Below are 57,671 nucleotides of genomic sequence, written 5' to 3'. Positions count from 1 at the left end.
CACCACGTGCGCGTCGGCCTGCATCAGCCGCTGGAGTCGAGCACCAGCCTCACCGGCAACTACCTGCATCACCAGTACCAGCCCGACTGGACCCCAGTGGTGGCCCATGGGCGCTGGGACGAGACGGGCGACCTGCACATGCTCTGGCGTTTCGTCGAGACCGCCTTCAGCGACCGCGTCACCTGCCGCCTGGACAACGGCGTGCTGCTGTTCGACCGCGGCGTCAACACCAATGCCGGCGCGCTGCAGCGTCCGACCCTGCGCGGCCAGCGCATCTGAACCAAGGAACCGAGCCATGACCCAGACTCTGCACACCGGCCTGTGGGCCCCGTTCACCGCGATGCGCGACTTCGCCCGCGAGCCGCTGCTGTTCGAGCGCGCCGAAGGCATGCACTACTTCACCCCCGAGGGCCGTCCGGTGCTCGATGCCATGGCCGGCCTCTGGTGCGTCAATGCCGGCCACGGGCAGCCGCGTATCGTCGAGGCGATCCGCGAGGCGGCGGGGCGCCTGGACTTCGTTTCCTCGTTCAAAATGAGCCATCCGGACGCCCTGCGCATGGCCGACACCCTGGTCGGCATCGCGCCCGTGGGGCTGGACAAGGTGTTCTTCACCAACTCCGGTTCGGAGGCGGTGGACACCGCGCTGAAGATCGCCCGGGCCTATCACCAGGCCCGTGGCGACTGCCGCCGGAGCAAGCTGATCGGCCGCGCCAAGGGCTACCACGGCATGGGCTTCGGTGGCCTGTCGGTATCCGGCATCGGCCGGCAGAAGCGCGATTTCGGCCCGTTGCTGGGCGATGTCGCGCACCTGCCGCTGCCCTACGACGCCAGCCTGCGCTTCAGCCCCGGCCAGCCGCAGCAGGGCGCGCACTATGCCGAGGCGCTGCTGCAACTGCTGGAGGTTCATGATCCGGCAACGGTGGCGGCAGTGATCGTCGAGCCGGTGACCGGTTCGGGCGGGGTCTACGCGCCGCCGCTCGGCTATCTGCAGCGCCTGCGGGAGATCTGCGACCAACACGGCATCCTGCTGATCTTCGACGAGGTGATCAGCGGCTTCGGTCGCCTCGGCCAGCCGTTCGCCGCCCAGGCGCTGGGCGTCACCCCGGACCTGATGACCACGGCCAAGGGCCTGACCAACGGCGCCGTGCCCATGGGCGGGGTGCTGGTCAGCGGCGCGGTGTACGAGGCGTTCATGCAGGGTCCGGAATCGGCCATCGAGCTGATGCACGGCTACACCTATTCGGCGCACCCGCTGGCCTGCGCGGCGGGGCTGGCGACCCTGGCGGTGCATGAGGAACTGGGCATCAATGCCCATGTGCGGGCGGTGGCGCCGGCCTGGCAGGCGGCGGCCCTGGCCCTGGGCGAACACCCGCTGGTCCGCGACGTGCGCGCCATCGGCCTGCTCTGCGCGGTGGAACTGCACGGCAGCGCGGCGCTGCTGGCCCGGCACTGCCTGGAGGCCGGGGTGCTGGTGCGCGCGTCCGGGGACAATATCGTCCTGTCACCGCCGCTGGTGGTGAGCGTGGAGCAGATCGGGCTGATCTTCGACACCCTGCGCCAGGCCCTGGAGCGGGCGGCATGAACGCCCTCGACTTCTATATCGACGGGCGCTGGGAGACGCCGCGGGATCGCGCGACGCTGGAGGTCATCGATCCCCATGACGAGCAGCCCTTCAGCCGCATCAGCCTGGGCAATCAGGACGATCTGGATCGCGCCGTGGCCGCCGCGCAGTGCGCGTTCAGCGACTTTTCCCGGTGGTCGCGCGAGCAGCGCCTGGACCTGCTGGCGGCGATCATCGAAGGCTATCGCCGGCGCAGCGACGAACTGGCCGGGCTGGTCCACCGGGAAATGGGCGCGCCGCTGTCGCTGGCGCGCAGCGCCCATGTGCCGGCCGGGCTCGGCCACCTGCAGCGGGCCCACGAGGTGCTGCGCGACTATGCCTTCGACCGCGTCCACGGCAGCAGCCTGATCAGCCGCGAGCCCATTGGCGTGTGCGGCCTGATCACACCGTGGAACTGGCCGCTCAACCAGCTCACCTGCAAGGTCGCCCCGGCCCTGGCCGCGGGCTGCACGGTGGTGCTCAAGCCCAGCGAGCGGGCACCGCTGTCGGCCATGCTGCTGGCCGATATCCTCCACGAGGCCGGGGTGCCGGCGGGGGTGTTCAACCTGGTCAATGGCGATGGCGCCTGCATTGGCGACGGCATCGCCCGGCATGCGCAGATCGACATGGTTTCCTTCACCGGTTCCACCGGCGCCGGTATCGCCGTGGCCAAGGCCGCGGCGGACACGGTCAAGCGGGTGTCCCAGGAGCTGGGCGGCAAGTCGGCCAACCTGATCCTCGCCGATGCCGATTTCGACGCGGCGGTGCGCCATGGCGTGGCGGGCTGTTTGCGTAACGCCGGGCAATCGTGCAACGCGCCGACCCGGCTGCTGGTGCCGCGAGCCATGCAGGAGCGGGCTATGGCTATTGCCCGGGAGGTGGCGGCGCGGGTGTGCTTCGACGACAGCGACCCGGCCACGGCCATGGGCCCGCTGGCCAATGCCGCGCAGTTCTCCCGGGTACAGCGGATGATCGGCGCGGTGCTGGAGCAGGGTGGGCGCCTGGTGTGTGGTGGCGTGGGGCGACCGGCGGGGATCGTGCGCGGGTATTTCGTGCAGCCCACGGTGTTTGCCGAGGTGACGCCGGACATGGCGGTGGCACGGGAGGAAATCTTCGGCCCGGTGCTGGCGATCATGCCCTACGACAGCGAGGACGAAGCGCTGGCGATGGCCAACGACAGTCCCTACGGTCTGTCCGGCTACGTCAGTGCCGGCAGCCTGGAGCGCGCCCGTGCGGTGGCCCGGCGGCTGCGCACGGGGATGGTCCATCTCAATGGCAGCAAGGCCGACAATGGCGCGCCGTTCGGGGGCTACAAGCAGTCGGGCAATGGCCGCGAGTGGGGGGTGTTCGGGCTGGAGGAGTATCTGGAGGTGAAGTCGGTGTTTGGGTACCAGCCTGGATGAGAGGTTGTTTCTGATGGCCTCATCGCGGGCAACGCCCGCTCCCACAAGGTCCGCGTACGCCGCAGAACCTTGTGGGAGCGGGCGTTGCCCGCGATGAAGCGCGAATGGTTTAGAAAATCCTGAACTGATTATTTGCCCGCAGCGATTCTTCCCCCGCAGCCCCCTCGCCAGAATCCCCCGCAGACAACTACAAGAACCGTGAGTGCCACACTCGTGAACCAGATCCCCTCGCGTGAATCCCAGGTCCTGCAGGCCGCCGCCGCCCTGGTCGATGCCTTCGCCAGCAACGACAGCGCCCGCTACTTCGCCTGCTTCAGTGCCGACGCCACCTTCCTCTTCCACACCCTCCCGCAACCGCTGATGTCGCGCCTCGCCTACCAGCAGCTGTGGGCGCAATGGCAGGCCGAAGGTTTTGCCGTGCTCGGCTGCCAGTCGCGCAATGGCCAGGTCAGCCTGCAGGGCGATGTGGCGATCTTCCTGCATGACGTCGCCACCCACCTGCGGGTCGGCGGCGAGGAGCTGCACCTGGAAGAACGCGAAACCATCGTCTTCCGCCTGCAAGGCGAGCGCTGGCTGGCCTGCCACGAGCACCTGTCGCTGCCGAGCGATAGCTGAGCCCTCTGCCGGCGGCCCTGCCGCCACTGCCAACGCACACAACAACAATCACGACAGGCGCTGGAGCACCACCATGAGCCATTCCTCCGGGATCGAAACCAACGGGGTCGAACAGATCCCCGACAACCAACGCGATGCCTCTCCCCTGGACCTGTTCCGCCTGATCTTCGGCGGCGCCAATACCTTCGCCACCGCCGTGCTCGGCAGTTTCCCGGTGCTCTTCGGCCTGTCGTTCCAGGCCGGGGTCTGGGCGATCCTCCTGGGCGTCGCGGTCGGTGCGCTGATCCTCTCGCCCATGGGCCTGTTCGGCGCGCTCAACGGCACCAACAACGCCGTGTCGTCCGGTGCGCACTTCGGCGTGCACGGGCGCATCGTCGGTTCGTTCCTGTCGCTGCTGACCGCGGTGGCGTTCTTCTCGCTCTCGGTGTGGAGTTCCGGCGATGCCCTGGTCGGCGGCGCCAAGCGCCTGGCCGGGCTGCCGGAAACCGACCTGACCCTGGGCCTGACCTACGGCCTGTTCGCGGTGCTGGTGCTGGTGGTCTGCATCTTCGGTTTCCGCTTCATGCTGTGGGTCAACAAGATCGCGGTGTGGGCCTCGAGCCTGCTGTTCCTGCTCGGCCTGTTCGCCTTCACCGGGCCTTTCGATGCCGCCTTCGCCGGTAGCGTCAACCTCGGCCAGCCCGGCTTCTGGGCGGCGTTCATCGGTTCGTCGCTGCTGGCCATGAGCAACCCGGTGTCGTTCGGCGCCTTCCTCGGCGACTGGTCGCGCTATATCCCGCGCGAAACCCCGAAGGCGCGGATCATGCTGGCGGTGATCGCCTCGCAGATCGGCACCCTGATTCCATTCTTCTTCGGCCTGTGCACCGCGACCCTGGTGGCGAGCAGCGCACCGGAGTACATCCAGGCCAACAACTACGTGGGCGGCCTGCTGGCCATCTCGCCGACCTGGTTCTTCCTGCCGGTGTGCCTGATCGCGGTGATCGGCGGCATGTCCACCGGCACCACGGCGCTGTATGGCACCGGCCTGGACATGTCCAGCGTGTTCCCGCGCCTGCTCAGCCGTGCCGGTGCGACCCTGCTGATCGGCGTGCTCGCCATCGCCTTCATCTTCATCGGCCGCTTCGCCTTCAACCTGGTGCAGAGCGTGTCCACCTTCGCCGTGCTGATCATCACCTGCACCAGCCCGTGGATGGTGATCATGATCCTCGGCCTGATCACCCGTCGCGGCTTCTACCACGCCGACGACCTGCAGGTCTTCACCCGCGGCGAGCGCGGCGGCCACTACTGGTTCAACCACGGCTGGAACTGGCGCGGCATGGGCGCCTGGATCCCCAGCGCGATCATCGGCCTGTGTTTCGTCAACCTGCCGGGGCAGTTCGTCGGCAGTCTCGGCGAGCTGGCCGGCGGCATCGACATCAGCCTGCCGATCACCCTGGGCCTGGCCGCCGTGCTGTACCTGGCGCTGATCAACATTTTCCCCGAACCCGCCGCGGTGTATGGCCCCAAGGGCCCGCGCTGGGTGTATCGCACAGCCTCGGCGTCCGCGCCGCTGGCGAACGCCGAAACGGCCTGACAGGAGCTGCACATGACGCATTACATCGATGGCCGCTGGGTGGATGGCGCCAGCGCCGACAGCATCAAGGTGTTCGACCCCGCCCTGGGCGAGCCTTTCGCCGAACTGCAGGCCGCCAGCGCGGCCCAGGTCGACCAGGCCATCAGCGCCGCACGCAAGGCCCTGCCGGCCTGGAAGGGCCTCGACGTGGCCCGCCGTGCCGGCTACCTGCGCGGCTTCGCCGAGCAACTGGGCCTGCGCCGCGAAGAACTGATCGCCCTGCAGATGCGCAACAACGGCAAGCCGCGCCATGAAGCCGAAGTAGACCTGGACGACGCCGTCGCCACCTTCACCTACTACGCCGAGCTGATCGAACAACAGGCGCGCAAGGACCCTGGCGTGGCCCTGGCCGCGCCGGGCTTCAGCGCCCGTACGCGGCTGGAGCCGGTGGGTGTGGTCGGCCTGATCGTGCCGTGGAACTTCCCACTGGTGACCAGCGCCTGGAAACTCGCCCCGGCCCTGGCCGCCGGCTGCACCGTGGTGCTCAAACCGTCGGAGATCACCCCGCTGATCGAACAGAGCTACGGACAAATCGCCGAGACCCTCGGCTTGCCGGCCGGAGTGCTGAACATCGTCGTCGGCAAGGCCGAGACCGGTATCGCCCTGAGCAACCACAACGGTCTGGACAAGCTGTCCTTCACCGGCAGCAACACCGTCGGCAGCCAGGTCATGCGCAGTGCCTCGGCGCAGTGCCGGCCGGTGACCCTGGAGCTGGGTGGCAAGTCGGCGATCGTGGTGTTCGACGACTGCGACCTGGACCAGGCGGTGGAGTGGATCGTTGCCGGGATCTGCTGGAACGCCGGGCAGATGTGCTCGGCCACCTCGCGCCTGCTGATCCAGGACGGCATCGCCGATGCCTTGCTGGCGCGCCTGGCCGTGGCGCTGGACAACCTGCGGGTCGGCAATCCGCTGACCGAGGACGTCGACATGGGCCCGCTGACCAGCCAGGGCCAGTGGCTCAAGGTCGCGGCGTATTTTGCCGTGGCGAAGGAAGAGGGCCTGACCTGCCTGGCCGGTGGCCAGCCGCTGGACCGCAGTGGCTGGTTCGTCAGCCCGACGCTGTATGCCGACGTGCCGACGGACAGCCGCCTGTGGGTCGAGGAGATTTTCGGTCCGGTGCTGTGCAGCCAGCGTTTCGCCACCGAGCAGGAGGCGATCGCGCTGGCCAACGACAGCCGTTTCGGCCTGGTCGCCACCGTGGTCAGCCAGGACCTGGAGCGTGCCGAGCGAGTTGCCGATGCCCTGGAAGTGGGGCATGTGTGGATCAACTCGATCCAGGCGGTGTTCGTCGAAACTTCGTGGGGCGGGACCAAGGGCAGCGGCATCGGGCGCGAGCTGGGGCCGTGGGGGTTGGCGGCGTATCAGTCGGTGAAGCATGTGACGCGGTGTCTGGGGTGAGTTGCCTCACGTCGTTCTCATAGAACAAAACGGAGCTCTTTGATTCAGCAGGGACTGTGTGGGAGCGGATTCATCCGCGATTGGGCGCGAAGCGGCCATAAAACCTGTATTCCCGGTGTGTCAGTCAAATTCGGGACTTAGGATTTACGACGGCTTTGCCGTCGATCGCGGATGAATCCGCTCCCACACGAATGCGGTGCACTTGCGATCCGTCCTCTGCGCGACAGTGCAGCTCGACGGTCTGCGGGAACGCCTACAGTGTGTCGCGCGAGCCATACCCCCGCACCACCCCAAACACCCCCTCAACCCGCTCCATCACCGCAAAATGCCCCCCCTCGATCATGCGCAACCCAAACCCCGCGCCACTGACCCCTTGCCAGGCCAGCAGCGACTCGTAGCTCACCTGTCGATCATCCACCGCGCCGAATACCCAGACGGGAATCTCCAGCGGCCGCGCATGCGCATGCCGGTAGTCGAGGATCAACAGCAGATCCGCCTGCAACACCGGCACCGCCAGATCCATCATCGCCTTGTTCTGCAGCACTTCCCGCGGCGTCCCGGCAAGCTCGGCGAGGTAGTCGCGCAGGGCCTGGTCGTTCAGTTCCGGCAGGCCGGCACACACCGGCAGCCAATCCGGGCTCTGCCGCGATGACACCAGCAAGGCCAGCGGTCGCCGCGCACCTTCGGTCAGCAGGCGGCGGGCGGTTTCGTAGGCGAGCAGGGCCCCCAGGCTGTGACCGAACAGCAGCAAGGGTTTGTCCGGCAACTCCCGGCACTGGCGGGCGAAGCCCTCGGCCAGCGCCGCCACCGAGGCGGCAAAGGGCTCGCGCAGACGCCGGGCACGCCCCGGCATCTCCACGGCATATAGCTCGCACAAGCCCGCAGCGGCCTTTTTCCACGGGAAGAAACTCTGCGCGCTGCCGCCGGCACAATGGAAGCACACCAGGCTCAGCGGCGCTGCGGGATCCGCCAGCCACTGCACCAGCCCCGGCTCATTCGCCATCGACCAGCTCCAGTTGCCCCGTCAGGTACAGCTGGCGCATGCGCCCGCGCTGGATCTTGCCGCTGGTGGTCTTGTGGATGCTGGTGGGCAGGACGAAGACGATGCGGTTCAGGGTGATGCCATGGCTGTCCGCCACCGCGCCGCGCACCAGGGCCTTGAGCTGGCGCGGGTCGTCCTGCAGCCAGCGCTTGAGCTCGCGGTTGAGTTCGATGGCGGCAACGATGAGCTGACGCTGCTGCTCGTTGTCGTGGCTGAACACCGCGCAGCTCTGCGCCCGCACTTCCCGCAGGGCTTCGAGCACGCGGTGCTCGATATCTTCCGGATGCAGGTTGCGCCCTTCGCAGATGATCAGGTCTTTCAGGCGGCCGCAGACATACAGCTGGCGATCCTGCTCCTCGACAAAGCCGAGGTCGCCGGTGCGCAGCCAGGTGTGCCCGGGTTCATCGGTGATGCGCGCGTGAAACGCGGTGGCGGTGGCTTCGTCGTTGCGCCAGTAGCCCTGGGCGATGGCCGGGCCACGCAGCCAGATTTCGCCGATCCGCCCCGGCGCGCAACGCTGCAGGCTGGTCGGGTCGACCGTGGCGATCTGCACCTCCCACGAGGGCTCGCCGCAGCCCACCAGCTCCTGTACCTGCGCCGCGTCGGTGGGGAAGGCCAGGCGCTGCTCGGCGGCGAGCACCCCGGCATCGGCCTGCAGGGTGCGCACCGGCTGGCCATGGGGACCGCCGGCGACGAACAGGGTCGCTTCGGCCAGGCCATAGCAGGGCAGGAAGCTGCTCGCCGCGAAGCCGTGGGCTCCATAGCACTCGGCGAAGCGGCTGAGGCTGGCCGAACGCACCACGTCGGCGCCGTTGAGGGCGTGGGTCCAGTGCGACAGGTCGAGCCCGGCCAGGCGCTGCGCGTCGTAGCGCTCGACGGCGAGGTTGTAGGCGAAGTTCGGTCCGCCGGCCAGGCGCGCCTTGTAGCGGGCGATGGCCTGCAGCCAGAGCAGCGGCTGCCGGACGAAGGTGGACGGCGCCATGATCACCGTGTGGTTGCCCAGTACGATCGGCAGCAACTGGCCGAGGATCAGCCCCATGTCGTGGTGATGGGGCTGCCAGGTGACGAAGTCGCTGTCCTGATCCAGCGCCCAGGCGTCGCGCATCATGCGCAGGTTGGCGCTGATATTGGCGTGGCTGACCATCACCCCCTTGGGCGCCGAGGTGGAGCCGGAGGTGTACTGCAGGAAGGCGATGCGCTGCGGCTCGCTGTCGTCGGGGCGGACCCAGGGCACCTCGGCGGCGCTGGCCGGGGTCGGTGCGAGCATGGGCAACTGCGCCGCGAAGCTGCCGGCGAAGGCTTGCTGCAGCGCGTCGCGTTCGCTGTCGGCGACCAGCAGCAGGCGGCTGTCGCTGTCTTCGAGGATGCTCAGGCAACGCTCGATCCGGCGCCGGTTCGGCAGGTTGACCGGCACGGCGATGCGCCCGCTGTCCAGGCAGGCGAGGAAGCTGGCGATGAACTCCAGCCCCTGGGGGAAGAACAGCGCGATGCGATCGCCCGGCGCGCTGTGTTCGCGCAACTGCCGGGCGATGGCGCCGACCCGGCCGAACAGTTCGGCATAGGTCAGGCGCTGCTGCTCCTCGCCGTCATCGTCGAGCAGGGTGAAGAGCACCTTGTGCGGGTGCAGGCGGGCGCGCAGCGCCAGGCAATCGTGGATCGCCAGCTGGCCGCTGGCGGTGAGCACTTCCTGTGGAGTGAGGCCGGTCTTGTCAAACATGCGCGGACTCCTCCTGTTGGTCGCCTGCGACGATGCCGGCGATGGCGCTGGCCAGCTCGGCGATGCTCGGGTGTTCGAACAGCAGGGTCGGGCGCAGGCGCACGGCGAAATGCTCCTCCAGGTTGCCGATCAGCCGCGTGCCCAGCAGCGAGCCGACACCGAGCGCGCCCAGCGGGCTGTGCAGGTCGATCTCGTCGGCCGGCAGATCGGCTTCGGTACTGATGAAGGCGCTGATATGGCGTTGCAGGGTGTCGATCAGGCTCATGGGGTTCTCCTTGGACGGGCGGCGGGGCTGAGCAGCTCCAGCAACTGGGCCGCGGGCAGTGGAATGGGCAGGTCGGCGGCGTGCTGGCGCCGCCAGTGGTTGAACAGCCACAGCGAGGCGTCGCCGTGCACCTGGATCCGCGTCAGCCCGGCCTGCATGCGTTGCTGCAGGTCGCGCCGCGCGGCGGCGTCGATGCTGTCGCCGAGGTACAGCACCTGCTGCGCTTCGCTGGCGAGCTGGGCGGCCTGGTCGAGCACATAGCCTGGGCTGCGGCTGTGCAGTTCCGGGTAGCGCCAGTCGCTGAGCGGGCGATGGTCCTGGCGGCCCATGCGCGCCAGGCGCTGTTGCTCGTCGCGAGGCAGCGCGGCTTCGCTGGCGAGAAGGAACAGCGCGCCCGGGGCGACGAAGTCGACGCCGAGGTCGAGCAGGGCCTGCACCCCCGCCGGGCTCGCGGCCAGGCCGCCGGCGCCGATCAGCGGCTGGCGCGCCTGGCGTTCGCGGCGGGCGAGGGCGTCGAGCAGCAGCGGCATGTGCCGGTCGGCGGCGATCAGCAGGGCATCGGCGTGGGCCAGGCCGGCGTCGAGGTCGGCATGGCGTTCCAGGCGTACCAGCCAGTGCACCTGCGGCCAGCGCTGGCGCAGCTCGGCGCTGAGGTCGTGGGCGGCGATCTCGATGCAGCGCACCCCCTGCTCGGCGACCCGGGCGAGGCGCGCGGCGCCGCCGAGGCTGACACCGAAGCGGCCGCGCAGGTGCGGGGTGGCGTTGTAGCGGGCCAGGGTCTGCTCCAGTTCGCGGTCGTCGAGGTCATGCCCGTCGAGCAGGCCCATGACGCCGTGGCGGGCCAGTTCGCCGAGCAGCGCTTCGGCGCCCTGGCGCGGCGCGATGGCCTGCACCAGCAGCGGCCGCTCCACGGGCTGTGGCTGTGGTGCTGGTGCTGGCGCCTGGGCGCGGATGTCCTTGAGCATGCCGCCGAGAATCGCCGGCTGGCCGATCTCGATGAAGTCCTCGACACCCTCGGCGAGCAGGCGCTGCACCACCTGCTGCCAGCGCACCGGCTGGCTGAGGTGGCGCGACAGGCGCTCGACCAGGCCCTCGCGGCTGTGGGGCTGGGCATCGAGGTTGGCGATGACCGGGAAGCGCGGGGCTTCGAAGCGCGTGGCGAGGCCCTGGAGGAACTCGCCGAAGGCGGTCTGCGCCGTAGCCATGTGCGGGGTGTGGAACGGACCGCTGACCTTCAGCGGCAGGGCCCGCAGGCTGCGCGTGGCGCACAGCTCGGCGAGCCGCTCGAGTTCCGCCTGGGCGCCGCCGACGATGATCTGCCGCGGGCTGTTGATATTGGCGATGGCCAGGCCGCTTTCCGGCAGTTCGCCGAGCAGCGCAGCGACCTGCTCCTGGTCCTGGCCGAGCAGGGCCAGCAGGCCGCCGCCGCGCACCTCGGCCATCAGCCGCGCGCGCTCGGCGACGATGCGCAGGCCGAGGGCGAAGTCCATCACCCCGGCGGCGGTCAGCGCGGCGTACTCACCCACGCTGTGGCCGGCGGCGAAGCGCGCCTCGACGCCCTCGTCGCGGGCGGCGAGATAGCCGAGCCAGGACACCACGTAGATCGCCGGCTGGGTGTAGCGGGTCTGGTTCAGCGCCTGTTCGGGATCGTCCTGGCACAGGCGGGCGAGGTCATAGCCGAGAATCTCGGCGGCTTCGTCGCGCAGTGCCGGGAAGCGCGCGAACAGCGCCGCGCCCATGCCCTTGCGCTGGCTGCCCTGGCCCTGGAACAACCAGGCCTTCATGCGCTCACCTGTGCGGGTTGTGCCGGCAGGGCGCGCAGTTCGACACCGTCCAGGTGCAGGGCGTGGCGGCCGTCGCTGTGGCTGAGGTCCAGTGCCCAGCGCTGGCCCTGCCGGTGCAGGCTCAACTGGCGGGCGCCAGGCAGCGCGCGCGGGTCGAGCCACAGCCGGCGGATATGAAACGGCAGGCGTGGCGCGCTGGCGTCGGCGAGCAGCGCGGGAGCGCCGGCCAGGGTTGCCAGCAGCACCGCCCAGAGGTCGGCGTCGTCGATATTGCCGAGGTTGGCGTGGAGGCTGTCGGCGGTGCCACGCACCTCGCGCAGGACACGTCCCGCGGCGCTGTAGCGCAGGCCCTTGTCGGCCAGCCCGGCATACAGCGCGGCGCTGGCCAGGGCGCTGGCCACGGCGAGGTTGGCGACGGCGGCGGGGGTGTCGCCGGACGAGTCTTCGCGCGCCTGCAACAGCACCTGCCCGTCCAGGCTGGCCTGCCACTGGGCGTCGACCTGGGTGAAATTCAGCGTGTCGGTGTCGGTCAGGTCCCGCGGCGGACCGAAGCGCAGGTCGCGCCAGGCCAGCGGCGTATCGCCGTGCCGGCCCAGGGCATGCTGGAGCAGGCCGGCCAGGGCCATGGCCGAAGCGGGCGGCGCGGCAGCGGGCTCCCAGCAGTCGCGCCAGGCCTGGGCGGCGCCGACCCGGTTACGCGCGACAGGTTGGCTCACCGCGGTGTACCAGACCCGCTCGGCGCGCCATGGATAGCCAGGCAGCGGGACTTTGCCGGGACGCGGCCGCTCGCCATACAGGCTGGCCCAGTCTGGCGCCGCCGCCTTGGCGTTGACCCAGTACGCGGCCCAGCGCGCCAGTTGCGCGGCATCGGCGGGCTGCTCCGAGTGCTCCGGTGCGGTCGTGACCGGGCGGCCATCGTTGAGGTACAGCGCGTCGCAGTCGCCAGCGAGGAACCCGCGCAGGCGCTGGACCAGTTGCGCGTGGCTGGCGACGACGAAGGCCAGGCGCCTGGCCATGGCGTCGCGGCCTTGGTGCAGGGTGCGGGCGATCGCGCCAAGAGTGGCGTCGGTCAAGGGCACGGCGGGCAGGCTGGCCAGGCGCGAGGCCCGGTCGGACTGCGTCGGCAGTTCCGCCACCAGGCGCTGGACCACTTCCTCCAGGGTCAGCGCCCCGCGCCAGGCATCGATCGGCACGTCCAGCTGGCAGACGTCGAGGGCTTGCTCCAGGCAGCCGACGAAATAGCCGGCATCCACCGCCAGCGTGGCCAGGCGGGTGGGGCTGGCGTCGCTGGCCGGCATCAACCCGAGCAGGTCGCGCAGGCATTCGAGGAGTTCCTCGCGCAGACGCTGATGAGGGTCGGCGGGCTCGGCGTCCAGTACCTCCAGCAGGTGCCGGGCGCGGGCCCGCAGGCCGTCGTCATCCTTGGCCGAGAGCAGCATCAGCCAGGACGCCGGGTCGTCTTCGCCGGGGGCCGGCGCGTCGGCGGCCTGCAGCACCACATGGGCGTTGACCCCGCCGAAGCCGAAGGCGCTGACGCCCGCCAGCAATGGCGCGCCGTCCGCCGCCTGCAGCGGCGCGCCGGCCTGGGCAAGGCGAAACGCGCTGCTTTCCAGCTCGATCTGCGGATTGAGGCTGGCGTGATGCAGGTTGCCGACCTGCTGGCGGTGCTGCAGGCACAGCAGGCTCTTGACCACCGAGGCGATGCCGGCGGCGGCTTCCAGGTGGCCGATCTGGCTTTTCAGGGCGCCGAGGGCGATGGTCGGGCCCGCGTCGGCGGGGACGGCCTGCTTGAGCGCATCGATCTCGATCGGGTCACCCAGCGGCGTGCCGGTGCCATGGGTTTCGATCAGGCAGGCCTGGCGCGGCGAATAGCCGGACTGGGCCCAGGCCTGGCGAATCACTTCGCTTTGCGCGGTCGGGTTGGGCGCGGTGAAGCTGTAGGCCCGGCCACCATGGTTCTGCGCGCTGCCGCGGACTTCGCCGTAGATGAAGTCGCCATTGGCGGCGGCGGTCTCGGCCCGGGTCAGCACCAGGGCCGCCACGCCTTCGCCGCGCACGTAGCCATCGGCGCTGGCGGCGAAGGTCTGGCAGTGCCCGGCATGGCTGAGCATGCCGGCCTTGGCGAAGGCGACGAACAGTTCCGGGCCGAGCAGCAGGTTGACCCCGCCAACGATCGCCAGCTCGCATTCGCCGGCGCGCAGCGACTGGCTGGCGCGGTGCAGCGCCACCAGCGAGCTGGAGCAGGCAGTGTCGATGCTTTCGCTGGGCCCGTGCAGGTCGAGGCAGTACGACACCCGGTTGGCGATGGCGGTCAGGGCGATGCCGGTGCCGCGCCAGGCGTCGCTGGGCACGCCGTCGCGGCGCATCAGTGCCGGGTAGTCGGCATGGCCGACGCCGACGAACACCCCGACCCGGCGCTTCGCCAGTTGCCCCGGGGCATAGCCGGCATCCTCCAGGGCGTTCCAGGCGCACTGCAGGAACAGGCGCTGCTGCGGGTCCATGCCCTGCGCCTCGCGCGGCAGGATGCCGAAGAAGCGTCCGTCGAAGCAGTCGACCTGCTCGATGAAGCCGCCGCGTTGGCAATAGCTGGTGTACTCGCCGGGGTTCAGCTCGCTGTCGTACTCGCGCCAGTCCCAGCGCTCGGCCGGCACCCGCAGTACTGCATCGCGGCCCTTGTCGAGCAGGTCCCAGAAGGCGCGCAGGTCCGGCGCGCCGGGAAAGCGCCCGGCCATGCCGACCACCGCCAGCGGCGCGGCGCTCAGTCCTGGCATGGCACGCTCTCCCGGGCCAGCGCGGCCATCGCTTCGTACTCGTGGGCCCGGGCCTGCAGCGGACTGACATTGCCGGTGGCGCTGGCGCGCTCGCGACCCTGGCGCCATTCCCGGGCCAGGTAGTGCATGTAGGTCGGGCCGTGCATTTCGTAGTTGTTGCGCGGGGTGGCGAGGAACTCGCGCTCGATGACCTTGCGCTCGGCGCCGATGTGCCGGCGTTCGGCGGCGGCGTCCGGGCGCAGGTACTGCCCGGCGAAGTAGTCGGCGGTCAGTTCGGCCTGGCGCTCCATCATGTCGAGGAAGCCCCAGGTCACCGCCTGGAACAGGCCGATGAACGCCAGGTTCGGCACCTCCGGGAGGAAGATGCGCTGGAACAGCGGGATGCGGTTGTCCTCGATCTTCAGCAACGCCTCCGGCAGGAACGGGAAGTCGGTGTGGTAGCCGGTGGCGTAGATCACTGCGTCGACTTCCTGCTGGCTGCCGTCGACGAAATGCACGGTGTTGCCGTCGATGCGGCTGACCTGCGGGACGATCTTCAGCTTGCCGTCGCCGACGCGGTTGGCGAAGTTTTCCGAGAGGGTCGGCAGGCTCGACATCATCAGGTGGTCGGGCTTGGGCATGCCCAGTTGCTTGCGCTTGGCGATCAGCGCCTTGTACAGCCCGGTGAACAGCAGGCCGGTGAGCGGGTAGGGCAGGATCTTCTTCACCCACCAGTCGTTGAGGTGGCCCATGACCTTGTCGATGCGAATGCCGAACAGGTAGTGCGGCAGCACGTAGACGCCCCGGCGCAGCGACAGGAAGGTCATGCGCGCGTCATGGCTGACGTCCACGGCAATCTGCGCGCCGCTGTTGCCCACGCCGACCACCAGCACCTGCTTGTCCTGGTAGCCGTGGCGGTAGCGGTACTGCTGCGAGTGGATCGCGTCGATGTCGCTGGCGGCGGCGTAGGCCGGGAAGTTCGGCGTGTTGTGATGACCGTTGGCGACCACCAGGGCGTCGTAGTGGCGCACCTCGCCGGAGCCCAGGGTGACCCGCCAGACACCGTCCGGCAGGCGCTCGGTGTGCTGCACCGGGCAGTCCAGGTGGATCGAGTCGCGCAGCTCGAAATGCTCGACGAAACTCTCCAGGTAGGCGTGGACCTGGCGGTGCGAGGGAAAGTCGGGGTAGTGCTTGGGCATCGGGAAATCGCTGAACTGGTACAGGCCCTTGGGCGTGTTCATGTTCATGCTGTACCACACCGAGGTGTGCCGGCCGCTGGGGTCGAAGGCCCAGATCCCGCCGATGCGCTCGCGCCGCTCGAAGCAGTCGAAGGCAATGCCCTTGCGCTTCAGCGCGCGGGCCATGGACAGGCCGCCGACCCCGGCGCCGACGATGCAGACCCGCGCGCCACGGCCGGGCAGCGGACGGACAGGGACCACGCCTGGTTCGGCGAGGCTCGGCGGGATGACGCTGATGTGCTCAGTCACAGGGTGGCTCCTTTTTTTTTAGCCGGAATCAGCCCGGCAAGAAAGTCGGCGGTGCGGGTATCGCCCAGCGTGCGGTTGTGCTCGGCGCATTCGTCGAGCACGCCGTCGATGCCGCGCTGCAGGGCGCGGCGCAGGTTGGCGAGGATCAGGTCGATGGCCGCGCGGTCGATGTTCAGCGGCGGCAGGTAGCGCAGGCAGTCGTTGTAGATCGGGCACACCGCGGCGGCGACACCGCCCTGCGGGTCGCGCAGCAGGTGGCCCCAGAACAGGTAGCCGAAGCTGCGTTCGACGAACGCCGGGGTGCCGGCGAGGTCCAGTTGCAGGGTGAGCAGCAGGCCCTCGCCACGCACCTCGCGGATCAGCGGGAACTCGCCCTGCAAGGCCAGCAGCCCCTGCTTGAAGTACTCGCCCTGCACGCGGGCCTGGCCCAGCGCGTCGTCGCGTTCGAGGGCGCGCAGGCAGTTGAGGGCGATATGCGCGCCGAGCTGGACGATGCCGCGCTCGCGCAGGTCGGCCAGGCGCCGTGGCTGGCGCTGCCCGGCCCGTTGTTCGAGGTCGTCGCGGTACAGCACCACGCCCATTGGCAGCAGGCTGTCGCACAGGGCGCTGCCGAGGGCGACGATGTCCGGCCGGGTCACCTGGGGCGCGCTGTGCAGGAAGCGGCCGGTCATCAGGTTGGTCTGGGTTTCGTCGACGCCCACCAGGTAGCCGCCGGCCTCGCGATGCCGCTCGATCAGGGCGATCAGCGCCGGTGGCAGCGGTCGCGCGGCGTTGGCATCGACCTGCAGGGTCTCGAACCAGACCAGGGCGATCTCGCCACTGAGCAGGTGCGTCTGCAACTGCGCCTCGGCATCCGCCGCCTGCGGGTCGATGAACACGGTGTGCGCATGCAGCGGCTCGAACGGCTGGCGGAAGATATCGAAGGTCTCGTTGCGCGAGGACGCCGCGCTGAGCAGGGTGAAGCCCAGGCCGCCGCTGAAGCACAGCAGCTTGCGCCGCTCGCCGCGGGCGCCGAGCAGGCCCAGGGTCAGCGCCGCTTCCACCGCGGTGACGTTGCTCGATGCCGGCAGCGCCCGGGGCAGACCGCAGCGCTCGCCGAGCAGCGTGCTCAACTCTTGCCAGTAGTCATGGTCAGGATTGTGGCGGGCGCTGACCTGCTCGATCACATCCTCGGGGTTCAGCCCGCGCGGGCAGGTGCCGACGTTGACGAAGCAGTCGATGATCTCCCGCGACGGCTGGCCATCGACGCGCAGCCGCGAGCGCACCCCGCGGGCCTCATGGAAGCGCGCGGCGAAACCGTGCATGCGGGCGATCCGCGCATAGCCGCTGTTGCCATGGCGCAGGTGCGCCTGGTAGGTCGCCTCGCTGCTGCTGTCGATGCGCCGCAACTGGCGCAGCAGGTCGCCGGGCAGGCCGGGGGCGAAACGCTGCATCAGTTCGTCGAAGGCCAGGCGCAGGGGCAGGCCGAAGTTGGTCATGACATGCCGCACGTAGCTTTCGTTGGGCGTCATCAGCCACGGGTTGTTGACCCGCTCGTGCACCAGGCAGGCGCCCAGGGGGGCCTGGAAGCCGCCGAGGCCTTCGCCGAACACCAGCAGGTCGGCGCTCTCGCGCAGGGCCAGCAGCGGCCACTCCGGGTCTTCGCACGGCTCGACCAGCAGGCTGAGAATGCCGCTGCCGGCCAGGCGCGCGATCAGCTCGTCGCAGGCCTGCGGGCTGGCGTCGGCGGCCTCGATGCAGGCCACCGCGGCCAGCTCCCGCGGGCCTTGGCCGGCGAGCAGGGCAAGGGCCTCGGCGATACTGGCGACCACCCGTACCCCGGGCACCAGGGCGTCGCGCTCGCCGCGCTGCAGCGGGTCGAAATAGCGTGCCCAGTAGCCACTGGCGTCGATCAGCAGCAGCCCGGCGGCGCCGTCCGGGGTGCGATTGCGCGCATGGTGGCGGGCCAGGCGCAGGGCGGCATCGAAGGCCTCTTCCAGCGAAGTCATGAAATACGCGCGGTAGTCGCCTGGCTCGCGCTTGCCGCGCTGGCTCAGGTGGTTGAGCAGCACGGCGGTCTGCGCCGCCGGTGCCGAGAGGATCGCGCAATGCCCCTGTTCGCCCTGGCGCACGTAGTCGGCGAGGGTTTCCAGGGTCTGCGCGCTGGCCGGGCGGAAGATCCGCGTCGGCGGGGGCGGCGCTGCCGGGCCTTCGGGCGTCGGCAGGCTGGCGAGGAATTCCAGCAGCAGCTGGTTGTAGCGCTCATGGTGGGTGAAGCCCAGCAGGTGCCCGGCGCCGGCCACTTCGATGAGTTCGGCATGCGGCACGGCGGCGGCGATCAGCGCCGAATAGGCCGGCGGCTGATAGGCGTCGTCGCTGCCGCAGATGATCCGGCACGGGCGCTTCAGGGCGGACAGCCGCGGGCGCAGGTCGAAGTCGCCGATCACCTGCTGGTAGGCCGGCAGCGCCGGCATGTTCCAGCCGCGGTTGAGGGTCATGAAGCGCGGGCTCTTCTGCAGCTCGCGCATCAGCACCGGGAAGTCGCTGGCGCCCTCGCTGAAGGGCGAGCTGACGCTGATGCACAGCCCGGCGCAGCGCTCCGGGTGGGCCAGGGCGAAGGCCTGGGCGAGCACGCCGCCGAAGGAATAGCCGATGACCGGGATGGGCTCGTGGATATTCAACTGATCGAGCAGGTCGACCAGGTCGGCGACCAGGTCGTCGAGGCTGAACTGTGCCGGCAGCTCCGCCGCGCCGCAGCCGGGCAGGTGGAACATCAGCAGGCGGTGCCGGGCGCCGAGGGCCTGCATCTGCAGGCGCCACATCACGTCGTACTGCATGACCAGCCCGCCGAGCAGCAGGACCGGGCGGCCGGTGCCGTAGGTCGCGCATTCCAGGCGCGGCGCGTCGGGGCGCAGCAGCTGCAGGCGGGTGGCCTGCCGGCAGGTGGCGAGCTGGCTGTCGAGCAGCGCTTGCGCGGGTTCAAGGCTGGACGCCGGTTCGCTGGGCGCCGCCGACGTCTGCCAGAGCGATTCGATGGACAGCGGGCCGCTGGCGGCCGGGCTGGCCTCGGCGATCGCCGCGCGCTGCAGCGGCGCTGGCTGGGGTTGCACCGCGGCACGGGGCGGCGGCACGGGTGCAGGTGTGGCTACGGGCACGGGCACGGGCGCGGCGGCCGGCGCGAGGGCGTAGCGGCTTTGCAGTTGCGTGCGGTGGTTGCTCAGCAGGTAGCCGCAGAAGCTGCTCAGGTCCTGGAATTCGAAGAACACCGTGGGCGGCACGGTGATGCCGAAGCGGGCAGTGAACAGGGTGCCGATTTCCGTCGAGGCGATGGAGTCCAGGCCGTAGTCCATCAGCGGCCGGGTGGGCGAGAAGTCCTCGGGAGCGATCTTCAGCACGCCGAGCACCAGCTCGCGCAGCTCGGCCAGCAGCGGGGTCTGCGGGTCCGCCGGCGGCGCGGTGTCGAGGGTATCCAGCAGGCGCAGCGCTTCGCTGGCGCTGAGCTCGCTGGCAACGGGCAAACGGGTGGGGTGGTTCATGCTTGTGCCTCGCGGGAGAGTCAGGCGCTGCGGGCCAGGGACGGGTTCTGTTGCAGGCGGGCGGTGAGGAAGTTCAGGGTGCGGATGAACTTCCACAGGTCCACCTCATGGGCGTGCCGGCGGGTCTGCATGAAGCGCTGCTGGCCGAGGTCGAGATCGCCGGGGCGCTGCTTGATCTGCAGCAGCTGGTGCCAGGCCGGGCTGTCGGCGGCGCGGGCCTGCAGGCAGGCGGCGATGAAGCGTCCGGTGATGTTGGCCAGGTTGCCGATGCCCGACGGCGTGTTGAGGTAGCCGACGAACATCAGGTCGTCGTGGCGGGCCGGGAGCATGCGCAGGAACAGCGCGTCGAAGTCGTGGCGCCAGTCGAACAGCTCGGTGGGCAGGAAGGGCAGGTCGATGGCGTAGCCGGTGGCCCAGACGATGACGTCGATCTCCTCGACGCTGCCGTCGACGAAATGCACCTGGCGCCCGTCGAAGCGCTGGATGTCCGGCCTGGCCTGCAGGTCGCCGTGGCCGATGTAGTAGAGGATCTGCGAGTTGAGGATCGGATGGCACTCGCGGATGTCGTGGTCCGGCGCCGGCAGGCCGTAGTCGCGGCCGTCGAAGCCGGCGAACTTGAAGCTGCGTTCGACATGCTCCCAGTAGGCGTCTTCGTCGCTGAACTTCGGCGCCTGGTCCATCAGCCATTCCTGGGTCGGCTGGCCGTCGATGAACTTGGGCATGTAGTGGTAGCCGCGGCGGGTCGAGTGCAGGGCGCGGCTGGCGGTCTGCGCGGCGTCCACGGCGATGTCGCAGCCGGAGTTGCCACCGCCCACCACCAGCACCCGCTGCCCGCGCAGTTGCTCGGCGCCGCGATAGTCGCCGGCATGCAGCGCGGTACCGCTGAAGTGGCCGGGGTAGGCGGGGATGGTCGGCACGCCGAGCAGGCCGTTGCACACCACCACGGCGCTGTAGCGCGCCTGGCTGCCGTCGGCGAAGCTCAGGCACCAGCCAGCGGCGTCCTTGTCCATCCGCGTGACCCGGGTATTGAAACGGGTCTGCGCGGCGAGGTCGTAGTGTTCGGCCAGTTGCGTGAGGTAGGCGAACACCTGGTCGTGGCGCGGATAGTCCGGGTAGTCCTCGGGCATCGGAAAGTCGGCGAACTGGGTGTTGCGCCGCGAACTGATCAGGTGCGCCGAGGCGTACATCTTCGACGCCGGTCCGTCCGGCTGCCAGTTGCCGCCGAAACGCGCGGTGGCTTCGATGATCTCGAAGGCCTGGCCACTCTCCTTGAGGGCCTTGGCCACGCCCAGGCCACTGGCCCCGGCCCCGATGATGGCGATGGTCGGCTGCATTGTGTCGCTCCGTGCAAAGGTGGGTGGATCAGAGCAGGGCCCGGAGCAGCTCGCGGGCCTGCTCGGCGGTGATTTCCTGGCGCTGCAGGCGGTCGAGGATGGCCTGCGGCGTGGCGGCGGGTGGCGCTGTCGGCACCGGTGTCGGAGCCGGAGCCGGAGCCGGAGCCGGAACCGGAGCCGGAACCGGAACCGGCTGCGCTTGTGGCGCGGGCGCCGCTGTCTCGGCGAGTGCCGGCACCCAGTAGCGGCGGCGCAGGAACTCGTAGCCGGGCAACGGCACCTTGCGCCACGCCGTGGCGGCGGACTCGGCATCGGCGTGTTCCAGCCAGCCACGGGCGTCTTCCAGCAGGGCCGCGCTGCTGTGCGTGCCCAGCAGCAGCTCGCTGGCTTCGGCGCCCAGCAGCCATTGGCCGAGCAGACGGCGCAGTTCGTCGAAGTCGCCGGCGATCACCGCCAGCCGCGCCTCGCTGAAGCGCTGGCGCCCTTCGCGCAGGGTCCGCGCCACATCCAGGGTGCTGAAGCCCTCGCGGCCGAGGTGGCTGGCGGGGTGGTGCGGGGCGAGCGCGCGTTCGTGTTCCAGGTGGTCGACGAAGCGCTGCAGATAGCCGCGCAACTGGATCTGGCCGCGGGCGCTGAAGACGAACACCTGGGCGCCGCCGTCCGCCGACTCGCCGCGCGCGGCGGCGTCTTCCACCAGCACATGGGCATTGGCCCCGCCGGCGCCGAACGAGCTGATCGCCGCGACCCGCGGCAGGCCGTCCGCCGGCTCCGGCCAGGCGGCCAGGCGCTGCTGGACGACGAACGGAGTGCGGCTGAAGTCGATGTTCGGGTTGGCCGGGCTGGCGTGGATCGACGGCGCCAGCTGGCGGTGCTTGAACTGCAGCAGGACCTTGGTCAGCGCGGCCATGCCGGCGGCCGATTCCAGATGGCCGAGGTTGGCCTTGATCGAGCCGATCGGGCACTGCCAGCCTTCTGTCACCTGGCCGCCGAGGGCCTTGCCCAGGCCGCGGATCTCGATCGGATCGCCGAGGCTGGTGCCGGTGCCATGGGCCTCGATATAGCCGATCCGCTGCGCCGCCAGGCCGGAACGCTGCAGGGCGCGATCGATGACCTGGGCCTGGGCGTCGGCATTCGGCACGGTGTAGCCGGAGGTCCGCCCGCCGTGGTTGAGGTCGCTGCCGCGGATCACCCCGTGGATGTGGTCGCCGTCGCGCAGGGCGGCGGACAGCGGCTTGAGCAGGACCACGCCGACCCCTTCGCCGGGCACATAGCCGTCGCCGTCGGCACCGAAGCTGCGGCACTGGCCCTGGGTCGAGGCGAACTTCAGCTCGCACAGGGTGCGGTACTTGTACGGGTGCAGCGACAGGTTGACGCCACCGGCCAGGGCCAGCTCGCAGCCGCCGCCGCGGATCAGTTCGCAGGCCAGGTGCAGGCTGGTCAGCGACGACGAGCACATGCTGTCGACGGCGAACGACGGGCCGTCCAGGTCCAGGCAGTAGGACACCCGGTTGGCGATGGAGGCGTAGGACGAGTTGGTCAGCACCCGGGGTTTTTCCGGCCAGGCGCTGGCGCCGTAGAACTGGTACTCGCCGTACATCACCCCGGCGATCACCGCCACCCGTTGCCGGGCCATGCCGCGCGGACCGGACAGGCGCTGCGGGGTGTAGCCGGCATCTTCCACGGCGTGCCAGGCGGCCTGCAGGAACAGGCGCTCCTGCGGGTCCATGCGCTCGGCGTCGCGGGGCGAGATACCGAAGAACAGCGGGTCGAAGCAGTCGAAGTCTTCCAGCAGGCCGCCCCAGCGCGCATACAGGCCGTCCTCGCCCTCGGGCTGGGCCCAGCGCGTGTCGATCTCGCTGACCAGGTCATCGCCGGCGGCCAGGTGCTGCCACAGCGCCTGGGGATCGCGGGCGCCGGGGTAGCGGCCGGCGAGGCCGATGATGGCGATGTCTTCGCGGCTGCTGGCGGCGGCTGCCGGCGCGGGGGCCGCTGGTGCCTCGGCAACCAGGGTGGGCGGGGCCAGTTGCGCGGCCTGCGCCGGGTGTTCGGTTTCCAGCAGGGTCGCCAGTTCGCGCAGGCTGCGCACTTCGAACAGCACGGTTTTCGACAGGTCCGGGAAGTGCCGCTCCAGGCGCGAATTGAGCTCCAGGACCAGGATCGAGTCGAGCCCGAAGACCTCCAGCGAGGTATCGACATCGATGCGTTGCAGCGGCGTGGCGGTCACCTCGGCCAGTTGCTGGCTGAGGTATTCCAGCAGGGAAGCCCCCGCTGGCGCGGCGCTGACCGTGACAGGGGCGGGCGCGGGCGCCTCGATGGCGAACAGCCGCGCCACGGCGTCGCGCTGGCCGCACACCGGCACCAGCAGCGGCTGCGGCAAGGCCAGGCAGCGCAGGAAGGTTGCCACGCCCTGGTCTTCTTCGAGCAGGGCCAGGCCATTGCGCGCCAGCCACTGGCGTACCGGCTCGGGCGCCTGCATGCCGTGTTCGGTCTGCCACAGCGGCCAGGCGATGGACAGCGAGCGGCCCTTGCCGCCGCGTTGCTGGCGCTGCTCGATGAAGTGGTCGAGCCAGGCATTGGCCAGGGCATAGGCGCTCTGGCCGACATTGCCGTGGATCCCGGCGAGGGACGAGCAGACCATGAACAGCTTCAGCGGGTCGTTCGCGGTGGCCTGGTCCAGGCATTGCGCGGCGCGGGTCTTGGCGTGGACCACGGTGTCGCGCTCGCTGGCCGGCTGGCGCAGGAAATAGCCATCGTGCAGCAGCCCGGCGCAATGCAGGACGCCGTGGCAGGCGCCGAAGCGCTGGCGGATGGCGACCAGGGCCGCGGCCAGGGCGCTGGCATCGGCGCAGTCGACCTGCCAGTAGGCGGCGTCGGCCGCCCCCAGGGCGCGCAACTGCTGCAGCCACTGGGCGCTGTGTTCATCGGCGGCGCGGCGACCGAGCAGCACCAGGTTCAGCCCGCCCAGCTTCGCCAGCGCCGCACCCAGCGCGCGGCCCACGGCGCCGAGGCCACCGCTGATCAGCAGGGTGTCGCCGGCGCTGAAATCGAGCGCCCGGGTGTGCTGCTGCGCATCGACGAAGCGCAGCGCAGCGCGCTGGCGCTGGCCGTCGCGCAGACGGATCCGTTGCACCCCGGGTTGCGCGGCGCTGCGCAGTTCGGCGGACAGATCGCCGTCGCCGACCTCGATCAGGCTGGCGCTGAGGCTGGGCAACTCCTGCACCAGCGAGCGCAGCAGGCCTTCCAAGGCGTTGGCCGGCCCCGGGCTGACCAGCGTCTGGATGTGCAGGCGCGGCGTGCCGAGGTTCTGGCACAGCGCGCGCAGCAGGTCCGCCGCAAGCAGCAGCGGGGCGGGTGTTTGGTCGGTCCCGCGCAGATCGAGGAGCAGGCGCTCGGGCGTCAGGCCCTGGCTGTTCAGCAGGCGCAGGAGCAGGTCGATCTGCCGCGGATCGGCGAGGTCCGCCTGCACCGTGCGCGGCGCCAGGTACTGGAACTGCGCGGCGGGCTGCAGGTGCCAGGCGCTGTCCACGATCTCGGCGGGCAGCGCGACATCGGGCTCGCTGCGATACAGCAGGGTGGTCGACGCCGGGCCGGGCTGCGCCACGGGCGCCGGCAGCCAGCAGGGTTCGAGCAGGTGAACCGGGTGTTGCGTGGCGCTGCGGTACTGGCGGAAGGCGAAGCCGTCGATTTCCACCAGCAGCGCGCCGGAGTCGGCGAACACGCGGAAGTCGAAATGGCGCATCGCGTCACTGCGTGCCGGGTGCGGCCGGACATGCACGAACAGCCGCTCGCTCAGCGGGGCATGGCAGCGCAGGGCCTGGCAGGCGTAGGGCACGAAGGTGCTGTCGACCGCCGTGGCACCGACGAAGGCGCTTTGCAGCACGGCGTCGAGCAGGGCCGGATCGAGGGTGCTGACGGGCTCGTTGTCGCGGGCGCGCAGGCGCACTTCTGTCAGTGCCTGGTCGCTGCCCAGCCAGGCAGCTTCGAGGCAGCGGAAGCTCGGGCCGTAGGCCAGGCCGAGGCGATCGAGACTGGAATAGAACGCGGTCAGGTTCAGTGGCTGGGTGCATTCGCGGTGCAGCTGGGCCAGCTCCGGGGTGGGCGGCGCGGCGTGGCTCAGGGCGCGGCATTCGCCGCTGAAGCTGGGCGCGTCGGCGTCGGTCCCCAGGCTCAGGCGCAGGCTGTCGCCGTCGCGCTGCACGCGGCAGTGCAGGCTGCGTGGCTGGTCGTCGCTGAAGCGCACCGGGCTGGCCCAGGTCAGCGCGCGCAGTTCCAGCGGCAGGCGCAAGCCATGCTCGCGCACCTGCGCCACGCTGAAATCGATGTAGGCCGCGGCAGGCAGTACCGGCTGGCCCTGGACGCGATGGTCGCGAAGGAAGAACCGCCGTGGATCGAGGTCGATCCGCCGGGTCTCCCGCGGGCTGCCGGTCGCCTGGCCGGGCAGCGTGTGCCGCTCGCGGGCGAACGGGTACAGCGGCGCGGCGAGCGGTGCCGGCGCTTGCGTCCAGAAGCGGCTCCAGCCCTCGAAGCGCCCGGCCACCCAGGCGCGGGCCAGGTCCTGCGGGGCGTCCGCGGCCACGTCGGTAGCGGCCTGGGTGCCGGGCACGACCCGGCCGTGCAGGCCGGCGCTGCCGTCATCGAGGAAACGCCCGAGGCCTTCGCGCAATTGCCGGGCGCTGTCGGCGACCAGGGCAAAACGGTGATCGAAGACCGCGCGGCAGCATTGCAGGGTGTGGGCGAGGGCGCCGAGGTCGGTCTCGGGGTGAGCGTCGAGCCAGCTCGCCAGGGCACCGATCTGCTCGCGCAGGGCCTCCTGGCTGCGCGCGGACAGGACGAACACCGGCACGCCCGCGCTGCCCGGCGCGGGCGAATCGGCCGGTGCCTGCTCGACGATCACATGGGCATTGGCGCCACCAGCGCCGAACGAGCTGATCCCGGCACGCAGCGGCGCGCTGCCGGTCCAGGCGCGGGTTTCGCGGACCAGTTGCAACGGGCTGTCCTGCAGTCCGGCATCCGGGTTGAGGTTCGCGGCATGCAGCGACGGCGCCAGGGTGCGATGGCGCAGCTGCAGCACCACCTTGCACAGGCTGGCCATGCCGGCGGCGGCTTCCAGGTGGCCGAAGTTGCTCTTCACCGAGCCGAGGTGACGCGGGGTGTCGGCGCCCAGGGCGCGCTTGAGGCCCTGCACCTCGATCGGGTCACCGAGGCGGGTGCCGGTGCCATGGGCCTCGATATAGCTGACGCTGTCGGCGTCGATCGCGGCGTCGGCCAGGGCCTGGCCGATCAGCGCCGCCTGCGAGGTGGCGCTGGGGACGGTATAGCCATTGCCGCGTCCGCCGTGATTGACCGCGCTGCCCTTGAGCACGGCGAGAATCCGGTCGCCGTCGCGGCGCGCCGCGTCCAGCGGCTTGAGCAGCATCGCCGCGACCCCTTCGCCGGGGACGAAGCCGTCCGCCTGGCTGCCGAAGGCATGGCAGCGACCGCTGGGCGAGAGCATGTGCTGCTGGCACAGCTGCACGTACTTGGCCGGGTGGCTGTAGAGGTTGACCGCACCGACCAGGGCGGCGCGGCACTGGCCCTGGCGCAGGCTGTCGATGGCCATGTGCAGGGCGCTCAGCGACGACGAGCAGGCGGTGTCCACGGCCAGGCTCGGGCCGCACAGGTCGAGGGCGTAGGACACCCGGTTGGCCACCGACCAGGGCATGCCGCTGGGGATCGCGGTGTGGCCGGCCTGCCACAGCGCCGGGCCGAGCAGCGGCCAGGTATTGCTGGTGATGCCGACGAACACGCCGATATCCAGCGAGCCGTTGGCATGGCGCAGCAGGCGGCTGCGTTCGCCAAGGTGGCCGCTGTCTTCCAGGGCATGCCAGGCGCATTGCAGGAACAGCCGTTCCTGCGGGTCGAGGCAGGCCGCATCGCGAGGCGGAATGCCGAAGAACTGGGCGTCGAAACAGTCGATATCGCGCAGGAAACCGCCCCACTTGGCGTAGCTCAGGCCACTGCCGCGAGCATCGCTTCCGGCCTGGAAAAAGCCCTCCAGCGCCCAGCGTTCGCCAGGAACCTCGTCGATCGAGTCACGCCCCTGGAGCAGGTTGTGCCAGAGCTGGTCGAGGTCATCGGCATCGGGAAAGCGTCCGTGCAATCCGACGATAGCGATTTCCGTGGCGGCGCTGTGCGGGCGGCGGAGGGAAAGTGGAGTCAGGTGCGGCCAGGCCTCCGTGCTCGGCACGGGTGCCGGGGCCTGGGGTTGCCGTTGCGCCCAGGCGGCGCAGGCCGCCGGGTGCTCGCGGCGCAGGTGCTCGACCACCGCACGGACCGTGCGGCAGTCGAACAGCAAGGTCTTGTTCAGCTCGGGAAAGTCCGGCTGGATCAGCTCGTTGAAGCTGAGAATGGCCAGGGAGGTCAGGCCGATCTCGTGGAAGGCGGCGTCGTCATGCAGTTGCGCCGCGGCGATACCGGTGGCTTGTTGCAGCAGTGCACGCACCCGCTCGGCGAGTGGATCGAGGTCTTCCCTGGACATGCAGACTCCCTGATCTGGACATGCCGTTCGCCGGGCACGGGGCCGCCGGCGAAACGAGCGCCAGATAGTTGCAGTTGGTTGGCCGAAGAGGGGCGACCGAAAGTTCGGTCGCCGATTGATGAAGTATTAAAGTGTGATGGTAGGCGTGGGGTAGAAGAGGATATTGAGTACGAACAATATCATCCAGAAACCGATTTCAAGTGTTTCGGTAATTGGCTGGATCTTCTTGATTGCACCATAGACATGCACGACGAACATTAACGTGAAGACCACGAACAATACATCGAAGGCATAACTGAAACTGGTGCCGGTGGTGGCCGAACGCAACATGCAGAACTCCACGACGAGAATGAACGCGCCGAGGCAGCGGCCGAAGTAGATGGCCAGGTGTTCGTGTTCGGGAATTGTCCATTGCATCAGCCGGGCCCATTGCAGCGGGGCAACGAAGATCGGCAGGGCAAAGAACAGGGTGGTCGCGATCATCAGGGTGGTGATGTATTCCTTGCTGTATTGCGCATAGTAACCAAGCATCGAAGAACTCCTTGTTCCAAGGACGTAGTGATACGCCGTGCAGTAATTATTGTTTTTGTGACTGGCTGGTTTTGCGGCGGCAAGTATTGCGAGCGCCGACAAAGCGTGTCAAGCGTGAACAAGGGAGTAGTACCAAAGGTGCAGGGAGGTGTACAACCAACTGATACAGTCGATTGTTTTGCATTGAGACGAATGGGCGGCGCGGTTATATCAGATTGAAACAACTTGGTTGGTTTAAGTGCGGTGGGCGTATTGAAACCGCCCACCATGAATTTTTTTATTCAGATGCGGAATTGCCGCACCAGTGCGCGCAATTGCCCTTCCAGGCTCGACAGGCTCTGCGCGGTCAGTGCGCCCTGGCGGGTCTGTTCGGCGACGCTGTCCACCGACTGGGCGATCTGGTGCACGCTACGGTTGATCTCCTCGGCCACCGCGGTCTGTTCCTCGGCGGCGCTGGCGATCTGCGCGTTCATCGAGCTGATGGTGCCGATCAGCGCCGCCATGGCGTCCAGCGAGGTGCCGGCTTCGCTGGCCTGGTCGCGGGTGCGGTCGCCGCTCTCGCAGGAGTGGCGCATCGATTCCACCGCCGAATGGGTGCCGGCGGTGAGGCGGTCGATCATCTCCTGGATTTCCTGGGTGCTCTGCTGGGTCCGGCTGGCCAGGCTGCGCACCTCGTCGGCGACCACCGCGAAGCCGCGCCCGGCTTCGCCGGCGCGGGCGGCTTCGATGGCGGCGTTGAGGGCCAGCAGGTTGGTCTGTTCGGCGATCGAGCGGATCACCCCGAGCACCCCGACGATGGACTGCACGTCCTGTTGCAGGCTGTCCAGCGACGTGCCGCTGCCGCGGATGTTCTCCACCAGGGCATGGATGCGCTTGATGCTGCCGTCCACCACCTGGCGCGCCTGCTGGCCCTGGCTGTCGGTTTCCTGGGCGGCGTGGGCGGCGTTCTGCGCGCTGTGCGCGACCTCCTGGGCGGCGGCGGACATCTGGTTGATCGCCGTGGCCACCTGGGTGGTTTCGTGGCGCTGCGCTTCCATCGCCTGTTCCGAGCGACGGCTCTGGCTTTCCACGGCTTCGACCAGGCTCGACAGTTCGCCGCTGACCTCCACCACCTGGCGCACCAGGCCCTGGATCTTCTCGACGAAACGGTTGAACGACGCTGCCAGCTGGCCCAGTTCGTCGTTGCCGGCGCGCAGGCGGTGGGTCAGGTCGCCGTCGCCGGCGGCGATGGCGTCGAGATTGTCCTTCATCGCCTTGAGCGGCTTGAGCAGGGTGTTGCTGAGCATCAGCCCGGCGACGCCGAGGATCACCAGGAGCACCGCGGCGATGCCCAGGATGCTGGCGAGGATCGAGTCGATGCGCTGGTCGATCTCGCTGCGCAGCTCGCCGATGCGCAGTTCGATGTTGTCCAGGTTCACCGCGGTGCCAACGGCCATGTCCCATTTCGGCAGGTAGAAGCTGTAGGCCAGCTTGGGCACCTGCACGCTTTCGTTGCCGGGCAGCGGCGAGCTGTAGTTGACGTAGTGGCTGCCGTCCTTGGCCACCCGCACCAGTTCGCGGTTGATATAGACGCCGTTGACGTCCTTGCGGTCGCTGAGGTTCTTGCCGACGTCCACCGGGCTGTCGCCGCGGAACAGGCGGACCACGTTGGAGTCGTGGGCGAAGAAGTAGCCGTCCTTGCCGTACTTGATCTTCGCCAGCAGGGCGATGGCCTGGTCGCGGCTGGTCTGGTCGCCGGCGGGAGCGGCGTCGTACAGGCCCTGCACCGCGCCGATGGCGATCTGCATGGCGTTTTCCAGGCTCTGCCGGCTTTCATCGAGCAGGCGCTGGCGGGTCTCGCTGATTTCGCTGTCGGCGAGATTGCGCAGGATGCGGTCGGCGGCGCCGCTGATGACCAGGGCGAAGACCAGGACCGGGAGTACGGCGAGCAACAGCAGTTTTGTTTTTAGAGTCAGCTGCATGGGTGGATCCTCAGTGGCAAGGGCGCAAGGCGAGGGGGTTTATCGGTTCATCGGCCTGGATGGGGAAAGCTGAAGATCCGGGGGGACCGCGTTGCGATCTTGCCTCGTAGGAGCGTGGTTTGCCCGCGAAGGCATGGGTATCTACACAACTTTGAAGGCTTGCCGGGGGGACCGCATCAAGGCCGCCAGGTGCCTGTCTTGAGGCTTGCAGCGCTCTGAAGATCGAGCGCCGCCCGCGCGGCGCTCGATCTCACAGGCGCTACAAGACTCAAGACAGGCACCTGGCGGCCTTGACGCGGTTCCCCGCCAAGCCGTCAAAGATGTGTAGATACCCATGCCGCGAAGGGCCGCAAAGCGGCCCCCATGGCCCGTCACCGAAGTGTCATGAAACAAGAGGTAACATCCCGCCATTGGGCCACCCGGCCACCAGGATTTCTCCATGAAAGACAGCGCCCCCCTGTTCGCAGCGGTCGATCTCGGCTCCAACGCATTTCGCATGACCATCGCCCAGCCCGTGCCGGGCAACCGTCGCCCGCTCATGCGCAAGGTGAAAAGCCTGCGCGAGCCGGTGCGCCTGGCCGAAGGCCTGCATGGCGATGCCCTCGACGCCCTGGCCGTGGAACGCGGCTGGCAGGCGCTGGAGCGCTTCGGCAAGCACCTCAGCGGCTTCCAGCAAGGCCGCGTGCGCGCCGTCGCCACCAGCGCGGTGCGCCAGGCGCGCAACGCGGCGCTGTTCCTCGAAGGCGCCGAGGCGCGCCTGGGCTTTCCCATCGACGTCATTTCCGGCCAGGAAGAGGCCGCCCTGGTGTTCTCCGGCATCGCCCACAGCATGCCCTGCGACAAGACCACGCGCCTGGTGGTGGACATCGGCGGCGGCTCCACCGAGCTGATCGTCGGCCGCGGCAAGCGCCCGGTGTTCAGCGAAAGCCTGAGCATCGGCAGCGGCACCTTCGGCAAGCGCTACTTCGACGGCGGGCGCGTCGACAGCCGTGCCCTGCAGCAGGCGGAACATCACGCCAGCCTGGTGTTCGCCCAGGTCGACGGCTATATCCGCGAGCACGGCTGGCATGCGGCGATCGGCTCGTCCGGCACCGCGCGCATGCTCTCCCGGGTGCTCAAGGCCAACGCTTTCAACGACGGCGGTGGCGACGGCATCACCTACGCCGGCTTGCTGCGCCTGTCCCTGGCCCTGCTCGAAGCCGGCCAGGTCAAGCGCCTGCGCCTCGACGGCCTGCAGCCACATCGCCAGGGCATGCTTCCCGGCGGCCTGGCGATCATGCTGGCGGCGTTCAAGGTGTTCGGCATCGACGACATGACGCCGTCCGAGCCCGGCCTGCGCGTCGGCCTGCTGCACAGCCTGATGGGCAACGGCTCGCGCCACTGATCGAGCTGCCCCGAGCGTGCGCATGATCACCACCCAGGGCCATCAGCAGGACGCCGACCTGAATGGCCTGCTTTATGGCTTCGTCTTCCGTCCCGGCCAGCCGGGGCGGGAAATCGACTCCTCGCAGGCGCTGGAGCTGTTGCTCGATCCCGGCGATCCCGAGGCCTTTCTCTGGCTGCACATGAACCTTGCCCACGCCGCCTGCGAGCGCTGGATGAAGGGCAGCCTGGACCTGCCGGAGACCTTTTTCGAAACCCTGCGCGAAGGCTCGCGCTCGACCCGCATCGAGCATGCCGACACCGCCTTGCTCGCGGTGGTCAACGACGTGGTGTTCAACTTCGGCCTGGTTTCTTCCGACGTGTCCACCCTGTGGGCCTGCGTGCGCCGGCGCCTGCTGGTCAGCGCGCGCCTGCAGCCGCTGCATTCGGTGGATCGCCTGCGCTCGTCGGTCAAGCGTGGCGAGCGCTTCGCCTCGACCATCGAGCTGCTGGTGCACCTGCTTGGCGACCAGGGCGACCTGCTGACCCAGATCGTCCGCGAGACCACCATGAACGTCGACCGCACCGAGGACCAGTTGCTGTCCCAGCGCCTCAGCGACAACCGCGCCGAGCTCAGTGCCATGCGCCGCGTGCTGGTGCGCCTGCAGCGCCTGCTGGCGCTGGAACCGGGGTCGTTGCTGCGCCTGCTCAACCGCCCGCCGGACTGGCTGCGCGAGGAGGACATCCGCCAGCTGCGCGCCGCCACCGAGGAGTTCTCGGTGATCATCAACGACCTCACCGCGCTGGTGGAGCGGATCAAGCTGCTGCAGGAAGAGATCGCCGCCAAGCTCACCGAAGAGAACAACCGCACGCTGTTCACCCTCACCGTGGTCACGGTGCTGGCGCTGCCGATCAACATCATCGCCGGCTTCTTCGGCATGAACGTCGGCGGGGTGCCGCTGGCGGACGATCCGCACGGGTTCTGGGTGCTGGTGGTGCTGGTGGCGACGTTCACGGTACTGGCCGGGCGCTGGGCGTTTCGCAAGCGGGGGGATTACTGAGGGTCTTCTGTCGTTCTTTCGGGCATCATCGCGGGTATTGCCCGCTTGTGTCTTGAACCAGAGGTACGGGTGCGGGAATCGTGTGTTGATCCATTTGCCAAGGCGACGCCAAGTCACCTTTTCGCCCTTACGGCGACCCACTTTTGCGCTGTTCAAAAGTGGGTCGCTGTAAAAGCGAAAAGGTGACTCAAGGTCGCCTTGGCCAATGGATATGCACGCAAGCCTCAGCACCAGCCCCAGGACAGTTGCTCCCACAGGGTCCGCAGCCACACAGAACCCTGTAGGAGCGGGCATTGCCCGCGATGAGGCCCGAAAAGACACCCCTCAGAACAGCTTGCTCAAGATCCAGTACAGACAACCCGACAGCAGGATCGCCGCCGGCAGGGTCAGCACCCAGGCCATCAGCAGGTTGCGCACCGTGGCCCACTGCAGGCCGGTGCCGTTGGCGGTCATGGTCCCGGCGACGCCCGAGGACAGCACCTGGGTCGTGGACACCGGCAACCCGTAGATGTCCGCCGCACCGATGGTCAGCATCGCCACGGTCTCGGCCGAAGCACCCTGGGCATAGGTCAGGTGGGTCTTGCCGATACGCTCGCCGACGGTGATGACGATGCGCTTCCAGCCGACCATGGTGCCCAGGCCCAGGGCGATCGCCACGGCCACCTTGACCCACAGCGGGATGAAGCGGGTGGCGTCATCGATCTGCTTCTTGAACGCCTGGACCTTGGCCGTGGTGTCGGCATCGAAGCCGCCGACCTTGTCCTTGTCCATCAGGCGGATGGCTTCCGAGGCCAGGTACATGTCGTTGCGCACGTTGGCCATGGCCTGCGCCGGCACCTTCGACAGCGAGCCGTAGCCCTTGACCTGGGCGCCGATCTGCCCGGACAGCACGGCCAGCGCCGGCACCAGCTCGGGGGTGACCTGGCGGGTCCGCACGTAGGTCTCGAGGACCGGGCGCGGTTCGGCCGGGGCCGCCTGCGGGGCGCTGCGCTGCAGGGCCAGCTGGGTCACCTCGGCGACCGCGGCGAACTGCGTGGCCTGGCTTTCCGGCATGGTGCGGTTGAGCGCATAGGCCATCGGCAGGGTGCCGATCAGGATCAGCATGATCAGGCCCATGCCTTTCTGCCCGTCGTTGGAGCCGTGGGCGAACGACACCCCGGTGCAGGTCAGGATCAGCAGGCCGCGAATCCACCAGGGCGGCGGCGCGTCGCCCTTGGGCGCCTTGTACAGCTCGCGGTGCTTCACCAGCAGGCGCAGGACCAGCAGGAGCAGCGCGGCGCAGATGAAGCCCACCAGCGGCGACAGCAGCAGCGAGTAGCCGACCTTGGTCGCCTGCGCCCAATCCACCCCGGAGGTGCCGTCGCGGCCGTGCATCAGGGCGTTGGCCACGCCGACGCCGATGATCGAACCGATCAGGGTGTGCGACGACGAGGCGGGCAGGCCCAGCCACCAGGTGCCGAGGTTCCACAGGATCGCGGCGATGAGCAGGGCGAAGATCATCGCGAAGCCGGCCGCGGAGCCGACCTGCAGGATCAGCTCCACCGGCAGCAGGGCGATGATGCCGAAGGCCACCGCGCCGCTGGACAGCAGCACGCCGAGGAAGTTGAACACCCCCGACCAGACCACCGCGAAGTGCGCCGGCAGGGAGTTGGTGTAGATCACCGTGGCCACCGCGTTGGCGGTGTCGTGGAAGCCGTTGACGAATTCGAAGCCGAGGGCGATCAGCAGGGCGATGCCGAGCAGCAGGAAGGGCGTCCAGGTGGTGATGACGGCGTTCATCTCGCCGACGTCCTGGACCAGGCTGTAGGCCGAGAAGCCAATGCCGGCGAGGAGGATGACGACGAACAGGGCCGAGGCGCTCAGCCCGGGCTTGTGGCTGAGCCGAGGGCGCTGGCCCTCGGCGGTCGAGGCGGGTGCGGCGAGGCTGCTTGAGTCCATGTTCCGATACCGGTGAGTGTGGGGCAGCGGCGATTATCGGAAGTGGATGTTACAAAGTGTGTCGCGCCCTCGGGTTCAGTAGACCTCTGGCACGATCAGCTCGTCCGGCGTCGGCGTGCGGCTGTAGTCGGCCTGGCGCACTCGTTGCGGCAGCGACACGCTCGGCGTTGCCACCTCCTCGTAGGGCACCTGGGCGAGCAGGTGGCTGATGCAGTTGAGGCGGGCCTTCTTCTTGTCGTCGGCCTGCACCACCCACCAGCGCGCCTCGTCGATATGGGTGCGTTCGAGCATGATTTCCTTGGCCTTGGTGTAGGCCTCCCAGCGCCGCCGCGACTCCAGGTCCATGGGGCTGAGCTTCCACTGCTTGAGCGGGTCGTGGATGCGGCTGAGGAAGCGCAGGTTCTGCTCCTGGTCGGAGATCGAGAACCAGTACTTGATCAGGGTGATGCCGGAGCGCACCAGCATGCGTTCGAATTCCGGCACGCTGCGGAAGAACTCCTCGTACTGGTCGTCGCTGCAGAAGCCCATGACCCGCTCGACCCCGGCGCGGTTGTACCAGCTGCGGTCGAACAGGACGATCTCGCCCGCCGCCGGCAGGTGCGGCACGTAGCGCTGGAAATACCACTGGGTCTGTTCGCGGTCGTTCGGCGCCGGCAGCGCGGCGACCCGGCAGACCCGCGGGTTGAGGCGCTGGGTGATGCGCTTGATCACACCGCCTTTGCCGGCGGCATCGCGGCCTTCGAAGATGATCACGATCTTCTGGCCGCTCTTGACCACCCAGCTCTGCAGTTTCACCAGTTCGCCCTGGAGTCGGAACAGCTCGCGGAAATAGCGGCGGCGCGCCGCTTTTTCCGGGCTGTCGGGGAGGTTTTCGTCGAACAGCTCGTCGAGGTGCCCGGCGTCTTCGGCCAGTTCCAGTTCGAGCTCTTCATCGCTGTGGTCGACCAGCTCGTGGTAGATGCGCTGGATCAGGGAGTCATCGGTCAGCAACATGGTGTGCCTCGTTCACGGGTGTGCCGCCGATGGTAGGGCGCCTGCGTGGCAGGCAGGTGACAGCCTATTGCAGGGGCACGTAGATATCCGTCTGCCACTGCTCCAGCGGCGTCTGCGGATGCACGCTGAGGTACTGGAAGAACAGCGGCTCGTCGCGCAACTCCTCGCCGCTGGCCGGCAGCCAGTCGCGATAGACCGGGTAGATGGTCTCGCCGATGACGTCCGGCGAGCCGTGATGGCGCACTACCGCGTAGCGTCCGCCGGCGATGCGTCGCTCGCCGATGCCGAAGTCGTTGGGCCTGACCGCTTCGTCGATCTCGCCGCACACGGCGAAGCGGAATTCCTCCGGCGGGGTGGTATCCGGGTTGTTGAACGGGATGCCGAAGGTACGGCTGCTGGCCACCGGTGACTGGCCGCTGTGCAGGCGCCAGTCGATGAAGCGGCGCACGGTGTCCTGGACCAGGCCGGGCGGGCCGAGGTGTTCCAGGGCGGCGACGCGGACTTCGGCGAACTCGACGATCTTCACTTGCATGCTGATGCTCCTTGAGAAGTGGGGGATGGCGAACACCGCATTCCACACCTGCCATTCCGGTTGCTGGCGGAAGGCGCTGGGGCTGGTGCCGAAGTCGCGGCGAAAGGCCCGGCTGAATGCTTCGGGACTTTCGAAACCGGCGTCCAGCGCCGCCGCCAGCACCGAGTACTCCGCCTGCCCGGCCAGCCGCCGCGCCGCCCGGCGCAGGCGCATCAGTTGCACGTAGCGGGCAACCGGCACGCCGACGTAGGCGCTGAACTGGCGGTGGAAGTGGTACGCCGAGAAGTTCGCCACCTGGCTCAGGGTCTTCACCGACAGATCGCCTTCGAGATTGGCGTCGATGTAGGCGAGGACGGTGGCGAAGCGGGTGGAGTAGGGGCTGGGCATCTGCGGGGTACCGGCTGGGGTGGTTGTGCGATGGGGCTCAGGATGAGGGAGCGCTGATCGCGAAGCCTAGCCGCAGTTGCTGGATTGGGGGAGGGGCCCGGTATGTTTGCCAATGCTCGTAGGAGCTGGCTTGCCTGCGATCGGCGGCGCAGCCGTCGTAAATCCTGAATCCGCAGTGAGCCTGACACACCGTGGATACCGGTTTTACGACTGCTTCGCAGCCGATCGCAGCATAGGTATCTACACATCTTTCTTGCAGGACGTAGCTCGTCGTTGTGATACCGACTTTCGCCAGGCTAAGCCGCTTTTGCTTTTTTTATGCCGGGAACCTGAGAACGACGCGATTCGGCCCGTCGCCCGGCCGAGTGGAGGTGTTGCGGAGTCGGGATGGCGGGCAGGAGCCCGCCAAGCGCCGCAGGCCAGGGACGGCCCGTTGGCGCGTGCCCGATGGAGCGGCACCGGAAGGAGGGGACCCGAAGCGTAGCGTAGGGCCGGGTGTCGGGACGTGGGCGTTTTTGGTTACTTTTGCCGCCCAGCAAAAGTAACCCCGCCGTGGGGGCGGAAAGGTGATTTCGCGGCGCTGGAGGGAATGGATATGTCCCCGGTTTTCGTACCCATGGCCTTGGTTGTCCCGGTCCCTGTATCCGGGGCATATCCGTTGGCGGTGGCGACGGAAAGTCACCTTTCCGCCCTCACGGCGGGTCACTTTTGCTGGGCGGCAAAAGTAACCAAAAACGCCAGCGTTCCGACATCCGGCCCTACGCTGCGCTCCGGGTCCCCTCCTTCCGGCATCGCTCCATCGGGCACGCGCCGACGGGCCATCCTGGCCTTACGGCGCTTGGCGGGCATCCATGCCCGCCATCCCGATTCCGCGATACCTCCACTCGGCCTACTGACGGCCCGCGGAAAATCAAAAGCAAGATCAAAAACCAAAGCCAAAGCCAAGACGAGGAGCGAGACAAGACCTGTGTCAGCTTTCACTCCATTGAAGACTTGTGTAGATACCCATGCCGATCGCAGGCAAGCCAGCTCCTACAGGCCCATCAGCGCCAGTCCACCGGCACATTCAGCCCGACCTTCACATTGCTCATCGACACCAGGGTCTTGAAGCGCTTGACGTTGTTGCTCTCGAAGAACAGCGTGCGGGTCAGCTCGGTGTACTGCTCCATGTTGCGCACCGCCATGATCAGCACGAAGTCGCATTCCCCCGCCACGTAGTAGCACTGCTGCACCTGCGGGCAGGCGAGGAAGGCGCGTTTCATCGCATCGAGCAGGTCGAGGCGCTCGTTTTCCACTTCCACTTCGGTGATCACCGTCAGGCCGTAGCCGAGCGCGACCGGATCGACCAGGGCCACGCTCCGGCGGATCACGCCGTCGGCATTGAGTTTCTTCAGGCGCCGATTGACCGCGGCAGGGGACAGGTTGACCCGCTCGCCCAGCTCCTGCTGCGAGGTGGTGGCGTCCTGCTGCACGGCGTCGAGCAGGGCGAGGTCGAAGGGATCGAGGCTCATGACGGTGGATTTCCTGAAAACGGATGGGTGCGGAATAAAATTTCATTTTGCGGGCGAAAATCAAGAAATAACTGCGCGACGTTGAAATAGCATTTACCTCATCGACGAACAGCCACGGAGTACCTTGATGAACCTTCAGCTCGACGGCGCGCTGCTGCTGGACCAGATTCGCATCCTCGGCGAACTGGGTGCCGACCCCGTGCACGGCGGTCGCACCCGCATCGCCCTGAGCGACGCGGAAAAGGCCGGTCGTGACCAGTTGGTGGCGTGGATGAAGGCGCTGGACCTGGACGTGCGCGTCGACCGGATCGGCAATATCTTCGGCACTTTGCCCGCGGCGCCCGCCGCCTCCGGCGCAGACCTGGCGCCCTTGATGATGGGCTCGCATATCGACACCGTGACCAACGCCGGCGCCCTCGACGGTTGCTACGGCGTGCTCGCAGGACTCGCGGTGGCCCGTGCCTACCGGGCGGCGGGGGTGCTGCCGTCGCGGCCGATCACCATCGGCGCCTTCACCAACGAAGAAGGCGTGCGCTACCAGCCGGACATGATGGGCTCGCTGGTCTACGCCGGCGGCCTGGATCTGCAGGTGGCGCTGGACACCCGCGGCAACGACGGCACTCGCCTTGGCGACGAACTGGCCCGCATCGGCTACGCCGGCGACCTGCAGCCCGGCGCCATCGTGCCCCATGAGTACCTGGAACTGCATATCGAGCAGGGCCCGATTCTCGAAGCCGAGGGCATCCAGATCGGTGTGGTGGAAAACCTCCAGGGCATTTCCTGGCAGCAGGTCACGGTGCAGGGCAATGCCAACCATGCCGGCACCACGCCGACCCGCCTGCGCCACGACGCCGGCTACGTGGCCTGCGCTGCGGTGACCGAGGCCCGCGCCATCGCCCGGGACTCCGCGGGCACGACCCTGGCCACCACCGGCTGCATCGCCTTCGAACCCAACGTGATCAACGTGATTGCGCGCAAGGCGGTGTTCACCGTCGACCTGCGCGACCCGGACGAAGCGCGGCTGCAGCAGGCCGAACGACGCTTCGCCGACTTCCTCGAACGTATCGCCGCCGAGGAGGGCGTGACGATTTCCAGCGAGCGCCTGGTGCGCTTCGAACCGGTGACCTTCGACCGCGACCTGGCCGGGCAGATCGAGGCCAGCGCCGCGCGCCTGGGCCTGATGCACCGGCGCATGACCTCCGGTGCCGGCCACGACGCGCAGATGATCGCGCGCATCGCCCCGGCGGCGATGATCTTCGTGCCCAGTCGCGGCGGCATCAGCCACAACCCCCGTGAGCACACCGACGACGCGCAACTGGTGCTGGGCGCCGAAGTGCTGCTGGACGTGGTCGCCCGCCGACTCGCCTGATTTCCCCTTTCCCGCCAACGCCCGCAGCCCAGTGCCGCGGGTGACGGCCCCGCCTTGCCCGATGGAGACCGACATGCTGCTAGCCAACCCCAACGTCACCCGCGCCGCCTACCCCGAAGCGCTGCGCGAGATCATGAGCATCGACAAGGCTCGCCAGAGTCGCGACTGGCTGTCGCACTGGAGCGGCCTCAACCCCGGCGCCACGCCGCTGTACGCGCTGCCGGACCTGGCCGCCGAGCTGGGTGTGGGGCACCTGCTGGTCAAGGACGAGTCGCGGCGCTCGGCGCTGGGCAGCTTCAAGGCCCTCGGCGCGCCCATCGCCCTGGTGCGCCTGGTCCTGCGGCGCTTTCCCGAGCACAACTTCAATGTCCGCGGACTGCTGGCCGGGGCCTACGCCGACCAGCTGGCCGACTTCACCGTGATCAGCGCCACCGACGGCAACCATGGCCGCGCCCTGGCCGCCGCGGCGCAGAGCCTGGGCTGTCGCTGCGTGATCGTCCTGCATGCCAATGTCAGCGTCGAACGCGAACAGGCCATCGCGGCCTATGGTGCCGAGATCGTGCGCATCACCGGCAACTACGACGAGTCGGTGGAGGAGGCCGCGGCATTGGCTTTGCGCAATGGCTGGCGGGTAGTGTCCGATACCTCCTATGAGGGGTACGAAGAGATTCCCCGGGATGTGATGCAGGGCTACGGCACCATCGCCGCGGAGATCGTCGAGGTCTGCGAGCAGGGCTTCACCCATGTCTTCCTGCAGGGTGGCGTCGGTGGCCTGGCCGCGGGGATCGCCAGCTACTTCTGGGAACTGCAGGACGTGCAGCGGCCGATCTTCGTCGTGGTCGAGCCGACACAGGCCGACTGCCTGTACCAGAGCGCCCTGGCCGGTCGCGCGGCGCCGGCCAGCGGTGCGGTGGACTCGGTGATGGCCGGGCTGGCCTGTGGCGAAACCTCGCCGCTGGCGTGGCAGTTCCTGCAGCCTTGCGTGGACTTCTTCATGACCCTGGAGGACGACGAGGCGGTGGCCGCCATGCGTCGCCTGGCCGCCGGCAGTGCCCGCGACATCCCGCTGGAAGCCGGCGAGTCGGCGGTGGCCGGCCTGGCCGCGCTGCAACGCCTGGCTGCCGCCCCGGCGCTGGCCAAGGACCTCGGCCTGGACGCGAACTCGCGGGTTTTGCTGATCAGCACCGAAGGCGCCACCGCACCGGGTGTCTACGCCGAACTGGTGGGCGAGTCCGCCGAGTCCGTGCGCGCGCGCCAGCGTGCCTGGGCGGCCCGCGGCTGAGCGTTGGTTTTATGCGCTTTCAACCTGAGCCTTGTGGAACAGCGAAAACAGTTCTTGCGGAGACTTTACATTCAGCTTGGCGTAGACATGCCGGCGGTGGACCTTGACGGTCTCTGCCGAGATGCCCAACTTGCTGGCCACTTCCTTGTTCGAGCAGCCGCTGAGGATCAGACGGATCACCTCCAGTTCCCTGGCGGTCAGTGGCGTGCCAAGGCGCACCATGGCCTCTTCCAGGTTGGCTTGCCAGCGCGGTGCCTGGCGCGGTGCGCTTTCCGGCATCGCCGCTTCGAAAAACATGCGCTGGCGCATCAGCCCCACTACCCACGGGCGAATCATCTCCAGCAGCGAAACCTGTTCGGGCACGAACCGCTGCCGGCTGCCCAAAGACAGGCACAGGCTGCGCACCTCATCGAGGCGCACGTTGAAGTGCACTTCGTCCTGCTTCACATAACGGTTGAAGTAGCGCTCGTGGTATTCGGTGTCCCTGAAGCGCTCCGGCACCACGTCCGCCAGGCGGAACAGCCCGGTTGCCGGTTGTTCGCGGTTGGCGATGTAGAACGGGTCGAGCAGGTACATGCCCTTGATGTAGTCGTGGAACAGCGGGTCGGGTCCCTCTCCCTCGTACGGGCTTTGCGCGAAGGCGAACGGGCAGCCATCGCTGAACAGCAGTACCGCCCAGTTGTCGAGCGGTACGTATTCGCCGATCAGGCGGCTCAAGGTCAGCCAGAAATCAGCCTTGTCCAGGTGTTCGATCACGTGCCCGGCAGCGCGATGCCAGGCCATGTCCTGGAGCGTTGGTGTCATGCATGTACTCCCTGGGGTTAACCCCTCGACGGGATAGGAAAGCGGCGGGAAAAACGCATAATTGCATCGACCTTTTGCAAAAGTCACTTACTTCCTGACCGGGATTCAGCCCGATAACAAGGTCCGAATATGCAGATCGAACTTCTCCAACTGACGGGGCGCGATGGCGATACCGCCTACAATTTGCGCCGTACCCTGGACGCCATCAGCCAGTGCGCGCCAGGCACCGACATCATCGTTTTTCCCGAAGCGCAGATCACCGGCTTCCTGAGCCACGACAACATTGCCGAACAGGCCCTGGCGGTGGACAGCCCCAGTGTCCTGGCCATCCAGCAGGCGGTGCGTGAGCGCAAGGTGGCGGTGGTGGTGGGGCTGATCGAGAACGATGGCGGGCGTTACTACAACACGACGCTGTTCATCACCCCCGAAGGGATCCAGCTCAGCTATCGCAAGACCCACCTGTGGATCTCCGAACCCGGCCTGGTGTTGCCCGGCGACCGCTATGGCACCGTGGAGTGGCGCGGCGTGCGTATCGGCCTGCTGATCTGCTACGACACCGAGTTCCCGGAAACCGCCCGGGCGGTGGCAACACTGGGTGCCGAACTGATCCTGATCGCCGATGCCAACATGGAACCCTATGGGCATGTGCACCGGACCTCGGTCACCGCCCGTGCGCAGGAGAACCAGGTGTTCGCCGTGGTCGTCAACCGGGTCGGGGAAGGTGAGGGGAACATGATGTTCGCCGGTGGCAGTGCGGTGGTCGACCCGTTCGGGCAGATGTTGCTGGAGAGTGGGCGACAGGAGTGCCGTCATGTCATTCAGCTGGACATGACCCAGCTGGCCAAGGCCCGCGCGCTCTACGACTACCAGGCGGACCAGCGCTTCCAGTTGCCGGGTGAGCGCATCGAGCATCCCGATGGCCGACGCGAACTGCTGATTCCCTGAACAAGGCTTCACGTGCCCACGACCCTCGGGCTCGCGCTAACGACAACAATAATCCAGCGACAGTCAGCGGATTGCACGGTGACCCACCGGCACTCCGCCAGGAGCCATCCATGACGCTTCATCGTTTACTGCAGTTCGGCCTCATCGCCCTGCTCGGCAGCAGCCTGAACCCCGCCTGGGCGGAGCCTGCCCGGGTGCATCTGTACAACTGGTCTGACTTCCTTGCCCCGGAAACCCCCAGGGAGTTCCAGGCGGATACGGGTATCTCGCTGCTCTGGGACGCCTTCGACAATGCCGAAGTGATGCAGAGCAAGCTGATGGCCGGGCGCACGGGCTATGACGTGGTGATGGTTCCCGACGACCTGTTGCCCAGCCTGGTCAAGGCCGGGGTGATCCAGGAGCTGGATCGTGAACGCCTGGGCAACTGGTCGCACCTGGCCCCGGAGATCCTCGAAAAGCAGCAAGGCAACGACCCGGGCAACCGCTACGCCGTGCCCTACATGTGGGGCACGACGGGGATCGGCTATGACCAGGCCAAGGTCGAGCGACTGCTGGGGGCCAACGCACCGGTGGACTCCTGGGACCTGATCTTCAAGGAGGAAAACCTTTCCAGGCTCAGCACCTGCGGCGTGGCGATGCTGGATGCGCCTGTGGAAATCGTGCCGATTGCGCTGCACTACCTGGGGCTGCCAGCCAACAGCAAGAACCCCGAGGACTACCGCAAGGCAGAAGCGTTGCTGCTCAAGATCCGCCCGTACATCCGCTATTTCGATTCCTCGAAGTTCACCACCGACCTGGCCAATGGCGACATCTGTGTCGTGGTCGGTTGGGGGGGCTCGGTCTTCAACGCCAAGACCACCGCAGACCACGCCAACAATGGCGTCAAGCTGGCCTACAGCATTCCGAAAGAAGGCGCACCGGTCTGGTTTGAAAACATGGTGCTGCTCAAGGATGCTCCTCACCCGCAGCAAGGGTATGCGTTCATCGACTACATGCTGCGCCCGCAGGTGATCGCCAAAAGCTCCGACTACCTTGGCTATCCCAATGGCAACAAGGACGCCGCGGCCTTCATCAATCCGCAACTGCGCGACAGCCCGGCGGTCTACCCGCCGAAGGAAGTCATGGCCACGCTGTTCCCGCTCGAAACGCTGCCGCTCAAACTGGAGCGCGTGCGCACCCGGCTCTGGAGCAAGGTGAAGAGCGGTACCTGAGTGCCGCGCCGCTGGCGGTTGGCATAACAACAATTCGCTTGGCTGACGCGCCGCCCCGCAACGGGGCGAATCGCGCCACGCCTACCACCCCCATTTCGTTCCGGGCCTTCAGGCCGGGGTGGTCGTGTGTGCGCGACATCGGGCGGGTCATTACCACGCTTCATCGACGACAGGAACACCCGCATGATCAATTCCGCTTCCGGGGGCCGCGAGGCGCTCCTCTTCGCCATCTCCCCCTGCATGCTCGAAAGGGAGCTCTGACATGGCCGACAACTCCGTCAAATTGACCGCCCGGCTCAGCCTGACCTCGGTGGTGCTGTTCGGTCTGGCGTACATGGCGCCCAGCCTGGTGCTGGTGATTTTCGGCGTCATCGCCCAAGGCAGCGCCGGCACGGCGCCCAGTGCCTTCCTCCTGGCCACTGGCGCCATGCTGTTGTCGGCATTGAGTTACGCGAAGATGGCCAGGCTGTTTCCGGTTTCCGGGTCGGCCTATTTCTACGCCCGGCAAATGCTTGGCGGGCGCCTGGGGTTTCTGGTCGGCTGGCTGGTGTTGCTGGACTATCTGTTCATGCCCATGGTCGCCTGGCTGGTGCAGTCGATCTTTCTCAATGTGCAGTTCCCCGGCATACCGTTCTGGGGCTGGATGCTGGTCAACATTGGCCTGACCACGCTGGTGAACGTCCTGGGGCTGACCCTCGCCGACCGGACCAACAAGTTGCTGACCGGGCTGGGTATCGTGCTGGTGTTGCTGTTCGTGGTGTTGTGTGTGATCCACCTGGTGCATCAGTCTCCGGTTTCCCTGACCGCGCCCCTCTGGAACGCCGACAGCACCTTGATAGGGATATCGGCAGCGGCGGCCGTGGCGGCCTATTCCTATCTGGGCTTCGATGCGGTCACCACCATGGCCGAGGAAACGCGCGACGCCAAGCGCAACATCCCGCGTGCCGTGGTGCTGGTGATGGCAACGGCAGGCCTGCTGTTTGCGTTCGTGGCGTACATCATGCAACTGGTCCATCCCGGCGGCATATTCGAAGACGCCCAGATCGCGGCCTATCTGATGTCCGTCGAAGTGGGCGGGCAGGTCTTCGCGGATTGGCTGAACTTCGGTTTCATCATCTCCGGGTTCGCCTCGGGGCTCATCGTGCAACTGAGCACCAGTCGCCTGCTGTACTTCATGGGCCGGGCCGAGATACTGCCCAAGCCTTTCGGCGCGCTTGACCGCAGGACGCGGACGCCGGTCTTCAACCTGCTGTTCACGGCGATGATCGGGTTGTTGGGGCTGAACCTCACCCTCGAAATGGCCACCTCCTTCATCAACTTCGGTGCCTTCCTTGGCTTCACCGCGGTGAACCTGTGCGTCATCTGCTACTTCTACCGCGCTCGTCGGCAGCAGCGCCTCGGGGTGGTGAGCTACCTGGTGTTTCCGCTGCTGGGTATGTGCGTGAACCTGTACCTGGTCAGCCAGCTGAGTGCGACTGCGATAGTCATCGGGCTTTGCTGGCTGGCCTTCGGCGTGCTTTACCTTACCTGGCTGACCCGCGGTTTCCGGCGGCCTGCGCCCGAGCTGCAGCCGTGAGGGGAGGGGGCGGTGCAGCTTGCCAGTGTGAAACCGCCGTCCCTCGTAGGAGCGTGGCTTGTCGTGTGACGAACCACCGCGAAGGACCGCGCAGCGGTCCCGGACCTCGCCGCAATCGGGGACCGTTTCACGGTCCTTCGCGGGCAAGCCGCGCTCCTACAGAGGGGGGCGCAAGCCACGCTTGCTAGCTCAATGCACTTGCTCCGCCGTCAATTTCCCCCACGCCGACAGCACCGTGGCCAGGATGATCAACGCCGCCCCCGCCATCATCCGCAGCGACGGCTGCTCGCCGAACAGCCACCAGGCGCAGGCGATCGCATACACCGGCTCCAGGGCGATGATCATCCCCGCGCTGCGCGCCTCCAGCCCTTCCAGGCTCTTGACGAACAGGTACTGCGACAGCCCGGTGCAGAAGACCCCGAGCATCGCCAGGTAGATCCAGTCGCCAGGGCTCAGCCCCTGCACCAGCAGCGTGTCGAGGGCGAACGGCGCCACCAGCACGGCGACGGTGAAGTTCTGCCAGAACGCCACCTGCACCGCGTTCATGCCTTGCAGGCCACGGCGGTTGGTAATCGCCAGGAGGGCGAAGGAGAAGCCCGAGCCCAGCCCCCAGAGCAGGCCGACGGTGCCCTGGTCGAGCAGGTCGAAGGACGGCACCACCAGCACCAGGCCGAGGCTGACCAGCAGCAACAGCAGGCTTTCGCTGGCGCCGATGCGCTCGCGGAACACCAGCAGGTCGAGCAGGGCGATGAACGCCGGGAAGCTGGCGAAGCCGAGGGTCGCCACGGCCACGCCGCCGACCTTGATGGCGATGAAGAAACTCACCCAGTGCGAGGTCAGCAGCACGCCGCTGAAGGCCATGACCGCGAATTTGCGCCCGTTCAACGAGTGGAACACGCCGCGTTTCTGCAACTGCGCCACGGCACCCAGGGCGAGCACGGCGAATGCCGCGCGACCGAAGGTGATGACCGAGGCGGACGAGTGGATGAGAACGCCGAGAATGCCGGTAAGGCCGAACAGTACCGCGGCGATATGGGCCACGATCAGCGCGTTGCGGTGACCGAGGGTGGAGCTGTGGGGCGAAACGTTCGAAGCGAGCATGGGCAGTAGAAAAGTCTGTGCATGGGTACGCACGCGAGCACTCTGCGGTGGTCGTGCGCACGGGTTCTTGGGTCGTTGGATTGTGTGGCCGCCCGGCAGGAAATCCGGGAACCGTCAGCGCCGCAGCGTTGTAGTGGCCTGCACGGGCCGTGCTGCTCGTTCGCTGTATTGCGAAAGGAAACGGGGTGGCCACCGCCTGCGTGGGGCGGTGGCCGGGTCAGGTACCGAACTCCGTCAGAACAGCACCCGGGTTTCAGCTCACGAAGCGTCGATCCAGATGGTCTTCAGCTCCGTGTACTGATCATGCGCCCAGATCGACTTGTCGCGACCGCCAAATCCGGACTCCTTGTAGCCTCCGAACGGCGTCGAGGCATCGCCTTCGCCGAAGCAGTTGACCGTGACCACACCGGCGCGGATCTCCCGCGACAGGCGCAGGGCATTGCGCAGGCTGCCGGTGTAGGCCGAGGCGGCCAGGCCGTAGATGGTGTCGTTGGCCAGCGTGATGGCTTCGTCGATGCTGTCGAAGGTGGTCACGCTGAGCACCGGGCCGAAGATCTCCTCGACGAACAGGCGGCTGTCGCGGGCCACGCCGTCGACGATGGTCGGCTGCACGTACACGCCATCCTGGGTCTCGCCACCCAGGGCGATGCTGAGCTTCTGCTCGGCGGCGTATTCCAGGTAGGAACGGACTTTCTCGAAGTGCGCCTTGCTGACCATGGCGCCGAGGCGGTTGTCCGGATCCAGCGGATCGCCCAGTTTCCAGTCCTTGACGTGCTTGGCGATCAGGCCCAGCAGCTCGTCCTTGACGTCCTTGTGGACGATCAGGCGCGAGGACGCCGAGCAGTTCTCACCCATGTTCCAGAAGGCCCCGGCGGTGACGAACTGGGCGACCGAATCGAGGTCCTCGCAGTCGTTCATGACCACGGCCGGGTTCTTGCCACCCAGCTCCAGGACCACGCGCTTGAGGTTGGACTCGGAGGCGTACTTGAGGAACAGGCGACCGGTGTCGGTGGACCCGGTGAAGCTGACCATGGCCACGTCCATGTGCCGGCCGATGGCTTCGCCCGCTTCGCGGCCACCGCCAGGGACGATGTTGAACACACCGGCCGGGATGCCCGCTGCATGAGCCAGTTCGGCGACGCGCAGGGCGGTGAGGGTGGTTTCCTTGGCCGGCTTTACCACGATCGAGCAACCGGCGGCCAGCGACGGGCCGATCTTCCAGGCCAGCATCAGCAGCGGGAAGTTCCACGGCAGCACCAGGCCGACGACACCGATGGCTTCGCGCACCACCATGGTCACCGCGGCCGAACCGGTCGGTGCGGTGGCGTCGTAGATCTTGTCGATCAGTTCGGCGTGCCAGCGCAGGGTGTGGATGGTCTCCGGCACGTCGACGTTCTGGCACTCGCTGACCGGCTTGCCGCTGTCCAGGGCTTCCAGTACCGCCAGCTCGTGGGCGTTGTCTTCCAGCAACTGGGCGAACTTCAGCAGGACCTTCTTGCGCGCGCCCGGGGGCAGCGCGCTCCAGCGGCCGTCTTCGAAGGCGGCCTTGGCGGCGGCAACGGCGAGGTTGACGTCCTGCACATCGCAGGCGGCCACGTCGGCCAGCTTCTCGCCGGTGGCCGGGTTGGTGGTGACGAAGGTGCGCCCGCCGATGGCATCGCGGAATTCGCCGTCGATGAACGCCTGGTTGCGCGGTTGCAGTTTCGCGGCCAGGGCCACGTATTCTGCCTTGCTCAGCAGTTCAGCCATTTCACTTGCCCTCGACGATGCTGGCGATGGTGCTTTTCAGGGTGGCGACGACACGGGCCAGTTCGGCCTGCTCGCTCGCGTCCAGGCCTTGCAGCGGGGCGCGCACGCCGCCGGTGCGCAGGCCGTTGAGGCTGACGCCGTGCTTGATCGACTGGACGAACTTGCCGCCTTCGAGGAAGTCCATCAGCGGCATCATCGCGGCCATGATCCGCCGGCCCTTGGCGAAGTCCTTCTCGATCACGCAAGCCTGGTACAGGGCCACGTGCTCGCGCGGGATGAAGTTGGAGCCGGCGCAGACCCAGCTGTCGGCACCCCAGGCGAAGAACTCCAGGGCCTGGTCGTCCCAGCCGCAGGACAGCGAGATGTGCGGGTACTTCGTAGCCAGGCGGTGCAGCTGGTTCATGTCGCCCGAGCTTTCCTTGATCGCGACGATGTTCTTCACGTCGGCCACCGCGTCGAAGAACTCGGGGCCCATGCTCACGCTCATGCGGCCGGGGTAGTTGTACAGCATGATCGGCAGGTCGGCGGCGGCGTCGACGGCCTTCACGTGCACGGCGATCTCCTGCTGGGTCGGCAGGGCGTAGGGCGGGGTGCCGACCAGCAGGGCGTCGGCCTTGATCTCTTTCGCGTGTTTGGCGAAGGCCACCGAGTCTTCGGTGCGGATCGCCCCGGTGCCGATGATCAGCGGCAGGCGGCCGTTGATCACGTCCTTGGCCTGGGCGGCCAGCTCGACGCGCTCCTGGGCGGTGTGGGCGTAGTACTCGCCGGTGGAGCCGCCGATGATGATGCCGTGGATCTTCGACTCGACCAGGTACTCCAGGACGTCGGCGAAGCCGGCCTTGTCGATGCTGCCGTCGGCGTTCAGGGGGGTGACGGCCGGGGTGTAGATGCCTGCGAATTTCATGTGGGTCTCTCCAGTTGGACGCAAGGAAGTTTCGAGCCGCGATCAGCCAAGCGAGGCGGCTTGTTGCAGAGTCAGGGAACGGGTTTCCGGGGCCAGGGCCCAGGCGAACAGCAGGCCCACCAGGGTCACCACGGCGGCGGCGTACATGGTGTTGGCGATGCCGAAGCTTTGCAGCGACATCGGCACCAGCCAGGTGCCGACGGCGGCGCCGATACGCGACAGCGAGGTGCCGACGCCCACGGCCACGGCGCGGATCTCGGTGGGGAACAGTTCGTTGGGGTACACCAGCTGCAGCACCTGGGCGCCGCCGATGAACAGGGCGTAGGCACCGAACAGCGCCAGCACCAGGGTCGGCGAGCCGTCGTGCATCGAGGCGAGGCCGAGCAGGGCCAGGCCGGACCAGAGGAAACTGTGGATCAGCATGCTGCGCCGGCCCATGCTGTTGATCAGGCGGGTGGCGATGATGCAGCCGATGACGAACAGCAGGGTGATCGCCACCGAGCCGAACGACGCCCAGTCACCTTTCAGGTTCAGCGCTTCGAGGACCTTGGGGGCGAAGGAGTACACGGCAAACACCGGGATCACCGAGCACGACCAGAACATGCTGACGAACAGCATGCGTTTGCCGTAGCCGGAGTGCAGCAGGTTGAGGAACGAGACCTTCTGTTCCCGCGGTTGCTCGGGCAGGTTGTTCAGGGAGAACGCCTTGCCGTAGACCTGCTTGATGATTGCCTCGGCTTCCGTCGCGCGGCCCTTGCTCAGCAGCCAGCGTGGCGACTCCGGGGTGCCCATGCGCAGGGCGAAGAGGATCGCGCCGATCAGCACGGGGCTGGCCAGCACCAGGCGCCAGGCGTTGTCGCCGCCGGAAGCGAGGAGGAAGTGGCCGACGATGTAGGCGAAGGCGGCACCGGCGAACCACAGGATGGTCAGGGTGGCCAGGCGCGGGCCGCGGTATTTCTTCGGCAGGAATTCCACCAGCAGCGCGGTGGCCACCGGGTACTCGATGCCGACCGCGACGCCGATGAGGAAGCGCAGGGCGAACAGCATGGGCCCGGACTCGACCCAGAACTGCGCCAGCGAACCGAGGATGAACAGGGTCGGGCCGACGAAGAAGATGCGCTTGCGCCCGAAGTGGTCGGTCAGGGCGCCGCCGAGGAAGCCGCCGAAGAAGATCCCGATCAGCGCCGAGGCGGCGATCATGCCTTGCCAGAAGGCGGTCAGGGACAGGCCTGCGGACATCTGCACCATGGCCACGCCGATGATGCTGAGCACGTAGCCATCGACGAACGAGCCGCCGCCGGAGCGTGCGGTGAGCAACTGGTGAAAGCGGTTGAGCGGTACGTCTTCAACGGATTGATTGGAAGTTGTCATTATTGTTTCCTGCACTATCGAACCTGTTTTCCGGCCGAGCGGGTCCGCGGCGCTGAAAAAGAACTTCAGTCCGTAAACACGCGCCTGGCCGGCGCGACACTGTTTGCTGCTTCTTTACTTCAACTGGCCGTGCGATTTTCGGGAGCGCTTCGCACTCCATCGCGGGCAAGCCACGCTCCTACAGGGCTACCAGAACCTTGCTCAGCTTTCTTTGCCGGCTCGCATCTGTCCCCACTTCAGGCTCGCGTTCACGCCCAACGACAGGAACGGTTGCGGCGGGTTGGCGTTGGGGCCCGGCGAGCGCAGGAGGAAGTCGATCAGTTCGTTCTTCGCTCCGGCCAGCCAGTCCGCCAGCAGCTTGCCGGTGGCGGTGCCGCGGGTGACACCCAGGCCGTTGCAGCACAGCGCGCCATAGACGTTCGGGGCCAGCTGGCCGAAATAGCTCTCGTGGTTGCGCGACATGGCCAGCGCACCGCCCCAGGTGTACTCGATAGCAACCTCCGGGAGCATCGGGAAGCGCCGGTCGAACGAGGCCTTGTGGCGCTCGACGTAACGCTCCAGGTACTTGCGGTTGGCGCGGCCGTCGGGGTTGAAGCTGAAGCTGTTGCGGATCAGCAGGCGGTTGTCCGGGGTACGCCGCACCGTGGTGCCGAACGGGTCGGCGGGGATCACCCCCCAGTACGGCTTGCCGCCCAGGCGTGCCTGCTCCTGCTCGGTCATCGGCCGGGTCAGGCTGGCGTAGGTGAAGATCGGCAGCATGGCGCCCTTGAGGAAGCCGAAGTGGCCGCCGAAGGCGTTGTTGGCCAGCACCAGCTTGTCCGCGGTGATGCTGCCGCGGGCATGGCGCAGCACGGTCTGGTTGCCGTACTCGACGTCGGTGATCGGCGTGTTCTCGTACAGGGTGACGTTGTCCGGCAGGCTCTCGGCCAGGCCCTTGACCAGCGCCGACGGCTGGACCAGCGCGGTGCCCGGGGTGAACAGGGCCTTGCGATAGAAGTGCGTGCCGATATGGTCGGGGAGGTCGGCGCCTTCGATCACTTCGAAGGGCTGGCCGAGCTTCTCCAGGCCACGGCGGTAGGCGTCGAGCACGGCGATGCCGCGGTCCTCGACGGCGGCCTGGTACTTGCCGCAGAACTTCATCTGGCAATCGATGTTGTGTTCGGCGACCAGGTCCTTCAGGTAGTTCTGCCCGGTGAGGTTCAGGCGCAGGCAGGTTTTGGCGATAGCGATGTCGCCGATGTAATCCTCGGCGCCGATGTCGTGGGGCAGGTCGATGGCGAAGCCGGCGTTGCGACCGGCGGTGCCGAAGCCGACTTCCTGGGCCTCGATCAGCAGGATCTGCTCATTGGGGAAATTCAGTGCCAGCTGGCGCGCGGCGGCGAGGCCGACGTAGCCGGCGCCGAGCACCACCCAGCGGGCGCGGCTGGTGCCGGAGTGCGCGGGCCGCGGCGTGCGCCTGGGGCTCAGGTGATACCAGCCGCACGAGCTGTCGTCGGCTGGCAACGAGGTTACTTTTGTCATTTCAGGGACCTGGCTGTTCTTGTTTGATCCGGTGTTGCCACCCAGGCCGAGATGCTTCACGAAACCTCGCGAACCTTCATGCGCCGGGGTCTTTCAAAACGCGAGCGATACCTCCATGCCTTCCGGTGCGGCGTACTCCGCCATGCGCCGGCGCGACAGTTCCATATGCTCGCGAATCAGTTGTCCCGCGGCCTCGGTGTCGTGGCGGGCGATGGCCTCGATGATCTGGTCGTGCTGGTCGCAGGCCAGTTCGAGGTCCTTCTGCATGTCCACGGTGGTCGGGTGGCGGTAGAAAATCTTGCCCAGTCGCGCGTGGTCGATGAGCACACGGCGCAGGCTCGGCATCAGGTAATCGTTGTGCGCCATCTTGCCGATCTCGAGGTGGAACTCGTCGTTGTAGATGACGCGATTTTCCACGTGCTGCGCTTCGATGGCCTGGCGGAACAGGGCCTGGATGCGGCGCAGTTCGTCGATCTCGGCCTCGGTGGCGCGGCTCGCGGCCAACTGGGTGGTGGCGATGTACACCAGCGGCGCGGCGAGGAAGAAGGCGCGCAGCGACTCGTGACTCATGGCTGCCACGCGCGGGGCGCGGTTGGCTTCCAGCTCGATGTAGCCCTCGGCGGCGATTTGCCGCAGCAACTCGCGCACTGGCGGTCGGGACAGGCCGAACTCGTCGCACAGTGCCAGTTCATCCACCACCGCGCCGGGCGCCAGTTCCATGCTGAGGATGCGCCGGCGCAGCGCTTCGGCGAGAAGCGCCTTGCGATCCGGGCTGGCATCGGCAGTGGAAAGGCTGGTTGCGGTGGCTTTCATGGGAGCCTTTTTCGTACTCATCAGGTTGTGTCTACAATTTGTATAACGACTATAGGGGAGGATTAGACAATGTGTCTACAGGTAATTCGATGAGCGGCGTGAACCGACATCGAGGCGTCTGCGACAGGGGTCTGATCCCCGTTTTTATGGGTGTTGAGCCTGCATGTGGCTTCTTGTAGGAGCGGGCTTTGCCCGCGAAGGACCGCAAAGCGGTCCCGGATCGCGATGCCGGTTCCGGGATCGTTCGCGGGCAAGCCACGCTCCTACGTATGGCATCCACGAGACATGCCCTTATCAAATCCCGCCATTGGCATGTCAACCCGCGACAGCTTTTTTACCATCGTGGCTACCGTCAGAACCCTGAAAACACTGGGGAAAATAGCACTTCTGATGAATTCTTTTTGAATTCTGTTGGTATACACAAAGAATACAATTCCGTTGACCGTCCTCCAAACCCGTGCGAATCTCGGCTTAACACCCGTGTTCCCGGGGTGTGGCGCGGGTAATCAGGTCGCTCCTGGTGTCAGAAAACCCCCGCCAGAAAGTTGTGAAAGACGCAGTGCACGAAAAAACCAACAACAATCAACGGGCGACCCTCAAGCGCCCGGCCAGCACCACAACGGAGACGCACAACGATGAAATTCTTCCGCAAGGCCCTTTGCACCCTCGCGATGGTCGGTCTCACGGTGTTCCAGGCCCAGGCCGAGGAAAAGACCATCACCATGGGCACCCTGTCGTGGGAAGACCTCACGCCGATCACCACCGTGACCAGGAAGGTCCTCGAAGACGCCGGCTACACCGTCAAGGTGACCAACTTCTCCGAATGGGGCATCGCCTACGCCGCGCTGGGCAAGGGTGACATCCAGATCCTCGCCTCGCAGATCGACTACGCCGCGCAGGACTACTGGAACAAGAACAAGAACCGTCTGGAAAAGATCTCGCCGGTTTCCCACGGCCTCTACCAGGCCATCGCCGTGCCGAAGTACGTCACCATCGACTCGCTGGAAGAGCTCAACGCCAACGCCGACAAGTTCGGCAACAAGATCGTCGGCATCGAGCCGGGTTCGGGCCTGATGAGCGACGCCGCCAAGGCGGTCACCGACTACGGCCTCAAGCTCAACCTGCTCGAAGGCAGTACCGCGGCCATGACCGCCGCGCTGAAGTCCGCCGTCGATCGCAAGGAATGGATCGCCGTCACCACCTGGGAGCCGTCGTGGATGGCGCAGAAGTTCGACGTCAAGTTCCTCAAGGACCCGAAAGGCTCCTTCGCCCCGCCGCAGGGCTACTACTGGGTCGGCAAGAAGGGCTTCTCCGCCGAGTACCCACAGGCCCGCGAGCTGATCGCCGGGGTCTACCTGCCGCTGTCCGACATCACCGCGATCAACGGCGCGATGAAGGATGGCCAGACCGTGGAGCAGGCCGTGCAGGAATGGGCGTCGAAGAACGCCGACCTGATCAAGCGCTGGGAAAACATCAAGAAATACTGATTTCGAAGGACCGCGTTGCCTGGCCCTGCGGCGGGCAACGCCTTCAACACTGCCGAACTGAACGTAATAAAAAAGCCAACCAGATTTCTGGTTCGACGGGTGCGAGATGAACACAGCAAGCGAAGTAGCTGAAGACGTATTGGTGGAGTGCCAATCGGTCTGGAAGATTTTTGGCAAGAACGCCGATACCGCCATGCGTGCTTATAAAGAGCGTGGTTTGTCGAAGAAGCAGATTCTTCAGGACTACGGCTGTGTGGTCGGGGTGTCGAATGTCAGCCTCAAGGTCAAGCGTGGTGAGATCTACTGCATCATGGGCCTGTCCGGCAGCGGCAAGTCGACCCTGATCCGCATGTTCAACCGCCTGATCGATCCCACCTCCGGGCAGATCCTGATCAAGGGCAAGGACATCGCCGCCCTCGACGCTGCGGCCCTGCGCGAAACCCGCGCGCGGCACATCGGCATGGTGTTCCAGAGCGTGGCCCTGCTGCCGCACCGCAGCGTGCTGGAAAACGCCGCCTTCGGCCTGGAGGTGCGCGGCATCGCCAAGGCCGAACGGCACAGGATCGCCGAGCAGGCCCTGGCCAAGGTCGGCCTCAGTGACTGGTCCGCGCGCTACCCGGACGAGCTGTCCGGCGGCATGCAGCAGCGCGTCGGTCTGGCCCGGGCGATCGCCTCGGACCCGGAAGTGATCCTCATGGACGAACCCTTCAGCGCCCTCGACCCGCTGATCCGTCGCCAGTTGCAGGACGAGTTCCGCCAGTTGACCAAGTCCCTGGGCAAGTCCGCGGTGTTCATCACCCACGACCTGGAAGAGGCGATCCGCATCGGTGATCGCATCGCCATCATGAAGGACGGCGTGATCATCCAGGAGGGCACCGCCGAGGACATCGTGCTCAAGCCCGCCGATGCCTATGTCGCGGAATTCGTTGCCGGCATCTCGCGCCTGCACCTGGTCAAGGCGCACTCGATCATGTCGGCCGTCGCCGCCCATCCGCAGCTCGACCCGGCGCGCCTGCCCAGTGCCGGGCCGCAGGCTGACCTGGACACATTGATCAACCTGATGATCAGCTCCGGCGGCGATGCTCTGGCGGTGGTCGAGCAGGGCCAGGTGCTTGGCGTCATCACCCAGCAGGACCTGCTGCGGGGCGTGCAGGGCGCGCCAGCGCCGGAGCAGGCGACCGCGCAACTGGAGCGCGCGCTATGAACCTCTCGGGCTTTGCCGCGGCCTTCGACGCATTCGTCGATGCCCGGCTGGAATGGCTATCGGACAACGGCGCGTGGTTCTTCGACGGTCTCAACGACATCCTTCACGCCGGCTACCAGGCCATCTACGACGGCCTGACCCTGGTGCCGTTCTACGTGATCATCCTGCTCTTCGGCGTGCTCGGCTGGCGTCTGGTCGGCCACTGGCGCTTCGCCGTCGGCGCCATGCTCGGCCTGCTGCTGTGCGCGATCATGGGCCTGTGGCCGCAGACCATGAGCACCCTGGCGCTGGTCCTGGCCGCCACCAGCATGGCGCTTGTCGTCGGTATTCCACTGGGTGTCGCCGCCGGCCTGATGCCGTCGCTGGATCGCCTCAGCGAGCCGGTGCTGGACCTGATCCAGACCCTGCCGCCGTACATCTACCTGCTGCCGGCCATCGCCCTGCTGGGCTACGGCCCGGGCACCGCGCTGGTCGCCACCTTCATCGTCGCGGTGCCGCCGGTGGTGCGCCTGACCTCCCTGGGCATCCGCCAGACACCCAGGGTGTTCATCGAACTCGGCCAGGCCAGCGGCACCACCGGCGCGCAGCAGTTCTTCAAGATCCGCCTGCCGTTCGCCCTGCCGAGCATCATGGCCGGGGTCAACCAGGGCCTGATGATGGCCTTCGGCATGGTGGTGATCGCCGGCATCGTCGGTTCCGGCGGGCTCGGCGAGGTGATCTACGGCGCGATCCGCACCCTGGACATCGCCATGTCGATCAACGCCGCCATCGCCATCGTCATCCTCACCCTGATCCTCGACCGCATGGCCCAGAGCGCGACCCGCATCGGCCGGAGGGCTGCGCCATGAATCCTGCTGATATCAAGTTCTCCCCGGGCGCCTGGCTGGCGCCGTCGGTGGACTGGCTGAACGCCAACCTGCACGGCCTGTTCGCCCTGATCAGCCGCTGCATCGAGGCCGCCCTCGGCGGCATCGAGGGCGTGCTCCTGGCGATTCCGGCCTACGCCATGATCGCCCTGGTGGCGTTGCTCGCCGGATTCCTCATCAACCTGCGCGCCGCGCTGCTGGCGCTGGCGATGCTTGGTTTCTGCCTGCTTTCCGGGTTCTGGGTGGCGTCGATGCAGACCATCGCCCTGGTCACCGTGGCGGTGCTGATCTCGGTGGCGGTGGCGTTCCCGCTGGGCGTGCTGGCCTCGCGGATCAAGCGCCTGGATGCCGTGTTGAGTCCGATCCTCAGCGTCATGCAGACCGTGCCGCCTTGGGTCTACCTGATTCCCGCGGTGATGGTGTTCAGCCTGGGCAAGGTCCCGGCGATCCTCGCCACCATCGTCTACGGCATCCCGCCGATGCTGCGCCTGACCACCCTGGCCTTCAACGGCGTGCGCGCCGACCTGCTGGAACTGGGCAAGGCCATGGGCGCCTCGCCGCGGGACATCCTGCTGAAGATCGAACTGCCCACCGCCATGCCGACCCTGCTGGTGGGCCTCAACCAGTGCATCCTGCTGTCCCTGGCCATGGTCGTGCTGGCCGGGCTGGTGGGGGCGGGCGGTCTCGGCGCGGAAGTGACCCGCGGCCTGACCCGCATGGAAATGGGCCTCGGCCTGCGCGCCGGCCTGGCGATCGTCGCGGTGGCGCTGCTGCTGGATCGCTTGTCGCGAGGTGCCTTGCAAGGTCGTCGGATGCGTGCGGCAACATAAACAGAAAAAGCTGAAGGACAGTTGGACACCGCCACGCCGGCGTGCATCATTCATCGATGCATGCCGGCGTGGCGGTTTCGACGTTTCGGCGCTCACCCAAGAACAAGAGTGGAAGACATAACGTGGTCGAAAGAAGGCATTTCAGTGATGCCATGCAGGGTTCGAACCTGCGCTTCACTGGCGAGAAAGGACAGGCGGCGGGCGGCCAGGGCCGGGTCGGGTTCATCCTGCTCGAACACTTTTCCCTGCCGGCCTTCACCCAGGCCCTCGACACCCTGGTCACCGCCAACCTGATCCAGGCGGCGTCCTTCAGTCATAGCACCTTCACCCTCGATGGTGGTTCGCGGGTCAGCGACCTCGGCCTGGTGATCTGCCCCGACGCGCCACTCAATGCCGCCGCCCTCGACGAACTGGACCTGCTGGTGGTCTGCGGCGGCCTGCGCACCGTGCTGCGGCCGATCCCGGAACTCAACCAGATCCTGCACAAGGCCGCGGAAAAGCACGTGGCCCTGGGCGCCCTGTGGAATGGCGCCTGGTTCCTTGGCCAGGCCGGCCTGCTCGATGGCTACCGCTGCGCCGTGCACCCGGAGCATCGCGGCGCCGTGGCGGAGATCGCCAAGGACAGCCAGGTCACCAGCGAAAGCTACATGGTCGACCGCGACCGCCTGACCGCCGCCAGCCCGGCGGGGGGCTTCCACCTGGTCCTGGAGTGGATCAACAGCCGCTGTGGTCGCGGCCTGGTGGATGCCGTGGTGGATATCCTCGCGTTCGAGGAGTCGCGCTACCGCCGTGCGCGTCCGACCCTGCACGAAAAGATGAGCGAACCGCTGCGCGAAGCCATCAACCTGATGAGCGCGAATATCGAAGAGCCCTTGAGCCAGGACCAGCTGGCGCACTACGTCGGCCGCTCGAAGCGCCAGATCGGCCGCTTGTTCATGACCCAGCTGGGCACCACCCCGGTGCGCTACTACCTGGAGCTGCGCATCACCGAGAGCCGGCGCCTGCTGCAGCATTCCGACCTGCTGCTGATCGATGTGGCGCTGGCCTGCGGGTTCGTCTCGCCGAGCCATTTCAGCAAGTGCTACACCTCGTTCTATGGGTATGGGCCGTCGAAGGAGATTCGCTATGGGTTGGTCAAGGGGGGGAAGGGGAAGAAGGAGTAGGGGGGATCTGGATATTCGTTGGAGCTTGGCGGGAAACCGCATCGGGGCTGCCAGGTGCTTGTCTTGAGTCTTGCANNGCCCTGANASATTCTCAGCAATAACCAGAAAAACATTCCCCATCCATTTCCCCGCCAAACCCGCCAACAACAAAAACAACCCG

At 67.4% G+C, this 57,671-nt stretch carries 40 protein-coding genes (1 of these 40 running past the window's edge); 18 read left to right on the top strand and 22 right to left on the bottom strand.

Features of this window, described 5'->3' with window-relative positions:
* The 6 genes from RTI28_RS16930 to RTI28_RS16905 all read left to right on the top strand — a co-directional run.
* Positions 1-279: the 3' end of a serine hydrolase gene (locus RTI28_RS16930; protein WP_316921526.1), read on the top strand. Its footprint begins 1,221 nt before the window's first position; 279 of the gene's 1,500 nt are visible here — the last part of the coding sequence; its start codon lies off the left edge, out of view; its stop codon occupies positions 277-279.
* Positions 280-295: 16 nt separating this feature from the next.
* Positions 296-1,582, top strand: a complete 1,287-nt coding sequence (locus RTI28_RS16925; RefSeq protein WP_316921525.1) for an aminotransferase class III-fold pyridoxal phosphate-dependent enzyme — start codon at positions 296-298, stop codon at positions 1,580-1,582.
* Positions 1,579-3,003: an aldehyde dehydrogenase family protein gene (locus RTI28_RS16920; RefSeq protein WP_316921524.1), complete on the top strand. Its 1,425-nt coding sequence runs from the start codon at positions 1,579-1,581 to the stop codon at positions 3,001-3,003. The genes RTI28_RS16925 and RTI28_RS16920 overlap by 4 nt, the downstream gene beginning before the upstream one ends.
* A 198-nt stretch (positions 3,004-3,201) precedes the next feature.
* Positions 3,202-3,618, top strand: a complete 417-nt coding sequence (locus RTI28_RS16915) for a YybH family protein (protein ID WP_316921523.1) — start codon at positions 3,202-3,204, stop codon at positions 3,616-3,618.
* A 73-nt stretch (positions 3,619-3,691) separates the two neighbouring features.
* Positions 3,692-5,191 (top strand): purine-cytosine permease family protein, encoded by a 1,500-nt coding sequence (locus tag RTI28_RS16910; protein ID WP_316921522.1) that lies wholly within the window; start codon positions 3,692-3,694, stop codon positions 5,189-5,191.
* 6 nt (positions 5,192-5,197) lie between these two features.
* Positions 5,198-6,628 (top strand): aldehyde dehydrogenase family protein, encoded by a 1,431-nt coding sequence (locus tag RTI28_RS16905; RefSeq protein WP_316921655.1) that lies wholly within the window; start codon positions 5,198-5,200, stop codon positions 6,626-6,628.
* Between the two features lie 253 nt (positions 6,629-6,881).
* Here RTI28_RS16905 and RTI28_RS16900 read toward each other — a convergent pair whose 3' ends face one another.
* From RTI28_RS16900 to RTI28_RS16850, 11 genes are all read right to left on the bottom strand, one after another.
* Positions 6,882-7,631: a thioesterase II family protein gene (locus RTI28_RS16900; protein ID WP_316921521.1), complete on the bottom strand. Its 750-nt coding sequence runs from the start codon at positions 7,629-7,631 to the stop codon at positions 6,882-6,884.
* Complete coding sequence (locus RTI28_RS16895; protein ID WP_316921520.1) at positions 7,621-9,387, bottom strand: fatty acyl-AMP ligase; 1,767 nt, start codon at positions 9,385-9,387, stop codon at positions 7,621-7,623. The genes RTI28_RS16900 and RTI28_RS16895 overlap by 11 nt, the downstream gene beginning before the upstream one ends.
* Positions 9,380-9,652, bottom strand: coding sequence for an acyl carrier protein (locus RTI28_RS16890; protein WP_316921519.1), 273 nt, complete (start codon positions 9,650-9,652; stop codon positions 9,380-9,382). The genes RTI28_RS16895 and RTI28_RS16890 overlap by 8 nt, the downstream gene beginning before the upstream one ends.
* On the bottom strand, positions 9,649-11,436 hold the full coding sequence (gene fabD, locus RTI28_RS16885) for an ACP S-malonyltransferase (protein WP_316921518.1): 1,788 nt from the start codon (positions 11,434-11,436) through the stop codon (positions 9,649-9,651). The genes RTI28_RS16890 and fabD overlap by 4 nt, the downstream gene beginning before the upstream one ends.
* Positions 11,433-14,207 (bottom strand): beta-ketoacyl synthase N-terminal-like domain-containing protein, encoded by a 2,775-nt coding sequence (locus RTI28_RS16880; RefSeq protein WP_316921517.1) that lies wholly within the window; start codon positions 14,205-14,207, stop codon positions 11,433-11,435. The genes fabD and RTI28_RS16880 overlap by 4 nt, the downstream gene beginning before the upstream one ends.
* A complete protein-coding gene (locus tag RTI28_RS16875; protein WP_316921516.1) occupies positions 14,195-15,673 on the bottom strand; it encodes a flavin-containing monooxygenase in 1,479 nt (492 codons plus the stop codon). Before RTI28_RS16875 ends, RTI28_RS16880 begins: the two co-directional genes overlap by 13 nt.
* Positions 15,670-19,188 (bottom strand): alpha/beta fold hydrolase, encoded by a 3,519-nt coding sequence (locus tag RTI28_RS16870; RefSeq protein WP_316921515.1) that lies wholly within the window; start codon positions 19,186-19,188, stop codon positions 15,670-15,672. The genes RTI28_RS16875 and RTI28_RS16870 overlap by 4 nt, the downstream gene beginning before the upstream one ends.
* A 20-nt stretch (positions 19,189-19,208) precedes the next feature.
* Positions 19,209-20,522: a flavin-containing monooxygenase gene (locus tag RTI28_RS16865; protein ID WP_316921514.1), complete on the bottom strand. Its 1,314-nt coding sequence runs from the start codon at positions 20,520-20,522 to the stop codon at positions 19,209-19,211.
* A gap of 28 nt (positions 20,523-20,550) precedes the next feature.
* On the bottom strand, positions 20,551-27,039 hold the full coding sequence (locus RTI28_RS16860) for an SDR family NAD(P)-dependent oxidoreductase (protein WP_316921513.1): 6,489 nt from the start codon (positions 27,037-27,039) through the stop codon (positions 20,551-20,553).
* Positions 27,040-27,165: 126 nt separating this feature from the next.
* Positions 27,166-27,570 (bottom strand): hypothetical protein, encoded by a 405-nt coding sequence (locus tag RTI28_RS16855; protein ID WP_316921512.1) that lies wholly within the window; start codon positions 27,568-27,570, stop codon positions 27,166-27,168.
* A 281-nt stretch (positions 27,571-27,851) separates the two neighbouring features.
* On the bottom strand, positions 27,852-29,531 hold the full coding sequence (locus tag RTI28_RS16850) for a methyl-accepting chemotaxis protein (protein WP_316921511.1): 1,680 nt from the start codon (positions 29,529-29,531) through the stop codon (positions 27,852-27,854).
* A gap of 439 nt (positions 29,532-29,970) precedes the next feature.
* Between RTI28_RS16850 and RTI28_RS16845 the strand changes: the two genes are divergently transcribed.
* Both RTI28_RS16845 and RTI28_RS16840 read left to right on the top strand, forming a co-directional pair.
* Entirely contained in the window at positions 29,971-30,915 is a 945-nt protein-coding gene (locus tag RTI28_RS16845) for a Ppx/GppA family phosphatase (protein ID WP_316921510.1), read from the top strand.
* Positions 30,916-30,937: 22 nt separating this feature from the next.
* Positions 30,938-31,954 (top strand): transporter, encoded by a 1,017-nt coding sequence (locus tag RTI28_RS16840; protein ID WP_316921509.1) that lies wholly within the window; start codon positions 30,938-30,940, stop codon positions 31,952-31,954.
* Between the two features lie 324 nt (positions 31,955-32,278).
* On the opposite strand, the gene RTI28_RS16835 is transcribed toward RTI28_RS16840, so the two are convergent.
* From RTI28_RS16835 to RTI28_RS16820, 4 genes are all read right to left on the bottom strand, one after another.
* The gene (locus RTI28_RS16835; protein WP_410479007.1) at positions 32,279-33,733 is read right to left on the bottom strand and encodes an inorganic phosphate transporter; all 1,455 of its coding nucleotides are present in this window, start codon (positions 33,731-33,733) and stop codon (positions 32,279-32,281) included.
* Positions 33,734-33,967: 234 nt separating this feature from the next.
* Entirely contained in the window at positions 33,968-34,885 is a 918-nt protein-coding gene (gene ppk2, locus RTI28_RS16830; protein WP_316921507.1) for a polyphosphate kinase 2, read from the bottom strand.
* Positions 34,886-34,949: 64 nt separating this feature from the next.
* The gene (locus RTI28_RS16825; protein WP_316921506.1) at positions 34,950-35,804 is read right to left on the bottom strand and encodes an AraC family transcriptional regulator; all 855 of its coding nucleotides are present in this window, start codon (positions 35,802-35,804) and stop codon (positions 34,950-34,952) included.
* Between the two features lie 1,043 nt (positions 35,805-36,847).
* Positions 36,848-37,315 carry an Lrp/AsnC family transcriptional regulator gene (locus tag RTI28_RS16820; RefSeq protein WP_316921505.1) on the bottom strand — a complete coding sequence of 156 codons (468 nt, stop codon included), beginning with the start codon at positions 37,313-37,315 and terminating at the stop codon, positions 36,848-36,850.
* A 127-nt stretch (positions 37,316-37,442) separates the two neighbouring features.
* Between RTI28_RS16820 and RTI28_RS16815 the strand changes: the two genes are divergently transcribed.
* The gene (locus RTI28_RS16815) at positions 37,443-38,684 is read left to right on the top strand and encodes a Zn-dependent hydrolase (RefSeq protein ID WP_316921504.1); all 1,242 of its coding nucleotides are present in this window, start codon (positions 37,443-37,445) and stop codon (positions 38,682-38,684) included.
* Positions 38,685-38,757: 73 nt separating this feature from the next.
* Complete coding sequence (locus RTI28_RS16810) at positions 38,758-39,966, top strand: diaminopropionate ammonia-lyase (protein WP_316921503.1); 1,209 nt, start codon at positions 38,758-38,760, stop codon at positions 39,964-39,966.
* A 9-nt stretch (positions 39,967-39,975) separates the two neighbouring features.
* On the opposite strand, the gene RTI28_RS16805 is transcribed toward RTI28_RS16810, so the two are convergent.
* Positions 39,976-40,770 carry a LuxR C-terminal-related transcriptional regulator gene (locus RTI28_RS16805; protein WP_316921502.1) on the bottom strand — a complete coding sequence of 265 codons (795 nt, stop codon included), beginning with the start codon at positions 40,768-40,770 and terminating at the stop codon, positions 39,976-39,978.
* A gap of 129 nt (positions 40,771-40,899) precedes the next feature.
* Here RTI28_RS16805 and RTI28_RS16800 point away from each other — a divergent pair, with 129 nt between their 5' ends.
* The 3 genes from RTI28_RS16800 (at position 40,900) to RTI28_RS16790 (ending at position 44,502) form a co-directional block, all read left to right on the top strand.
* The gene (locus RTI28_RS16800) at positions 40,900-41,715 is read left to right on the top strand and encodes a carbon-nitrogen hydrolase family protein (protein WP_316921501.1); all 816 of its coding nucleotides are present in this window, start codon (positions 40,900-40,902) and stop codon (positions 41,713-41,715) included.
* 110 nt (positions 41,716-41,825) lie between these two features.
* Positions 41,826-42,926, top strand: a complete 1,101-nt coding sequence (locus RTI28_RS16795) for a polyamine ABC transporter substrate-binding protein (RefSeq protein WP_316921500.1) — start codon at positions 41,826-41,828, stop codon at positions 42,924-42,926.
* A 262-nt stretch (positions 42,927-43,188) separates the two neighbouring features.
* Positions 43,189-44,502, top strand: a complete 1,314-nt coding sequence (locus tag RTI28_RS16790; RefSeq protein WP_316921499.1) for an APC family permease — start codon at positions 43,189-43,191, stop codon at positions 44,500-44,502.
* A gap of 189 nt (positions 44,503-44,691) precedes the next feature.
* Here RTI28_RS16790 and RTI28_RS16785 read toward each other — a convergent pair whose 3' ends face one another.
* From RTI28_RS16785 to RTI28_RS16760, 6 genes are all read right to left on the bottom strand, one after another.
* Complete coding sequence (locus tag RTI28_RS16785) at positions 44,692-45,603, bottom strand: DMT family transporter (RefSeq protein WP_316921498.1); 912 nt, start codon at positions 45,601-45,603, stop codon at positions 44,692-44,694.
* Between the two features lie 258 nt (positions 45,604-45,861).
* Positions 45,862-47,352, bottom strand: a complete 1,491-nt coding sequence (locus RTI28_RS16780) for an aldehyde dehydrogenase (protein ID WP_316921497.1) — start codon at positions 47,350-47,352, stop codon at positions 45,862-45,864.
* Between the two features lies 1 nt (position 47,353).
* A complete protein-coding gene (locus RTI28_RS16775; protein ID WP_316921496.1) occupies positions 47,354-48,256 on the bottom strand; it encodes a dihydrodipicolinate synthase family protein in 903 nt (300 codons plus the stop codon).
* 42 nt (positions 48,257-48,298) lie between these two features.
* Positions 48,299-49,627, bottom strand: coding sequence for an MFS transporter (locus RTI28_RS16770; protein WP_316921495.1), 1,329 nt, complete (start codon positions 49,625-49,627; stop codon positions 48,299-48,301).
* 201 nt (positions 49,628-49,828) lie between these two features.
* The gene (locus tag RTI28_RS16765; protein ID WP_316921494.1) at positions 49,829-51,148 is read right to left on the bottom strand and encodes an FAD-binding oxidoreductase; all 1,320 of its coding nucleotides are present in this window, start codon (positions 51,146-51,148) and stop codon (positions 49,829-49,831) included.
* A 93-nt stretch (positions 51,149-51,241) separates the two neighbouring features.
* Positions 51,242-51,961, bottom strand: coding sequence for a GntR family transcriptional regulator (locus RTI28_RS16760; RefSeq protein WP_316921493.1), 720 nt, complete (start codon positions 51,959-51,961; stop codon positions 51,242-51,244).
* Positions 51,962-52,596: 635 nt separating this feature from the next.
* Here RTI28_RS16760 and RTI28_RS16755 point away from each other — a divergent pair.
* The 5 genes from RTI28_RS16755 (at position 52,597) to RTI28_RS16735 (ending at position 57,511) form a co-directional block, all read left to right on the top strand.
* On the top strand, positions 52,597-53,448 hold the full coding sequence (locus tag RTI28_RS16755; RefSeq protein ID WP_316921492.1) for a glycine betaine ABC transporter substrate-binding protein: 852 nt from the start codon (positions 52,597-52,599) through the stop codon (positions 53,446-53,448).
* Positions 53,449-53,554: 106 nt separating this feature from the next.
* A complete protein-coding gene (locus RTI28_RS16750) occupies positions 53,555-54,652 on the top strand; it encodes a betaine/proline/choline family ABC transporter ATP-binding protein (protein WP_316921491.1) in 1,098 nt (365 codons plus the stop codon).
* Positions 54,649-55,500: an ABC transporter permease gene (locus RTI28_RS16745; RefSeq protein WP_316921490.1), complete on the top strand. Its 852-nt coding sequence runs from the start codon at positions 54,649-54,651 to the stop codon at positions 55,498-55,500. Before RTI28_RS16750 ends, RTI28_RS16745 begins: the two co-directional genes overlap by 4 nt.
* Positions 55,497-56,348, top strand: coding sequence for an ABC transporter permease (locus RTI28_RS16740; protein ID WP_316921489.1), 852 nt, complete (start codon positions 55,497-55,499; stop codon positions 56,346-56,348). The genes RTI28_RS16745 and RTI28_RS16740 overlap by 4 nt, the downstream gene beginning before the upstream one ends.
* 152 nt (positions 56,349-56,500) lie before the next feature.
* A complete protein-coding gene (locus RTI28_RS16735) occupies positions 56,501-57,511 on the top strand; it encodes a GlxA family transcriptional regulator (protein WP_316921654.1) in 1,011 nt (336 codons plus the stop codon).
* Positions 57,512-57,671 lie beyond the last annotated feature (160 nt).

This window comes from Pseudomonas sp. zfem002, assembly GCF_032621685.1.
Classification (GTDB): domain Bacteria; phylum Pseudomonadota; class Gammaproteobacteria; order Pseudomonadales; family Pseudomonadaceae; genus Aquipseudomonas; species Aquipseudomonas japonica.
Note: the sequence above shows the minus strand (reverse complement) of the source record. Positions and strands in the feature narration are given on the sequence as shown.

Bases quoted from the DNA above. Each gene is read 5' to 3' on its own strand.
- ppk2 (WP_316921507.1), bottom strand. From the start codon at position 34,885: ATGTTGCTGACCGATGACTCCCTGATCCAGCGCATCTACCACGAGCTG.
- RTI28_RS16925 (WP_316921525.1), top strand. From the start codon at position 296: ATGACCCAGACTCTGCACACCGGCCTGTGGGCCCCGTTCACCGCGATG.
- RTI28_RS16850 (WP_316921511.1), bottom strand. From the start codon at position 29,531: ATGCAGCTGACTCTAAAAACAAAACTGCTGTTGCTCGCCGTACTCCCG.
- RTI28_RS16805 (WP_316921502.1), bottom strand. From the start codon at position 40,770: ATGACACCAACGCTCCAGGACATGGCCTGGCATCGCGCTGCCGGGCAC.
- RTI28_RS16825 (WP_316921506.1), bottom strand. From the start codon at position 35,804: ATGCCCAGCCCCTACTCCACCCGCTTCGCCACCGTCCTCGCCTACATC.
- RTI28_RS16920 (WP_316921524.1), top strand. From the start codon at position 1,579: ATGAACGCCCTCGACTTCTATATCGACGGGCGCTGGGAGACGCCGCGG.
- RTI28_RS16845 (WP_316921510.1), top strand. From the start codon at position 29,971: ATGAAAGACAGCGCCCCCCTGTTCGCAGCGGTCGATCTCGGCTCCAAC.
- RTI28_RS16895 (WP_316921520.1), bottom strand. From the start codon at position 9,387: ATGTTTGACAAGACCGGCCTCACTCCACAGGAAGTGCTCACCGCCAGC.
- RTI28_RS16740 (WP_316921489.1), top strand. From the start codon at position 55,497: ATGAATCCTGCTGATATCAAGTTCTCCCCGGGCGCCTGGCTGGCGCCG.
- RTI28_RS16760 (WP_316921493.1), bottom strand. From the start codon at position 51,961: ATGAAAGCCACCGCAACCAGCCTTTCCACTGCCGATGCCAGCCCGGAT.
- RTI28_RS16860 (WP_316921513.1), bottom strand. From the start codon at position 27,039: ATGTCCAGGGAAGACCTCGATCCACTCGCCGAGCGGGTGCGTGCACTG.
- RTI28_RS16900 (WP_316921521.1), bottom strand. From the start codon at position 7,631: ATGGCGAATGAGCCGGGGCTGGTGCAGTGGCTGGCGGATCCCGCAGCG.
- RTI28_RS16765 (WP_316921494.1), bottom strand. From the start codon at position 51,148: ATGACAAAAGTAACCTCGTTGCCAGCCGACGACAGCTCGTGCGGCTGG.
- RTI28_RS16815 (WP_316921504.1), top strand. From the start codon at position 37,443: ATGAACCTTCAGCTCGACGGCGCGCTGCTGCTGGACCAGATTCGCATC.
- RTI28_RS16910 (WP_316921522.1), top strand. From the start codon at position 3,692: ATGAGCCATTCCTCCGGGATCGAAACCAACGGGGTCGAACAGATCCCC.
- RTI28_RS16750 (WP_316921491.1), top strand. From the start codon at position 53,555: ATGAACACAGCAAGCGAAGTAGCTGAAGACGTATTGGTGGAGTGCCAA.
- RTI28_RS16755 (WP_316921492.1), top strand. From the start codon at position 52,597: ATGAAATTCTTCCGCAAGGCCCTTTGCACCCTCGCGATGGTCGGTCTC.
- RTI28_RS16790 (WP_316921499.1), top strand. From the start codon at position 43,189: ATGGCCGACAACTCCGTCAAATTGACCGCCCGGCTCAGCCTGACCTCG.
- RTI28_RS16870 (WP_316921515.1), bottom strand. From the start codon at position 19,188: ATGAACCACCCCACCCGTTTGCCCGTTGCCAGCGAGCTCAGCGCCAGC.
- RTI28_RS16800 (WP_316921501.1), top strand. From the start codon at position 40,900: ATGCAGATCGAACTTCTCCAACTGACGGGGCGCGATGGCGATACCGCC.
- RTI28_RS16745 (WP_316921490.1), top strand. From the start codon at position 54,649: ATGAACCTCTCGGGCTTTGCCGCGGCCTTCGACGCATTCGTCGATGCC.
- RTI28_RS16770 (WP_316921495.1), bottom strand. From the start codon at position 49,627: ATGACAACTTCCAATCAATCCGTTGAAGACGTACCGCTCAACCGCTTT.
- RTI28_RS16835 (WP_410479007.1), bottom strand. From the start codon at position 33,733: ATGAACGCCGTCATCACCACCTGGACGCCCTTCCTGCTGCTCGGCATC.
- RTI28_RS16880 (WP_316921517.1), bottom strand. From the start codon at position 14,207: ATGCCAGGACTGAGCGCCGCGCCGCTGGCGGTGGTCGGCATGGCCGGG.
- RTI28_RS16785 (WP_316921498.1), bottom strand. From the start codon at position 45,603: ATGCTCGCTTCGAACGTTTCGCCCCACAGCTCCACCCTCGGTCACCGC.
- RTI28_RS16775 (WP_316921496.1), bottom strand. From the start codon at position 48,256: ATGAAATTCGCAGGCATCTACACCCCGGCCGTCACCCCCCTGAACGCC.
- RTI28_RS16820 (WP_316921505.1), bottom strand. From the start codon at position 37,315: ATGAGCCTCGATCCCTTCGACCTCGCCCTGCTCGACGCCGTGCAGCAG.
- RTI28_RS16865 (WP_316921514.1), bottom strand. From the start codon at position 20,522: ATGCAGCCGACCATCGCCATCATCGGGGCCGGGGCCAGTGGCCTGGGC.
- RTI28_RS16735 (WP_316921654.1), top strand. From the start codon at position 56,501: ATGCAGGGTTCGAACCTGCGCTTCACTGGCGAGAAAGGACAGGCGGCG.
- RTI28_RS16780 (WP_316921497.1), bottom strand. From the start codon at position 47,352: ATGGCTGAACTGCTGAGCAAGGCAGAATACGTGGCCCTGGCCGCGAAA.
- RTI28_RS16810 (WP_316921503.1), top strand. From the start codon at position 38,758: ATGCTGCTAGCCAACCCCAACGTCACCCGCGCCGCCTACCCCGAAGCG.
- RTI28_RS16855 (WP_316921512.1), bottom strand. From the start codon at position 27,570: ATGCTTGGTTACTATGCGCAATACAGCAAGGAATACATCACCACCCTG.
- RTI28_RS16890 (WP_316921519.1), bottom strand. From the start codon at position 9,652: ATGAGCCTGATCGACACCCTGCAACGCCATATCAGCGCCTTCATCAGT.
- fabD (WP_316921518.1), bottom strand. From the start codon at position 11,436: ATGAAGGCCTGGTTGTTCCAGGGCCAGGGCAGCCAGCGCAAGGGCATG.
- RTI28_RS16795 (WP_316921500.1), top strand. From the start codon at position 41,826: ATGACGCTTCATCGTTTACTGCAGTTCGGCCTCATCGCCCTGCTCGGC.
- RTI28_RS16840 (WP_316921509.1), top strand. From the start codon at position 30,938: ATGATCACCACCCAGGGCCATCAGCAGGACGCCGACCTGAATGGCCTG.